Below are 57,671 nucleotides of genomic sequence, written 5' to 3' on the forward strand. Positions count from 1 at the left end.
TTACTCAATCGTTGTCAATCAAAAAACACTCGAAAACTTAGGAGTTTGTAAAACCATTGCCATAGCGCTTATCGCACCAGCCATTGATTTATTGATATTACAAGAGTCTCCTCGGCAATTGGGTAATAGCTGGACTTGCACGTATATTACATTTTTTATAACTCTTGAATGTATTCCAACTATAATTCCAATCATTGTTAAAGAGTTTTTACGAAGAAGAAACAAAAAGCACAAAGCCTAAAATACACCCACCTAATCAGACCTTGACATCAACACAACGCTTTCGACGTAATTAGTTGAAAGACAGAAGTCAAGCATGCAAAAGCTGTTGGGCTTCTTGTATAACAAATATAAAACTTGCTATGAGAGAAAACTCTGACAATTCACGTCTCATTAGACAGAGAAATCTTGTAAAATAGCTGTATTTTACGGCTTAACTAAGCCATTTTCGTAAGCAAAAACTACAGCCTGAACGCGGTCTCTAGCATCGATTTTTCCTAAAATATGCGCAACATGAGTTTTAACTGTTGGTAAGCTAATAAATAGTTTGTCAGCAATTTCCTGATTTGAAAGTCCGTGAGCAATTTCAACAAGAACTTCGCGTTCTCTATCAGTAAGTTCTGGAATAGCAGAATTCTCGCACGCGCAGCTTTGTGTTTCTTGTGCAGTTGAATTTACTTGTGTAGCAGAATTTGCTTGTGCAGCCGAACTTTCTTGCGCATTGTAATTTGCAGCTCTATTTGCTGTAATATTTGTTGCTACTTTGCCTTGCTGAATCATATTTTCAATCAAACGCTTCGTAGCAGTCGGAGCAATAATTGCGTTTCCTTGATACACAGTTCGTATGGAATTGAGCAAAGTTTCCGGCTCTGTATCTTTAAGCAAAAATCCGGAAGCGCCAGCATGAATTGCAGCCATAACATATTCGTCTAAATCAAAAGTTGTTAAAATAATAATGCGAGTATTTTCGTTAGTTTTTTGCTGCAGAATCTTGCGAGTTGCCTCCAAACCGTCCATTACAGGCATTCGAACATCCATAAGAATAATGTCTGGATTTTGGCTTTTAGAAAGCTCCACAATTTGTGATCCGTTAGAAGCCTGAGATACAACGTGCATATCTTGCTGCGAATTTATTACCATCGCAAATCCTGCTCGCACAAGCTCCTGATCGTCTGCTATTGCAACGCGAATTACTTCATTGTTTTCCATATTTTCCATAGTATCAACTTACTCTTGCTTATTTAATGCGTTGTGTTGAATTTGCTCATCAAGTGGGGCAGCAGGGCGAATAGCAATTTCAGTTGTATTCGCACCATTATTTGCCAAATTAACGCTTGAGCCCGTTTCTCGCAAAATCCCAAGCAATTTTCGCAAATATTTTAGTGCTGAACGACCTTCATCTCCAATATTTTTAAAAGCTTTACTAATTTCTTCACTTTGTTCCTGTGATTGCTTTGGTTCTGATGACTTTCGATTTTCTGCATTGCTATTTGATTTTTCGTATTTATTTAGCATATCAATTCCGCTATTTGCGGCATCGATTACTTTATGCAATGTAATAGCAACTTTTTGCTGAATATTTGAGCTAAGTCGTTGCCTTTCTGCGTTAGCTGCAAGCACTTCTAGCTGTTTTTGCTCTTGCTCTAATTCTGTTCTGCGCGCTTTTAGAAGCAGCAAATTATTGTCATCATTTCTGCGGTAATAAGCAAACGCAATAACTGTAAAACAAATTATTGCAACTATGAAACCAAAAACTAATCCAACGGACGCAAATTGCATAAAGTCATAAAAATTGGTTGTGGCAATATTTGATGTAAAGAATCGTATTGGAGTTTCAGTTTGTGGAATATTTTTTGATGAAATACCAATTTTTACGGCGAAAATAGCAGATTCGGCAAGCACTACTGCGCTAACCCATTGCCATGCGCGTTTTTTACCGTAGAGCACAGCAGCGTAAATAATGTTCGGTATGAAAAAATTAGCGAATAAAATATTCGGCAAGAGTATAAGCTGTATTGCAGAAAATACTGCTGCAACAATTGCGCATGCGGTTGGAGCTTTTCTGCGAAACATGAATGGAATCATGGTTGTAAGAGTAAATACTTTATAAAGTATTTGTAATGAAAGCGAGTTGGAATATTGTGAAGACATTCCAACTCCAACAATAAAATCGTAGGTTGGCAGAAAGAGCATCATAACAACCCAAGGTGATGCATAAATAATGTCTCCAATAAGCCAATGTTGTTCAAACCATTGAGATACTTTCTCAATCCTATTTTGTGAAGCATTTGCTTCTGGTAAAACGTATGGCAAAACTTTTGATGAGGTTGGAACGTTTACATCTGCTGGTTTCACATTTGCCGGTTTTGTTTGTGCTTCTGCTTGATTATTAACTTTTGCATTCTTATTAGTAACGTTATGAATACTATTTAATACAGAAGCAGTACTGTTTGACTGGTCTGCGCTGTAGGAATATGGAATAAAAGCAACAATACTAAACGTTCCATCATTGAGTTTTCCATAATCAAGCGTTCCATGAAGATTTTCAAGTCGCTCTTTCATGCCGATTAAGCCATAACCGTTTTTATGTTGCGCATTGCTATTTTGTGTTTGGTTAGCTTCGGTTTTGTGTATTTCATTCGTGATTTTTAGTGTTAAGCCTTGGTTATTCCACTGTTCATGAATGTTTATTTTAACGCCATCTCCTGCGTGCTTTCGAATATTAGTAAGAGATTCCTGAACAACGCGGTATGCAACGGTTTGTGCGTCCGTGTTAAGTCTATTTTGAGAATTTATGCCATCAACAGTATGCCAAAAAATATTTTTAGGAGATGCAATCTTTGCTTGTTCAATAAGCGAAGGTATGTGATTGAAATCCAATTGACACGATGGAGCGTCTGTTAAAGCTTCTAGAAGTCGGCGCATGTCGTGAACGGCGCGCTCGGCTTCGTTTTTAATAATATGCATTGTTTTTTTAGCAAGTGCAATATCTTTGGTTGCTGCATAACGACCACCATCTGCTTGAACAATAATAATAGAAAGCGTGTGGGCAACAATATCGTGCATATCTCTTGCAATTCTTGCGCGCTCTGCAGTAACAGCAATGTGTTGAGCTTTTCGGCGGTACGCGCGAATAGCATTATTGTGATCTTGCAAAAGTTGAATAGTATGCACGTGAGTGCGCTGCCAGTAGCCAATAATAACCGTAATAGTAGTAATAATAATCGCAAAAATTATTGAAGGAATTGCAAAATTAAGTATATTTGAAACGCAATTTTTTATGCTACTACTATTTATATTTTGTACACTACAAGTATAACTAGCTTTTGAATGATTGATGCCATATATTGGTCCCATTACAGTATTCCACGATATTACTGCGCAAGATAATACTGTTGTTGCGTAAGCTGCAATAACAAAAGCTTTTGAATGCTCCGGATTTCCGCGCGCAATAGCATTAACAAGTAGCACGAAACCAAAGAAATCAGCGAAAAGTTGAGTAGGGCCAAATATTACTTGCACAATGCAAATAACAATAAAAATAGTAGCCGATTGTTCAGGCCATAGTTTTCGTACTGAAAGTAGTAATGCAACAACAATATTTATAAGCGTTACTGTAATAAGCGAACCTTGAGTCAAAAAGCCATCAACGTTGCTTATAACGTAGCGATCGCTTGAAAGTATAAAAAGAATAAGTGGAATAATACCCCATAATATGTCGTTTAATGTGAGCTCTTTTCGTAATCGCTGTATAACACTTTGAAACATATTAGGTACTTTCATAATTACTAGGCTAGTGCATAGTACTTTATAGAACAATCAAACTTGAGTATGATTTATAAATAGAGTGTGTAATTGATAGTTGCAATGTAGCACGAATAAAGAAAGGGATGGCAAGATGGCATTACTCACAAGCTATTATGTTCCGGGATTACATGTTGAGGAGCGTGCGATTGATGTTCCACTTGATTGGGAAGGCAACACTCCTGGTGGAGCTATTAAAGGCGAAACGATTCGACTGTTCTGTAGAGTTGTTTGTGCTCCTGAGCATGTGCATGACGATTTGCCGTTGCTTGTGTTTTTACAAGGCGGCCCTGGTGGGCAGTGTCCGCGACCACTTTCGCCTTCTAGTGATGGTTGGATTCAAGAGGCTATTAAGCATTTTCGCGTAGTCTTGCCAGATCAGCGTGGTGTTGGGCGTTCTTCAAGAGTGGATGCTTCAACTATGAAACGTATGGCAGACGACGGAGTAAGTGTTGAGCGTCAAGCGTGGTATTTGAAGCGTTTCTTAGCTGACTCTATTATTCGCGATTTTGAACATTTGCGTCTTACTGAATTTGACGCAAAACCGTGGGTGTCTTTAGGGCAAAGTTACGGCGGATTCTTAACGCTTACGTATTTGTCGCTTTTCCCGCAAGGATTGATTGCAAGCTTCACAACTGGCGGCATTCCTCATGTTCCTGCAAATGCGCGTGAAGTCTATGAGCATACTTTTCCTCGTATGGCGCGTAAAACTGAGCAATTTTATGAGCGTTATCCGCAGGATGTTGCTCGTGCTGCTGCTATTGCGGATCGTATTGCGCAGGGTGATGTTGTGCTTCCAAATGGCGAGAAGCTTACGGTTGAGCGATTCCAAATGTTGGGTTCTTCCTTCGGCATGAAGCCAAGTTTTGAGCGAGTGCACTGGCTACTTGATTCTGCGTTTGCAGATGGTGATGGTTCTTTGAAAGCGTTTAAGCACGGTGGTGGAGCTTCTGCTGGAAGTTTAAGCGACGAGTTTGTGTACGGTGTAATGGATTCAACGGCTTCAAGCCCGCTTTATTGGCCGCTGCAAGAATTTATTTATGCTGACGGTGAATTAGAGCACCCAATTTTGTGGGCAGCTCAGCAGGTTAGGGAAACAATGCCAGAGTTTTCTGGTTCTGCACGTCCGCTTCTTTTTACGGGCGAAGCTATGTTTCCTTGGATGTTTGATCAAGAAAAAGCTTTGCAGCCATTCTTGCCAGCAGTTGACTGCTTAATGAGCGACAAGCAGTTTGGCAAAATTTACGATCAAGATCAACTTGCTAATAACGAAGTTCCATTACAGTCTGCAGTCTACTTTGACGACATGTACGTTGACTCTGGTCTTCAGCTTGACACGCTTTCTCGTATTGCAAACTCCCATTATTGGACAACAAACGAATTTGAGCATGATGGTTTGCATGGAGATGTAGTATTCAGTCATCTTTTTGATGAGGCTTTAAATCGTGGTGATTTAGAGGGAATTTACAAGCGCTAATAAGCTCTGTAAGTTTTAAATTTTGCGTGTTTGTATCGTTTAATAGAGCACTATTTGATATGCTATACATCTGTTTTAGTAATAATTGCGTCATAAATAGTGCTTTATTTATGAATTGCACCAAAGGGGATTATGAATGAGTAGTGGAACATTCGGTACTGTTGGATTTATTGGTTACGGCAATATGGCACAAGCAATTGCTAAAGGTGCTGTAAATGCAGGCGTATTGCAAGGTGAAAATATTGTTGCATGTGCTCGTAATTTTGAAAAACTTGAGCGTAACACTTCGCTTATTGGCGCTCGCGCTATGCGCACTGCTAAAGAAGTATGTGAAGCAAGTGACGTAATTATTGTTGCTGTAAAACCTTATCAGATTTCTGAAGTTCTTAAACCTATTGCTGGTCTTATTGATGAACGCGGTACAGCCATTATTTCTGTTGCAGCCGGCTGGAATCTTGAGCGATACAAGGATTTGCTTGGCAATAATGTTCATGTTCAATGCATTATTCCTAATACTCCTATTTCGGTAGGTCAGGGAGTTACTTTAGCTGAGTCTAGTAATACTCTAACTGACGCACAGCTTTCTATGTTTAATGCTTTATTTGATCCAATTTCTTTAGTAGAGCGTGTGTCTGGCGAAAATATGAATATTGCAATGTGTATTTCTAGCTGTGCTCCAGCTTTTACAGCAATGTACATGGAAGCTTTGGGAGATGCTGGCGTAAAGTACGGGTTGCAGCGAGATTGTGCTTACCGTTTGGCTGCAAAAATGATCGAAGGAGTAGGTGCGTTATATATGAACGAGCGTACTCATCCAGGTATTATGAAAGATGCAGTGTGCTCTCCTGGGGGAACCACTATTCGAGGCGTTGCACAGTTAGAATCTCGCGGATTTAGGGGAGATGTTATTTCTGCCGTGGATGCTATCGAAAATATAAAGTAAATAAAATCAAGTTGTGTCGGCTTTCCCGACGCTGGTCTAAACTAGGTGAATATGTCTTTAACTATTGGAATTGTTGGATTGCCAAACGTGGGCAAATCCACTATGTTTAATGCTTTAACTCGCAATAACGTTTTGGCGGAGAATTATCCGTTTGCAACTATTGAACCAAATACTGGTATTGTTCCGCTTCCGGATCATCGTCTTCCAGTTTTAGCTAAATTAGTTAATACCGAAAAGATTGTTCCAGCAACAGTTACTTTCGTTGATATTGCAGGCATTGTTAAGGGTGCTTCCGAGGGCGAAGGTTTGGGCAATAAATTCCTTGCTAATATTCGCGAAGCAGATGCTATTTGCGAAGTTGTGCGCGCGTTTAATGACGACGATATTGTGCATGTGAACGGCAAAGTGGATCCTGCCGACGATATTGACACTATTAATACTGAGCTTATTCTTGCCGATATGCAAACTATTGAAAATGCTCTTCCAAAGTTGGAAAAGGATTTGCGTGGCAAGAAAGTTACGCAGGAATATGTTGATGCAGTAAATAAAGCTAAAGAAATTCTTGCTTCTGGTAAAACGATTGACCAAGCGCATAACGAAAAGCTTATTGATAAAAACGACGTGTACGATTTGCACTTGCTTACTGCTAAGCCGTTTATTTACGTGTTTAACGTAGATGATTCTGAGCTTGCTGACGAAGATTTAAAGTCTAAACTTTCTGCTTCTGTGGCACCTGCAAAAGCAATCTTCTTGAATGCTCAGTTTGAGTCCGAGCTTACAGAGCTTGACGAAGCTGACGCTCGTGAAATGCTTGAGGATGCTGGTTTGAAGGAATCTGGTTTGGATCAGCTTGCGCGTGTGGGATTCGATATTTTAGGTCTTCAAACCTATTTAACCGCTGGTGTTAAGGAAGTTCACGCTTGGCAGATTCATAAAGGTTGGACTGCTCCTCAAGCTGCTGGCGTAATTCACACTGATTTTGAGCGCGGATTTATTAAAGCAGAAATCGTATCTTACGATGATTTTGTTGAGGCTCAAGGCTCTATGGCAAAAATTAAGGAAGAAGGCAAGCTTCGTCTTGAAGGCCGAGACTACGTTATGCAAGATGGAGATATTGTTGAATTTAAATTCAACGTGTGATATTTCTGCGAATTAAGTGAAATTTTGTTTTTCAAGCGTTGCTACTAGTAGTTTGCTGTTAAACTATTAGTAGCAACTTTTTTATTTTTATAACCGGAGATAGTGATGCAATTTATTCGTGGCTTTGTTAGTGATATACGCAAATGTGCGCGAGTTTTTGCAAAAGTGCGTAGATGGTGGATTCGTAGTTCGAAAACTATGCGCTACATATCTGCGAGCATACTTGCAATGTTGATAGTAATTTTCCTGTTATTTGTTGGTTTTGAAACATCGAACGTACTTTCTACTACGTATCAATACGGTGTGCAAGCACGGAAAAATGCGCTTATTGAAAAGATTAAGAATAATTGCGGCGGTATTAAAAATAACAGTAATAGAAGAAATCTAAATAATATTTATAAGTATTGCAATAAAAGTTCTTCTAAAAAAGCTAATGCTAAATCTGATTTTTGGAAGTATCCTACAGGGGGAGCGTACCCTAATCTTACTGGAATGAAGGTTTCTGACTTACATATTGATGTAAATCTTAAAAAGCAGCGCGTTTACATTATTGCTAAAGGAAAAACTGTTTATTCAATGATTATGAGTTCTGGAATAAATGACTCTACTCCTCATGGCGATTATCATATTAACGGCATGCGCAACAAGCATTTTTACAATCAGAATGAAAAAGTTGGCGCTGACTATTGGGTAGGTTTTATTGATGCAGAATACTTATTCCACTCTGTGCCAACTAACCATGAGTTTGGGAATTATATTAGGTCTGAAGGTATGAAGTTAGGAAAGCCTGCATCTCATGGTTGTGTGCGTTTAAGCGTTGCGGATGCAAAATGGTTCTATGAGAATATTCCTGACGGAACGTCTGTTCATATTGGATAATCTTGCAAAAACTGTATAAACGCAATATTTAACTAGTCTGATTTAAATGTAATTTTAAATGTTGCAAATAAAAAAGAGGGCCTTCATTTGAAGACCCTCATATATTTTTAGCAAACTATTCTTGCAATATTTTGTTTAGAAGAATAGTACTGCAGCCAAACAAGCTAATACTACCAAAACAATAGAAGCTAAGAAGCTTGCAAGGAAAGCAGTGCGACCCTGTTTGAAAATAACTTTGAAGTTTACGTTAATTCCAAGAGCTGCCATTGCCATGCCAAGGAAAACGTATCCTGCTTCTACAAGAGTGGATGCGTGAGCTGTTATGAAAGGAACGTAAGTTCCAATAACAGATGCTGCAATAAAGCCAAGCATAAACCATGGGAAGCTAATCTTATGCTTTCCGCCATTTTCAACTTTGCTATGACGAGCATTCCACCAGATTGCAATAAAGATGGAGGCTGGAACAAGCATAAGAACTCGTGAAAGCTTCATTATTGTTGCAACATTAATACTATTGAATGCTCCACCAGCTGCAACAGCATGTGCAATTTCGTGAAGAGATGCGCCTGAAGCTATTCCAAGCTGCTGCTTAGTCATGCCGAAGTGAGGAAGAATAAAGATTTCAGCAAGAGCGTAAATAGTGCCCATAATTGCAACTGTTGCAACGGCCATAACTTCGTTCTGCTCTTTTTCATCTTCCTCTTCTGGAAGAACTGGCATTGAGCCAGAAAGACCCATAACTGCTGCAGCGCCACAAATACTTGTGCCTCCTGCAGTAAGCATTGCAAGCTGAGGATTTACCTTCAAAAGTTTAGCAATGTTATAAGTTACGAAAACCATTACTGCAACTAACACAGCTGCAATAGGTAGGCACTTAATGCCCTTGGTAAACAAATCATGCAAATTCAGCTTAAAGCCGAGGAGAATAATACCAAGACGAAGAAGTTTGTTTGCAATCAAACCAGCAGCGCTTTTAACGCCTGCTCGTCGTAAATCATTATTCTTTTTGTATGCGTGCAATGGCAGCTGCAGAGCCATGCCAACGAGCAACGCAATAATAAGAGCACCCAGAAGTTTTAAGCCTGGGTATTGCTTAAGCCAGCTACCAATGAAGGAAGCTAGAAGTGTCAATACGGCAATAAGAGCCATATCGATGGTGCAGATTTTCTTTTTCCATGTATCAAAGAAATTAACCATTTAGCTCATTATTCTCTCACAATCGGACAAAAACGAACATTAATTAAAAATTTAGTCAGATGTTATAAATATCTTGCAAATTTTAATCAATTTTATAAACATAAGTGAGCGATTATAAACATTCGTTAGTGTTTGTTTTATTCTTTTCGACACACCGATTTTCCTTGATATTTCAACAAAAATAAAAAGTAGCCTTACGATTTTCTACTTATGTTCGACACATATCTTTTTGCGCGTTAAAATTTCTCTTTGGCATATGGGTCGGTGGTGTAATGGAGCCCCCAGAAGCTGCCATCCCAGCGCTCGATGAGTGCTTGTTTTTTTTTTTAACGACACTCGGTTACATACCTCTTGCAGAACTTGTTTTTACGAGGAGAAGAAATGAATTCTTTGTTTACATGGCAGCGTCACGGCGACGGCAAGACTTTGCGTCCTGGCGAAGTAGTTGAGCCAGATGAACGTTTAACGTGGACTCGTACTGCTGGCATTGGCGCTCAGCATGTTATTGCTATGTTTGGCGCAACATTCTTAGTGCCAATTCTTACAGGCTTTGATCCGTCTACTACTTTAATGTTCACGGCTCTTTCCACAGCACTGTTCTTACTTATTAACGCAAATAAGCTTCCTAGTTATTTAGGAAGCTCTTTTGGTCTTATAGCACCTGTTATGGCTGTAACCGCTGCGCATAAGGGCATTGCTGTTGCAAGCTTTGGCATTATGTGCACAGGTATTCTGCTTGCGCTTATTGGTGTGCTTGTTCATTTTGCGGGTGCTAAGTGGATTGACATTATTATGCCGCCTGTTGTAAACGGTGCAATCGTTGCAATTATTGGTTTTAACTTAGGCCCAGCCGTTTGGGGCAACTTCCAAAAAGCTCCAGATACAGCGTTAGTAACATTGGTTGCAGTTATGCTTATTGCAGTAATCTTCCGTGGCCTTCTTGGGCGATTGAACATTTTGCTCGGTGTTCTTGTTGGCTACGCTTACGCATGCTTCCAGGGTCAAGTTGACTTTAGTAAGATTGAGAATGCTGCTTGGATTGGTTTCCCTAAGTTCCACACTCCACAAGTAGATTTCTCTGTTCTGCTCATGTTCTTGCCTGTTGTTCTCGTTTTGATTGCAGAAAATGTTGGTCATGTTAAGTCTGTAGCTCAAATGACTGGTCGAAATTACGATGACAAGATTGGTACTGCTTTGTTTGCCGACGGTTTAGGTACTGCAATTGCAGGTTGCTTCGGCGGCTGCGGTACAACTACATATGGTGAAAACATTGGTGTTATGGCTGCAACAAAGGTTTACTCAACAGCAGCTTACTGGTGTGCAGCAGCATTTGCTTTCATCTTGAGCCTCTGCCCAAAGTTCGGTGCAGTTGTAAACTCCATTCCAGCAGGCGTTTTGGGCGGTGTAACCACTTTGCTTTACGGCATGATTGGTATGATTGGTGTGCGCATTTGGGTAGAAAACAAGGTGAACTTCGACAAGCCAGTTAACATTATGATTGCTGCAATCGTTATGATTATTGGCATTGCTAACTTCCAATTTGCTGTTTCTGGAATTCAGTTCAACGGCATTGCAATCGGCACTGTTGTTGTGTTGGTTGTTTACCACGTAATGAAGGCTATTGGTAAGCTTACTGGAACAATCGCTAAAGACGATCCAGATGTTGCTTAGCTTAAATGCTTTAATCTGATTTAATCTAATCAAATTAGGCGCGTTCGCTACTTTTGCGAGCGCGCTTTTTGTAATTATTTTTGATTACACAACAAACACAACAAGTAGATTGGGAATAATTAGTATAGTATCATTAAGCTTATGTTGAAAGTCATCATAGAAATAATTATTGGCATTGCATGGGTTGCTTTTGGCGCGTATATGGCTAATAAACCTAAAAACACTAAAGTGCATAAGCGTTCCGATTATTCAAGCGATGGAAAGAAAAAGAGCAATCAAAATAATGATGCTGCTGATGCTTCTATGGGTGATTCTATTGATCAAGATGTAGTTATAGAAAGCATTGATGAAGATAATAGCAATGCAAATGTTGTTGATAAAGATGCTTCTAAAGATGAGTCTAAAGATGAGTCTAATAGTGAAAACAAAGATAAGACTTTTTCAAAGTTTGCAAAAAAAATGAAAGATTGGGCAGACTATTATAGTGAAGATGATGACCTCGGTGACCTCTTTACTGATTTATTAGAAGCTAAGAAAAAACTAGAAAACGAAGGTGATTCGCCAAAAAATACCGATACTACCGATACTAGCGATACTAGCGAAGATAGTGAAAGCAATAAAAGCGATAGCAAAAGCTCAAATAGCAAGGAGAGTCATTCTGTGAAAATTGATTTTGATGTAAATAAGTTTGTTGGAAAATCAAGAAAATGGCGTTGGATTTTTGCTGCAATCGTAGTAGCAATAGTTTTTATATGCGCAATTGTTTTTGGTCTTGCAAAGTTTATAACCGATTGCATGTGGTATGCTCAACTCGGCTTTGAAAGCGTAATCTGGATTCAGTTGGCTGCAAAAGTAGGAGTTTGGGTACTATACGCTGTATTGATGTCCGCTTTTGGTTACTTGTCTGCAGCTTTAGCAATTAAAGCTCGTCCGACTAATGCAGATGGCTCTTATATTCGCGTGCGCGGAAATGTTATTGACCTAAAGCATGGAATAAGCTCTAAAGTTGCGTTACATGCTGCTGGTATTGTTTCACTAATTGTTGGCGCAATATTTGGTTTCCAATTCTACAATCACTGGGTGCAAATATTACTTATGTTCAACGCTCAGTCTTTCGGAATTAAAGATCCACAATTTGGAATCGACAATGGTTTTTACGTATTTGTGCTTCCAGGACTAAGATTGTTTGCCGGTGCTTTTGTTCTTCTTTTGGTAATATCTCTTATTTTCTCTATTGTTTCGCACCTGCTTATGGGCGGTATTCGCTTTACTATGCCTATTGATGGCAATGGAATATTGAATATTACTAACCGCGCTCGCAGGCAAATCGCAATATGGTTTATGTTTGTGATTTTATCTTGGGCAGTTTTGCAAATTTTAGACATGTTCTCTGTAGTAACTCTTGACGGTTCAAGAATTACTGGTGGATCATACACGGATATGAACGCTGGAGTGCCTGGAAGCATAGTAATGGCAGTAATAACTGTTGTGGTTGGTGCAGTTCTTGCGTTTTGGTTTATGAAATCTCATGCACTCTCTGGTGAAGCTCCAATAGCGCAACGTTTTAAGAGTGCTGTTAAAGCTTGGAAAACCCCAACAATTGCTTTGGCTTCTTTAATTGCTTGCTCAATTGTTATATCTTTTGCTTGGCCTGCACTTTTGCAGCGTTTTAAGGTTGCTCCTAACGCACAGGAAATGGAAGCTCCTTATATTCAGCGAAATATTGATGCTACAAAGTTTGCTTACGGTTTAAACAATGTAAGGAAAGAATCGTATAACGCAACTTCTCACGGAAAATCTGGAGCGTTATCTGCAGAAGCAGAATCTACTGCGCAAATTCGTTTGCTCGATCCGCAAGTCACATCTCCAACATTCCGTCAGCTTCAGCAATCAAAGCAATACTACACTTTTGCGGACACTCTTTCTGTTGACAAATACGATATTGACGGAGTGAGTCAAGATACTGTTATTGCGGCTAGAGAGCTAGATTTAGCTGGCAATGATAATCGTAACTGGGTTAATGATCACACTGTTTACACTCATGGATACGGCATGGTTGCGGCTTATGGAAATAAAGTTACTGCAGACGGTCAGCCTCAGTTTATGGAATACGGTATTCCTACTCAAGGTAAGCTTACGAAGTCGCAAAAATATGAGCCTCGTATCTACTTCTCTCCAAACGCTCCAGAATATTCCATTGTTGGCTCGCCAAAAGGCACAGCTCCGTGGGAGTTTGATTATCCAACAGGTTCTCAAGGTGCCTTAACTACTTTTAAGGGTAATGGTGGCCCGAGCGTAGGTAACTTCTTCTCTAAGCTGATGCATGCTATTCGTTTTGAGTCGGATCAGATTCTCTTCTCGGATAGAGTTACCGCAAATTCTCAGATTTTGTATGATCGTGACCCTAAGACGCGTGTTTCTAAAGTAGCTCCATACTTGACTTTGGACGGCCGAGTGTATCCTGCTGTTGTCGATGGTCGAGTTAAGTGGATTGTTGACGGATACACTACTTCTGATGCTTATCCATACTCTCAAATGACTGATTTTGGCAGTATTACGCAGGATTCAACTACAACAACATCTCGCTCAATTAAAGGTTTAACTAATCAGCGCGCAAATTATATTCGCAATTCAGTAAAAGCCACTGTTGATGCATACGATGGTTCGGTTGATTTGTACGTTTGGGATACCAAAGACCCTGTGATTAAAGCTTGGAAATCAATATTCCCAGGTCATTATCACGATATTTCTAAGATTTCTGGCGATTTGATGAAACATTTGCGTTATCCGGAAAGCTTGTTTAAGGTTCAGCGTTATTTGCTAGCAAAGTACCATGTAGATACTGCAAGTCAGTTCTTCTCTGGCGAAGATTTCTGGCAGACTCCTGTTGATCCAACGGAATCTCAAAGTCTTCAACGTGATGATATTTTGCAACCGCCTTACTATTTGACTTTGCAAACTGGGGATGCAAAGAAGCCGGTATTTTCGTTAGTTTCTACATATATTCCTGCAGGTAAGATTACTCGCGAAATTTTAACTGGTTTCTTGTCTGTTGATTCAGATGCCGGGGATACTCCGGGAAAGATTGGACCGAACTATGGTAAGCTTCGCTTGCAAGAATTACCTAAGGTTTCTAACGTTCCAGGACCTGGTCAAGCTCAAAACAATTTCAACGCTAACGCTAGCGTTTCTAAAGAGCTGAATTTGCTTGAATCCGGTTCTACAAAAGTTAAGCGAGGAAACTTATTAACTTTGCCTCTTGGTGGAGGACTTGTTTACGTAGAGCCTGTTTATGTGCAATCAAGTGGATCTACAAGTTATCCATTGCTTAAGAAGGTATTAGTTGCTTTCGGCGATCAGGTTGGTTTTGCAGATACATTGGACGAAGCTCTTGATCAAGTATTCGGTGGAGATTCCGGAGCTTTGGCAGGAGACGCTTCTAATAAACCTGGCGATAAAGCAGATAAGCCTCAAATAAGCGAAGGTAGTAAAGATAGCAAAGAGAATAAGCAAAATTCTTCTAATCAAGCTTCCTCTACTAATTCATCTTCGCTAAATCCTCAAGTAAAAGCTGCTCTTAAGCGTGCTGCTCAAGCGTTAAAGGATTCCGATGCTGCAATGCGTGAAGGTAATTGGGAAGCGTATGGCAAAGCTCAAAAGGAGCTAAGCGATGCTATTGGTGAGGCTATGAAAGAAGAATCTGCAAAGTAGTAGAATTGCCGTTACTAATCCGTTATTATCTCAGTTTTGTAGCTGAGATAATAACGGATATTGCTATTTATGCGTTATTATCTCAGTTTGTTGACTGAGTTAGTAACGGTGTTTTGCTTATTACCGTTACTTTCTCAGTTTGTTGACTGAGTTTTTAACGGTGTTTTAAAGCTGGTTGTCTGGATCTTCGTCATCGCTTACAGGGCCAAGAAGCAGACGCTCACTAATATTGACTACTCCCATAAGCAATGCTGTAAAAGCAATAATTACCAAAGTCGCTGAAAAAATGAGGGGAGTGCGGAAAGAATTATATGCAGCTTGCAGCCAAATACCTAATCCTTGACGAGCGCCAAGATATTCTGCAGTAGTAGCTGCGCCAAAAACGTAGGCTGCGCTAATGCGAATACCGCCAAAAATTTGGCGCGCTGCAACTCGTAATTTTACATGCCAAAGCGTCCAAACTCGTCCAGCTCCGCACGTTAAAGCTACATCGCTATAAAAACTTGGCACTGCATCAAGACCTCTAATTGTTTGAACAGCAATAGGGAACATGCTAAAAATAGCTACGATAACAATTTTTCCAGACATTTCGAAACCGAACCATATAAGAAATAGAGGGGCAATCGAAATAAGTGGTAACGTTTGTGCAGCACAAAGAAGGGGGAACAAAGCTGCGTGAACCAGCTTGCATACGTGAAAAAGTACTCCCAGTAAAGTGCCGCACACAATGGCAAAACTAAAACCAATAACCGTTTCTTCAATAGTTGCAAGAGTTGCAGGCCATAATTGCGGCCACACTTCACAAGTGGCTTTTGCAATAGTTGTCGGAGTTGGAATAGAATTTTCTGGAATTTTATAAAATTCGCAAGAAAGCTGCCAAAAAATTAGTAACGTAATAATAGAAATTACTGTTGGCAGATAATTATGCAGTAGTGATTTCCAACGCGCGCGCGTCATGGAATATCGTTCCTTTCAATATACAAGCAATAATGCTTGTTGTAGTTGTTTGACTGCTGCCCCAATCAAACAACATAAAATTTTACAAACTTTCTTGTATGAAAATATCACATAGCTAGTATGTAGTTAGCAAACGTGTATTTTATGCGTATTTGTCTTTCGATTAGTGCATAATTTAGTCGTTTCGTGAGTCAATGTGTGGCAAACCGAAAGTTTTAATTTTCGGGGGCATTGAACGGCGCGGGCTAGGCCCTTGATACCGTTTTCTGCCAAGTTCGTGTCACATTCCCAGAAAGCGGATTTTTAAGAAAGTTAGGGAACTCATGATATGTCAATTATGGCGCAATGCGCGAGCTTTTTGTTTTAAATTTAATAAAAATATTATGCGCGCAACAGCAGTTTTTATAAGCTCATGCTGCATTCTGTCTTTGTGCGCGTGCGGATCAAACAACAGTAAGCAGAATAGTAAATCTGGTCTTCAAAACGTTTCGTTTATGCTTTCTTGGATACCAGATACTAATCATATTGGCGTATACGTGGCAAAGCATATGGGCTGGTTTAAGCAAGCTGGTTTACACGTGAATATTTTGGCTGTGTCTCAAACTGGTGCTGAGCATGCTGTTGACTCTGGAGCTGCGGATTTTGCTTTAAGTAATACTACTAATCTTGCAGATTTCAGCACAAAGGGCGCTAAATTGAGGGAAGTTTTGCAAGTTCAGCAAAAGCCTAGCGCAATTTGGTGCTCTCTTTATAAAAACACTAAAATTCATTCTCCTAAAGACTTTGATGGTAGAACTTTTGCAACCTTTGGATCTGCAGAAGGCGATGCTGTTATTCGCAGAATGATTCAGCATGATGGTGGCGAAGGTAAGTTCGATAAGGTTACTGTTGGCACTTCCACGTTCCGAACTCTTGAATCCGGAAAAGCTGATTTTGGTGGTTTTTATGGAACTTGGGAAGGTGTGCAAGCGCAAATGTATGGTCCAAAGTTGCGTTGCTTTAAAGAAGCAGACTATGGCGTGCCAGGCCAGCAGGACACTATTGGCATTATTACTCACGCCAACACGGTTAAGCGCAATCCGAAGCTTGTTCGTGCTTTTGTTAAAGCCGTTAAGCGCGGTTATGAATATGCTTACAATCATCCAGATGAAGCTGCGAATATTTTAGTAAAAGAGGCTCCTGAAGCTAATCTTGATGTGAAATTCGTTAAGAGAAGCATGAAGATGATTGTTGACGGGCAATATTGGGGCAATCGTGCAGACATAAAAAGCGGCAAGTTTGTGTTCGGCACGAATGATGTTAAGGGTGCTCAAGAATACTTCAACTTCCTAAGTAAGGAAGGCGCATATACGGATTCTAAAGGCAAAGTAACATATAAAACTCCTCAAGCAAAAGAATTAACTACAGACGAATTTTTGAAGTAGTTTACGCAATGACTTGAGTCTTGCTAAAATAGATTACAGTATATGAGGGCGTATCGGGTAGTTGGAAATCCAGCTTCAATCGATGCGCCCGTTTTGTTGTTGGCTACCTATGCGAATTGGGGTGGGGATGTATGGCATCTGATTTTTGGCTTATTGCAGGTTTAGGAAATCCTGGAACAAAGTATGAAGGCACGCGTCACAACATGGGTTTTATGGTAGCGGATGTGCTTGCAGAGCGCTGGTCGGTGTCTCTTGCAGACCACAAAGGTTTAGCAAAACTTGGCAAAGGTGTGATGAATCTGGATGGGAAAATTGCTAAGTTTTTCCTTGCTAAGCCGCTAACTTTTATGAACAATTCAGGAGCTGCTATTTCATCTATAAGTTCCTACTATCAGATTGAGCCGGATCATATTGTTATAATCCACGACGATATGGATTTAGATTTTGGCAGAATTAAAGTAAAAGCTGGCGGTTCCGCAGGTGGCCATAATGGTATTAAGTCTATTGACAGATCCCTTGGAACTCAACAATATGCTCGCGTTCGCATGGGCGTAGGTCATGCTCAGCGTGGTGCTCATGCACATGATAATACTGTAAATTGGGTGCTTGGCGGCTTTGGTGGAACTCAAAAATCTGAGCTTCCTAACTTCTTAGCTGACGGTGCTGATGCTGCAGAAAGCGTTATTTTCCGAGGGCTTGCAGCAACTCAGGAGCATTTTAATGGCCGCTAATAACAGGTCAATACAAATGGTTGCAAAATTAAAAAATATTGAAACAGAAGAATCATCAATCAATTTGCATGATATTTTGCTAGATTTATGCAGTAAAGATGAAATATTTCGTGCATTATCGAAAAATAATATTGATTCAATTAACAAGTTTCAAAAACCTGCAGAAAGTGGCGAGCTTAATATTGCAGCGCCTCTTGGAGTGCGACCGGCTCTTGCAGCTTCTCTTGCAGAGAATATGCCTGTTGTTGTTATTGTTCCTTCAGCCAAAGATGCGGCAGATTTCACTGAATCTCTTCGTGACTGGTATAGGGGGAATCCGCAAGACATTGCACAACTAGAGGCATGGGAAACTTTGCCTCACGAGCGTCTTTCACCTCGCGCAGATACTGTTGCGAGCAGAATCTCAGTATTTCGTAGGCTTAAGCATCCAGAAGAAGGTAGTTCTTTATTTGGACCAATTCGAGTTCTTGTTCTTCCTGTTCGATCTCTTATTCAGCCAGTAGTTTCAGGACTTGGAGATGTAGATCCGCTAGTTTTTGAGTGTGGAAAAGAACTTTCTATTACAGACGCAACTAAGCGGTTGGTGGAAAATGCTTACACGCGCGTTGATTTGGTTATGGAGCGTGGAGAATTTGCTGTTCGAGGTGGAATTATTGACGTATTTGCGCCAACAATGACGCATCCAGTGCGTATTGAATTTTTTGGTGACGAAATTGACACAATGAAGCAATTCCATGCTTCAGATCAGCGCACATACGGAAATAATATTGAAAAACTTTGGGCAACTCCTTGTAGAGAACTGCAACTTACAGAGGAAATTTGTAAGCGTGCGCGTTCGCTTATTGGCAAAATTCCGAATGCTGATGACATGCTTGAATCCATTGCAAATTCTATACCGGTAGAAGGTATGGAATCCTTGCTGCCTGCATTAGTTGACAACATGGAATCAGTGCAAAACATGTTTTCTAAAAATGCTGTAATAATGCTTTCTGACCCGGAAAAATGCAGAAGAGCAGCAGAAGATGTTACGTCCACTGCAAACGAATTTTTGGCAGCCAGCTGGCATGTTGCAGCTTCTGGTCTTGGGGCTGGCGCTCCTATTACTTTTGATCAAGCTAATTTCTTAGATTTTGACGAAACTGTTTCTGCATTAGAATTTTCTAATCATGATGTTTGGAAATTAACATCATTCGGCGTAGACGATACGCTTGCAGGAAATATCTCTTTACCTGTTAAAGCTCCTGAAGAATTTAGGGGAGATTCTTCGAAAGTTTCAGGCGGAATATCATCTCTTATAGATGACGGTTTTGATGTAACTATTACTGCAGCAGCTTCTGGTACTCTTTCTAGATTAAGAAGAGCTGTTAGAACAACAGGAGTTGCAAACTTTACTACAGTACGTTCTTCTTTAAGCGACGGTTTTATTGATTCAAAAGCGCGTATAGCTGTGCTTACAGAGCGCGATTTAACTGGTAAATCTTCTGCTTCAACACAATTAAAAACGCCAAAACGCAGGCGCAAAGCAATCGACTTAATGGAACTAAAGCCTGGAGATTTTGTAGTACACGAGCAGCATGGTATTGGTCGTTTTATTGGCATGAAGCAGCGAAATATTGCAGTAACTGGTGGAACTGCAACTCGTGAATATTTAGTAATCGAATACGCGCCAAGTAAACGTAACGCTCCTGCAGATAAATTATTTATTCCAACAGATCAGCTTGATTTAGTTAGCAAATATATTGGTGCCGAAATACCAAAACTTAATAAGCTTGGAGGCTCGGATTGGGCTCAAACTAAGGCAAAAGCTAAAAAGCATGTTCACGAAATTGCGGAAAATCTTATTAAACTTTACTCCGCGCGTCAGCAGTCTCGCGGTTTTGCGTTTAGTAAAGATACTCCTTGGCAAAAAGAGTTGGAAGACGCATTTCCTTACCAAGAAACTGCCGATCAGCTGACAACTATTGATGAAGTAAAAGCAGATATGGAAAAACCAATGCCGATGGATCGCTTAATTTGCGGCGATGTTGGTTTTGGAAAAACTGAAATTGCGTTGCGTGCAGCTTTTAAAGCTGTTCAGGATTCTAAGCAGGTTGTTGTTCTGGTTCCAACAACATTGCTTGTTCAACAGCATTACGAAACTTTTACTAATCGTTTTGAAGGATTCCCTGTAAAAGTTGCTGCAATGAGTAGATTCCAAACAACTAAAGAAATTGACGAAATTTTAAGCGGGCTTCAAGACGGAAGCGTTGACGTTGTTATTGGAACTCATAAACTTTTGAACCCTAGCATAAAGTTCAAAGATTTAGGTTTAGTCATAATAGATGAAGAGCAGCGTTTTGGCGTTGAGCATAAGGAAACGTTAAAAGCTTTGCGCACAAACGTCGACGTATTAAGTCTTTCAGCAACGCCAATTCCTAGAACGCTTGAAATGGCTGTAACTGGTATTCGTGAAATGTCTACACTTGCTACGCCTCCAGAAGACCGTCTTCCAGTTTTGACTTATGTTGGCGCTTATGAAGATTCGCAAGTATCAGCTTGTATTAAGCGAGAATTGTTGCGTGGTGGACAGGTTTTTTATGTTCATAACCGCGTAGAAGATATTAGTTCTGTTGCAAACAAAATTAACGAGCTTGTGCCGGATGCGCGCGTTGCTATTGCGCACGGAAAAATGGGTGAAAAGCAGCTTGATGCTGTAATTCGCGATTTTTGGCATAGAGATATTGACGTGCTCGTTTGCACTACGATTATTGAAACCGGACTTGATATTTCTAATGCGAATACGCTTATTGTTGATCATGCCGACAGATTTGGTTTAAGTCAATTGCATCAGCTTCGTGGGCGAGTTGGGCGAGGACGTGAGCGCGCATACGCTTACTTCTTGTATGATCCAACTAAGCCAATGACTCAGCAGTCTCACGATCGTCTTGCAACTATTGCTCAGCACACGGCTTTAGGTTCTGGTTTTGATGTTGCTATGAAAGATTTGGAGCTGCGTGGCACAGGTAATTTGCTTGGCGATGAGCAAAGTGGGCATATTGAGGGAGTCGGTTTTGATCTCTACGTTCGCATGGTTTCAGAAGCTGTTGAGAAGTATAAGGAACCAGAACGTGTTCAGCCTGTTTCGGTAACTATTGATTTACCTATTGAAGCTTCGATTCCGGTTGATTATATTGCTTCCGACAAGCTTCGTTTGGAGGTATACCGTAAGCTTGCTTGCGCAAGTAATGATGACGATTTGAAGGATCTTCACGACGAGTTGTTGGATCGTTTTGGTGAGCCGCCTGAAGCGTTTGGCGCGCTGTGTGATGTTGCTCGCTTGCGCTTTAAGGCTCGAGAGCTTGGTATTACGCAAATCAGCTCTCAAGGAAAATCAGTGCGAGTTGTTGGCATCGATCCAAAAGAGTCGTTGTGGATGCGTTTGCAAAGAATTTACCGCGGAGCAAAGTATCGTCCTCTTACTCATATGCTTATTATTCCAGCGCCTTTTGAATCTTCGCTTGGAACTAGCGCAATGAGCGAGCATGAAATACTTTCATGGGTGCGTCAACTTCTTGAAGATTTAGCTTGGTAAATTTGCTTGTGTTTATTTTATAAATAAAGGCGGCCGCTTATTTTGCAGTCGCCTTTATCAATTTTTTCGAGTTTACTTATTGTAACGCTTCTCTAAGCTCATCTTCTATTTCACTATGATTTAATGGACGATTTTGAGCGTCAAGATGTTCGCGATTAATATGCCATTGCTTATAAATCTCACCATTTTTAATCATAAGAATTCGGTCAGAAAGTCTCACAGCTTCCGCAATATCGTGCGTAACCATAATCGTGCTCCAGCCGTATTCAGCTTGAAGCTTATTAAGCAAATCTTGCATATCGAATCTAGTAAGAGCATCCAAAGCACCAAAAGGCTCGTCAAGCAACAATAATTCAGGATTTCTAACTAAAGCTCTTGCTAAAGATACGCGCTGCTGCTGGCCGCCAGAAAGCTGAGATGGCCACTTGTTATCGTAGTCTTCAAGCTGCATTTGGCAAAGCGCTAAATGCGCAATATCCTTAAGCTCTTGCTTACTTGCTTCCATACCAAAAACAACATTTTTGCTCACAGAAAGCCAAGGTATTAATCTCGCATCTTGGAAACCAATAGCCTGACGACTTGTGGCGTAAATGCTGCCTTCGGTAGGAGTAAGAAGTCCTGAAATTATTTTCAAAAGCGTCGTTTTTCCGCAACCGGATCTACCAATAAGCGACACAAATTCGCCCTTTTTAATTCTCATCGTAATGTTTTTCAATACGAAAGAAGAATTAGTTGCAGAATTATCTTCTGTATTTTTACTTTCTGAAGATGCGAAAGAAATACCAAGATTCTCCATACTAACGCAGTAATCACTATCGTTAATATTCGATTCGTAAGTAGATTCTTCCGAAACTTCCGCATTGTGACGCTTATGAAAAATGCTCTTAAACATAGTCGTATTTTAGTTAGGTAATAGCGTTTACTTGCTGCAGTCCATTACAGAATCATCCAAATTCTTTGGAGCCTGCTTAATCAAACCGTACTTAACGTATTCCTTGGCTTGAACTTTCATCATTTCCAAGCCTTTAGCGTCGATTGGTCTAATTGTTGGATTATCAAACTTTTCAATCTGCTTAATAATCGTGTCAGACGCACCAAGCTGCTTATAAGCGTTGCCAATAACATTCTTTTCCTTGTGAGACTTCTTTGCTTCGCGCACAAGAGCCTTATACATTTTCTTCACAAGTTCAGGATGTTTCTTAGCAAAGCTTCTAGAAACAATATGAATAGTAACGTTCATATTGCCGTACTTCTTAGCATTTACAAGTAACTTAGAGCCAGGAGTTGTCATAGCTGCTGCAAGATTCTGGTCGAACGAAGAAATTGCGTCAATCTGTCCAGAAGAGAAAGCAGCCTGGAAGTTTTTAGGGCTCATTTCAACTTTTTTAACTTTAGAAACGTCTAAACCGCTTTTATCGAAAGCGCGATGAAGCATGTAGTCGCCAGTGTCACCATTGTGAATAATAGCAACTTTCTTTCCATACAAGTCTTTTAAGCTTTTTACGCCGCTTTTTGCAGATGCTACAATTCCCTGAGAATCACCATTGTAGTATTCGAGTGCAAAAGCAACCCAAGGCTGACCTTCGGCAATAAGATCAATAAAACGGCCAGTTCCTGTAGTTGTTGCGTCTGCGCTACCGCTCATTACTGCAGTAAGTCCATCAACTGGAGTGTAAGGACCAGTGTAAGTGACTTTAGACTTTCCAAACTCTTCCTGCAAGAACTTTTCGTTCTTCAATGTAGTTAAATAGTTTGCTGTAGAAAGATAAGCAACACGCATAGTGCCAGTATCTTCTTTTGTAGAAGACGCGTTGCTTGAAGATTTCTGAGCGCTTCCGCATGAAGCTAGTGCAACTGCTGTGCAAAGAGCACACAATGCGCAAATAGCACGCTTGCTTGCGCTTTTTAATTTGAAATTAACCATAGTTGGCTCCTTTTTGTGTTTATTATCTTGTGTTTATTGTTTATTGTGTTTATTTTTAGGAAATTCTTCGTTCTGGCATGAGTAAGTATTCGAAAATATTTGCCGTAATTTCGGATCCAAGACCTGCAATTGCGTACATAATTATGCAAGCCATCATCTGATCCGGCCTAAAGAATTGTTGCGCTCTCGAAAGAATATAGCCGATTCCAATAGAAGAATTAACTGTTTCGCAAGTAACTAGTGCAACCCATGCGACGGAAATAGAAAAACGCAATCCAGTCATAAAATTAGCAAGAGTTCCGCGCATAAAAATAGTGGTGAAAATAGTAGATTTTTTAATATGATAAGCCTTAGCTAGTTCAATAAGGCGAGGGTCAATATTACGAACACCATCGCGAATATTTACATACATAGGGCCAAAAACGCCAACTGCAATAAGCATAATCTTCATAAGCTCATCAACGCCAAGAAAAATAATAAGAAGAGGAGCTAGAGCAGGGAACGGTATTGAACGTATCATGTGGCTAGGCTTGTTTATTATTGTTTCACCTATTGCGCTTCCTCCAGAAAGAATTCCGGCAGGAAGTGCAAACGCAATACCCAAAAGAAGACCTGCAACAACCCTAAAAATGCTTATTGCAAGAGACGGCCACAGTATTCCCTCATTGTGTAAATCTACGAAAGCTTTAATAACTTCGAACGGTGAAGGCAGAGCGCGGTTTTCAACAGGACCGAGCGTAATAATAAACCAGCAAAAAACTATAACTATTGTAGAAAGCCAAGCGCTAAAAGATTTTAACGACTTATTTGCTTTCTTATTCGCTTGCTTGCTGTTTGCAATACATTCAGTTTTGCGCTCGCGAAAGTGGATATTCATCCGACATCCCTTCGATAGTACTAGCTATATCAGGTTCGACGGGTATGTTCTCAGCAATATCCGCAAAATCATATGAATGCGTAAGGTTGCACCCCGTGTCAGTTCGCTATTATGGCGCACAGGCATGGACAAAACGTACAAATTCGCGACACGTGAACGTTCTCGGCATAAACACTTGCAAATACAATATAACGTCCATAAAACGCACTAATCTTAAAAGAGTCATCACAACCCATAGGTATAAAGGAGTAGTTGTGGCAGCTATTGAAAGCGTATATGCACGCGAAATTTTGGATTCTCGTGGAAATCCTACTGTTCAGGTTTATTTGGAGACCGAAGATGGCGCTCAGGGTATTGGTTTAGTGCCTTCTGGTGCTTCTACTGGTGAGGCAGAAGCTTGGGAGCGTCGCGATGGCGACAAGTCCCGTTATCAGGGCAAGGGCACGTTGGAAGCTGTTAAGGCTGTCAACGAAGTAATCGCTCCTAAGGTTATTGGCATGGATGCCACCGATCAGCGCGCTCTTGACGAAACAATGATTGAGCTTGATGGCACGCCAAACAAGGGCAAGCTTGGTGCTAACGCAATTCTCGGCGTTTCCCTCGCTGCTCTCTACGCTGCTGCTGAGTCTGCTCAGCTTCCGTTGTACCGCTACATTGGCGGCACCAATGGTCACATTCTTCCAGTTCCAAACATGAACATCATGAACGGTGGTGCTCACGCTGATTTCGCAACCGATATTCAGGAATACATGATTTCTCCATACGGTTTCGCAACCTACAGCGATGCTTTGCGCGCTGGCGTTGAGGTTTATCACACCTTGAAGAATGTTTTGAAGAAGGAAGGCTTGGCTACTGGTCTTGGCGACGAAGGCGGCTTCGCTCCAAAGATGAAGTCCAATGAGGATTCCTTGAAGTACATCATGGATGCAATCGCAGCCGCAGGCTACGAGCCAGGCAAGCAGATTGGTATTTCTCTTGACGTTGCTTCTTCTGAGTTCTACAACAAGGAAACTGGTAAGTATCGTTTCGATGGCGAAGAGCGCGAATCTGCTTACATGCTTGATTACTACGAGAAGCTCGTCAACGAGTATCCAATCGTTTCCATTGAAGATCCATTCCAGGAAGAAGGCTGGGATGATTGGGCAGAAATCACCAAGCGTCTTGGTGATCGTTTGCAGTTCGTTGGCGATGATTTGCTCGTCACCAATCCAAAGCGTTTGGCTAAGGGTATTGAGCTTGGTGCAGCTAACTCCTTGCTCGTGAAGTTGAACCAGATTGGTTCCGTCACCGAAACCCTCGACGCTATTGAACTTGCAACCAAGAATGGCTTCACCTCTATGGTTTCTCACCGTTCTGGCGAAACCCCAGACACCACAATTTCTGATCTTGCTGTTGCTAAGAACACCGGCCAGATTAAGACTGGTGCTCCTGCTCGTGGCGAGCGTATTGCTAAGTACAACCGCTTGCTTGAGATTGAGGAAGAGCTTGGTTCTACCGCTCAGTACGCTGGTTACAGTGCATTCAAGGCTTGCAAGAAGTATATGAAGTAACTTTCTACTTTTAAGTAACTTAAATCTTCTTAAGTCTTTAAGTCTAAACGGTCAGTCGTGTTTTCGGCTGGCCGTTTTTTGTAAACATTTTTGAAAAAATCAAGACACGCAAAAAATTTTTTTGAATTTACTTTCATTCTCAGCATAATGGTGATATTTTTGTGAGAAACTCGAAACAGAAGGAGATGTTTCATTATGCGAAAAGTAGCAGTTATCGGTATGGGAAATGTTGGCGCAGCTGTTGCTCACCAGCTTGTTGTTGGTGGTTACGCCGACGAGTTATACCTGTATGACAAGAATGAAGCTAAGGTTAAGGCTGATGCATTGGATTTTGAGGATTCAATGGATAATTTGCCTTTTAACGTAAACATTACTGTCAATGATTACGATGCTTTGAAAGATGTTGAAGTTATCGTAAGTGCTATGGGCAATATTAGACTTTTAGACGTTCCAAATCCTGATCGTTTCGCAGAACTTAAACATAATCGTGTTCAAGTTGAAGAAGTTGGCGCAAAGATTAAAGCTTCTGGCTTCCATGGTGTTTTAGTTGATATTACGAATCCTTGCGACGCTATTTGCCAGCTTTATAAAGAAACAACTGGTCTTCCTTATGAAAAAGTTATTGGCACTGGAACTTTGCTTGATTCTGCAAGACTTCATCGCGCTGTTGGTAAATTCTTCGGAGTGCATCCAAAAGCAGTGAAGGGCTATAGCTTGGGTGAGCATGGCGATTCACAGTTTGTTGCGTGGTCAACAGTTAAGGTTCTTGAACAGCCAATTGCTGAGCTTGCAAAAGAAAAGAATATTGATTTGAACGCTGTTGATGAGGAAACTCGCCAAGGTGGCTTCACTGTGTTCTATGGCAAGAAGTACACGAATTACGGTATTGCTGCCGCTGCAGTTCGTCTAGTTCATGCTGTTCTTTCGGATTCTAAAGAGCAGATGCCTGTTTCGAACTATCGCGAGGAATACCATTCTTATCTTTCTTACCCAGCAATCGTGGGTCGCGAAGGTATTGTAAAGCAGTGCAAGCTTGATCTAACTGAAGAAGAATTGCAAAAGTTGCAGCATTCTGCAGATACGATTTTAAGTAAAGCTCAAGCAAAATAATCTAAAATAATCTAAAAGTAATATAGCGATGTAATATATCGAAATATTATATCGGAATATTATAAAAGTAATCTAACGAAATAATTAGGTAGTAATGGTCAGTTGCTGTTTAGTAACTGACCATTATTATTGTGTTTTTCACGTCGAATACATCAAGTAATTTAGAATGTATGGTTATGAGGAAGCGCCGTACGAAAGCAGCAGGTGAAGAAACACAGTCACCGATGCATCAGCGTCGACTATTTTCAGGACCGCTTGTTTTTCTACTCATGGTTTTTATAGTTACAGTTGGTTCAATTGAGTGCATTTCTACAGTTAGAAATTATGCTCTAAGTTTGGCTGAACTTCACGCATTGCAGCGCGAAGAAAGTACGTTAAAAGAGCAAAAACGTACACTCGACAATAATATTGAACGCTGGAAAGATAAAGCGTATATTGCAGCTCAGGCTCGAGATCGTCTTGGTTTTGTTTTTCCAGGGGAACAGGCAGTTAGAGTGGAGCATCCTGAAGCTGTAACAGGCACATTGCCTAATGCGTTTGCGCAGGAGAATAGCGAAACTAAGAATCGTACTGTTCTACCTTGGTATAGTGATTTGATGTATGCAATACACAAAGCAGACAAGCCAGATAATTTGCCATTGCAATAAAATTACAGTAAAGCTGTGCTGGGAAAAATAAATATGCCAGAAAGTTCAAATATTATGCAAAAAAATGACAATAATCATTACTCTCCAGAAGATGGTGTAAAGCGTTTACTTAAAACGCCAGCAAGTGATGCTGAACGTGCGATTGTTCAGAAGCAGCTTGGAAGGTTTCCGAGGGGAATGGTTGCTGTTGGTGCGCGCTGCGTTTGTGGCCGGCCTCTTGCGGTTATAACAAGGCCGTGTTTGCAAGATGGCACACCATTCCCAACTACTTGCTATTTAACAAGTCCCGAAGCTGTAAAAGCAGTGTCTCATGTAGAGGCAAACGGTCTTATGCGAGAATTTAACGAACTGTTGCAGACGGATGAAGTTGTTAAGAAGCAGTATGAGCAGGCGCATAAGTATTATTTGGCATTCCGTCATGCGTTGGCTGTTTCGTTGGGAGATAGTGAAGAGCATATTAGCGATATGAGTGCAGGTGGTATGCCTGTGCGCGTGAAATGCTTGCACGCTTTGCTTGCGCAAACCTTGGTAATGGGCAAAGGTGTGAATCCTATTGGTGACATGGTGTTGGAGAGAATTAAGGATGAGTTTGATCCAAACGTGTGCCGTTGCACAACTCCATGGAGCGATGATTGTGATGCTGAAGAAACGGAAGTTGTTGTGGACGAAAAAAATAGTATAAAAAATACTAGAAAAAATGTTGGTAGTAATAGTGAAGAAAAATCTGTGACTGTTGCTGCAATTGATTGTGGAACTAATTCTATTCGTCTTAAAATTGCGCAAGTTTCCGAGCATGGAATGAAAGATATTGTTCCTAGAATGCTTCGCGTTGTTAGACTTGGGCAGGGAATTGACGAAACGCACCGCTTTGCGGACGATGCTTTAGCACGAGTTCGTGATGCTGCGCACGAATTTGCGCAGGTGTTAAAAGAGCATCCGGTTGATGCGATTCGTTTTGTTGCAACTTCGGCTACAAGAGATGCTGAAAATCGTGAAATTTTTGAGCAGATGATGGTTGATGAGCTAGGTGTTCGACCTGAAGTTATTAGTGGTACGGAAGAGGCGTCGCTTAGTTTTCTTGGAGCAACTAGCGTTGTTTCGCGCGATGATTTGCAGCCGCCGTATCTTGTAGTTGACTTAGGCGGAGGTTCTACTGAGCTTGTGCTTGGAGGGGATGGAGAGAGTTTGCCTGCTCACAAGGTTGCTGCAGCATATTCGATGAATGTTGGTTCTGTGCGCATGACTGAGCGTCATTTGCATACTGATCCGCCTACTGAAGACGAAATCCAAGCTGCAATTGATGACGTTGACAAGCATATTGACGAAGCTTTCAAAGTTGTTCCTGCTGGGCGCGTGCGCACTATTATTGGAGTTTCTGGAACTGTTACTACAATGGCTGCATTAACAATGGGCTTGAAGCATTATGATCACTCGGCTGTTGACGGAGTTAAAATTGGGCTTGATCAGGCGTACGCGGTTAATAACCGATTTTTGCGCATGACGCGTGAGCGTAGGCGCTCGTATGCGACAATTCACCCTGGGCGCGTTGATGTTGTTGGCGGCGGAGCTGTGGTGTGGAGTCGCGTGCTTGAGCGTTTGGCAAAAGCTGCGTACGAGGATCATGGTGGGGTGATGGATACTTTTGTGGCGAGTGAACATGGTTTGCTTGATGGCATTACGCTTGATTTGGGTCGCAGGCTGCTTGGTTTAGAACGCTGAGTTGAGTGTTTTTGACAAGTGTTTGATGAAGCTGCATGTTTGACGAGTGTTTAGTAAGTGTGTGTTTGTGTTTTCGCCACGCGCCGGCTTGTTCTTTGCAGTGATGTATGGCATAATAATTGATTGCTGCCTCTGTGGCGGAATTGGCATACGCATCAGACTTAAAATCTGACGCCCTTACGGGCTTGTGGGTCCGAGTCCCACCGGAGGCACGAACAAAGCGCTGTACAGTTTTAGCTGTGCGGCGCTTTTTGGTTTTCTGAGTTTTTGGGTAAGCGGCAAAAGTGTATCTGTTATTTGGGGTTATAGGCCAAAAAGTTTGTAAAGCTAAGCTGATGAATATTCTGCGGCACAAGCCACAAGCCTCAACACTGTTAAAAACTCAGTCAACAAACTGAGAAAGTAACACTGATAGCCCAAATACCGTTACTAACTCAGTCAGCAGACTGAGAAAACAACGGTTATGTGTTACTGGTGCAGTACGTAGACTGCGTTAATAACGAATAATTGTGATTTATCGTTACTCGCGCAGTACGTAATCTGCGTTAGTAACGAATAAACGGGGTTATATGTTACTGGTGCAATACGTAGACTGCACCAGTAATAGCGTTTGACGATTTATTATTAAACATTCAGCTAATACCTAATTCGAACGCAACTTAGCATAAGAAATAACCCACATTCGATATACCACGAGCCTTACTACCGTAAGGGTTATGAGCTTATTTTTTACACAGTTTTGTCCTATAATCCAGTTACAACCTATGCTTGGTTTGTGCTAAAATTTTAGCGTGATTTGTTAATGCAAATTTATTTGATACAGTGATATTACATTAGGAATTACAATGATTAGTGATAATAATAAGGCACTAAGGAAGTGCAATAACGTTTTTTGTTCTGAAGTTGGGAAATTACGTCGGTTAAGTTCGATTGCATTTATAATGCTAATTTCTTTTTCTTTAATTTGCTTCAGTGGATGTGCGGATTCAAATGCAGAATTTAAATCATTACAGAAAACTTGTGAGAATTTGAAAGTTAAAGTGAATGCTGCGAGTAAGTCTCTAAAAGATGCTGTAAATGATGCAAAAAATAAAACTAGTCAGATTTCTGCCGGGGATGTAGAAGATTCTTCAGTGCTTGATAACTTGAATTCTCTATTTGATGAAGTTAAGAATGAAGATTTTTCCACAATTTCATGCTTAGCAGATAATGCTGATGATATTAAAAAATCAAATAAAGAACTTAATAATCGTTTAGAAAACTATAAAGATAAAACAAAGCATTTGCAACAAGCTTCCGATGATGTTCAGGTTTCATATAGAAAGCATGTTCTCAGTGAAGCGAAAAAAATTGCGGATGATGCAGTAGGTAAAGTTAAAGATCCTAAAGTTATTGATAATCTTAATGAAGCAATAAACAACAACGATATTGATGCAATTCCTGATGCTGTAAAAGCTGTTAATGAAAGTATTGAGGCAAAAAACAAGGAAGATGAAGAGGCTCGTAAAGAATCTCAGAAAAAGCGTCTTCCAACTACCGTAAGGAAGCAGCCTACAAATAACGTTAATCCACAGCCTCAGGAGCAGCAGCCTCAGGAGCAGCAGCCTCAAACTAATCAAGCTCAGATATCTCAAAATTATGTGCATCCTGGATCTTTCTGCTCACAAGAAGGTGCTACTGGTGTAACAACTAAAGGAACTCCAATGGTATGTATAAGCCGTGATGGTGATAGGCCTCGTTGGAGAAGAGGATAGTTTTTACAAGTTATTTTTTTTTAAATTATCTATTGATGGACAGTAGTGGTTGCTACTGTCCATCAAGGTTATTTATATATTATTTTTTCTTAGACTCTACTTTTATAGAGAAAAAGAAAGTATTTAGAGTTAGAATTGTTCTTATTGATTTATTTTAAAATCACTTGTGAGGTAAATAGAAGATGGAAGCCAGGCAATTAGTTGAGTTATCTAAGCGTATAGATAAGTGGGCAGAACAATTATTGGATACTGGCAAGCGAAATAATCTTGTAAGTTTTAAAGATCGTAAATTGTCTATAGAAATATTGAAGCCAAGTGCAGAAGAGATTTTCCAAGAATTTTCTTCAGGTAATCCAAATCCTTTTACAATATTTGATCCAGCGCAGATTCTTGACAATGAGAATAATGATTATGACGATTCTTCTGTGTCAGATACAAATTCAGATAGTAGAGAAAATAAACGTATTTATAACAAAAACGATTTTCTTAATAGATTCTCTAATGAAATAAGTTCCTCACAAGTTCTTGCTTACAGCACTTATGGTAAGCCTATATCTGCTGTAAGAAATATTATGAAAACTTCTAATGAAATTATGAAAGAAACCGGTATAAATGTTGCGTATATAGCATTTGGATTTATTCATTGGAAAGATACTAATTACGCTGATACTGTTCGTTATGCTCCTATACTTTTAATTCCTATACAGATAACAAATAAATCTCTTGCTGATCCGTACAGAATATCTGTATTTGATGATGAAATTCTTATAAATAAAACATTTTCGTGCAAACTCAATAATGAGTATGGCATAACTCTTCCGGAATATAAAAATGGAACAACTCTAGAAGAATATTTTGAAAGTGTTCAAGATTTAGTTTCTAAATTAGGTTGGGAAATAACCAAAGAATGTAAAATCGGACTTTTTTCTTTCGCAAAAATAAATATGTATATGGATCTTAAGAATAACAAAAATAAGATTCTTAATAATTTAATTGTCAATAAGCTTTTAGGCGGTTCTACAGATTCTTATGACGAATCTGATGAAGATATAGATGAGTCTGAGGTTGGAAAGGATTCAATAATTGATTTATGCAATGTTGTTGACGCTGATTCTAGCCAAATTGATGCTATAGAAATGGCTAAATCTGGTAAAAGCTTTGTTTTGCAAGGCCCTCCAGGAACTGGTAAAAGTCAAACAATAACAAATATCATCGCTGAGTGCCTTAATGATGGTAAAAAAGTATTATTTGTTTCAGAAAAACTTGCTGCGCTAAAAGTTGTATATAACAAAATGCAGCAGACAGGTATTGCTGACTTCTGCCTTCAACTTCATTCAAATAAAGCCAATAAGAAAGATGTTATTAAAGATATATGTAATAACTTCGATATTCAAAAGAATGAAATTAATCAACTAAAAGTTGATGAGGAAATAAATGTTAAAGTAAAAGCAAAAGAGAAATTGGATTCTTATGATTACAATCTTCACAAAATAAATCCTGTAATTAATAAGAGTTTATATGATTTATATGAGCGTCTTGCAAAATTTGATAAATATCCTGATGTTATATGTGAGGTTCAAGATATATCTAAATTAGGATCAGATTATCTCGATAATGCCACTAATCTTTTAACAAAATATGTAGATTATCTTCCTACTATCGGATATGACTATCATGACAATCCTTGGTATGGGTATTTGAATCGAAATCTTTCCATTATGGAAGAAATGCGGATAAAGAATAGTGTTTCTTCTTCTGTTGATACGTTAGAAAAGTTATCGCAAATATCGAATGATATTTCTAAGCGTTATAATATTTGCTGCAAAAATTTGGCAGATATTTTCTTCTGGAGAAGTTTCTTTGAACTTGTTGGTGGTTCGTATTTAATTACTCCTGGTCTTCTAAATAAGCGTAATTTTGATATAGCTTATGATTCTTTGCAAAAATTGCAGTCAATTAGCAATTGGATACATGCTTCGATGCAAAATCTGTCTGACTGCAATGATGATATTTATAAGTTAAATGGTGTAGAGAATTACAGTGACCTGAAACACTTTAGTGGTGCATTATCTAGGATTTTTAACTCGAATTATAAAAAGATTGTTTCTGATATACGATTGTGCAAAAAAGTAAATAAAAAGCCTAAATATTATGAATCTGTTCTTTTAATGAAGAGCTTATCTGATTATCAGAATGCAATGAGTGAATATATTTATATTGAATCTTCTATCAAATCATTGCTTGGTCCAGCGTATAAAGGAATTTATACTAACTGGAATTATGTTAATAACCAAATGGAAGCTCTTAAAAATCTTATTGATAGAGGATACTCATTTGAGTCATTAGAAAAATATTCAAGTTTCTTATCTGAGAATAAATCTTTCATTGAATATTCTAATCAGATTGCTGGTATTCTAAGTGAAAATAATCTTCAAAATCTAAATTATATTTTCAATAGTTTTGACAAGAAGATTGTTGATTTTAATGTTTTAACTTTGGAAGATGCTAAAACTAGACTGAACTGCTGTCTTTCATCTATTAATGGACTGAAGTATTGGTGCGGTTTTAGAGATTTACTTGTTGATATTAAAGAGATTGGTATCCTTACATTTATTAACGATGTTATAAAGAATAATGTTAATGAAGATAGCATTGTAGGGACTTTTAAAAAGCAATTCTATTTGCAATGGATTGATTTACTTATTAGGCAGAATAGTACTCTGTCACAATTTAGTAGACTCTCACAAGATAGAGCAGTAAAAGAATTTGCAGAGAAGGACATTGAGCAGTTTAAAATAAATCAAATAAAGTTGCGTGAGAAGCTTTCATCTGCATGCCCTGAGTCTAATTACGCTGCATCTGGAAGTTCTTTAAGCATACTGTTGCGCGAAAATCAGAAATCAAGAAGTAAAAAGAATATACGCGAACTTCTTGAAGAAGCTGGAGCGCTTGTTCAGAAAGTTAAGCCGTGCTTTATGATGTCACCTTTAAGTGTGAGTACGTATCTTGACTATGATTCTATAAAATTCGATATTGTAATATTTGACGAAGCTTCACAGATGTTCCCTTGGGATGCGATCTGTGCAATAAGTCGTGCCAAGCAAGCTGTTATTGTTGGCGATTCTAAGCAAATGCCACCTACTAATTTCTTTAGCACTGTTATAAATAATGGTGAAGATGATGACGAAGATGATGACGATGTAAGAAGCTTTGATTCTATATTGGATTTAGCTTCTGTTGTTTTGCCGCAGGTCAGATTAAGCTGGCATTATCGCAGTCGCTGTGAGCAGCTTATTGCATTTTCTAACAAGAATTTTTATGATAATAAGCTTATAAGTTTTCCATCTTCTCAGTTTGATTCTGAGGGTCTAGGAATTGATTATTACTATGTTAATGGAGAATTTGATCGTTCTTCTCATAACAATAGGAAAGAAGCTGAGTACGTTGTTGATTTGATTTATAAGAACATTGATAAATATCCTAATAGAAGTTTGGGCGTTGTTGCATTTAGTCAAAGTCAGCAAAATCTTATTGACAAATTGTTGTTCAGGAGGCGTCAATCTACTCCAGAAAAAGAGTTTTTCTTTGATGAGAACAAAGAGGATGCGTTCTTCATAAAGAATCTTGAAACTGTACAAGGAGATGAGCGCGACACTATCATATTCAGCATTGGGTATGGTCCTGATTCTAAGGGTATACTTTCGCTTAATTTTGGACCTTTAAATAAAGAAGGTGGCGAAAGACGCTTGAATGTTGCTGTTACAAGAGCAAAATATAATATTCAAGTTGTTTCTTCCATGCATGCGATGGATATAGATCTAAGCCGCACTGAATCAGAAGGTGTGAGGCTGCTAAGAGAGTATCTAGATTTTGCGGAAAATGGTGAGATTGCTTTACAACGCAGTGAAAGTGTTGGAAGTACGGATCAGTTTGATTCAGACTTTGAATATGAAGTCTGTGAATTCTTGCGAAATCATGGGTTCTCGGTAGACACGCAGGTAGGATGTTCTGGATTCAGGATTGATCTTGGTCTGAAAATGCGCAATAGTTCTAACTATCTTTTGGCTATTGAATGTGATGGCGCTACATATCATTCTTCCAAGAATGCTCGTGATCGCGATAGGCTGCGACAAACAATTTTGGAGAACATGGGTTGGAAATTCTATAGAATTTGGTCAACTGAGTGGTTTAGAAATAAACTAGTTGAGCAGGAGAAGCTTCTGCATGCTGCTAATGATGCTGTAAAAATTCAGCATATTCATGAATTGAATTCGTCAGATAATAACTTACTACTATCTGACGAAGATACAGTTTTGTCCAATAGCTGCTCAGATGACTTGCATATGAATGATTCCATTCATGGAAAACATGTTATGCATGCAGATCTTTCTGATAAATGTGAAGAAAACATGAACAGTTTAAAAGAAAAATCTGTGGAAAATCTTGATGATATTGCACAACCTGTTGATAATAATCATTTTTCTTTTGAAAAATATAAGATGGCTGGCAGTACTAAAGATTGTAAAGATATTTTTGACAAGCATAAGAGCATAGGTTTCAAAGAAATTGTTAAGGATATTCTAGAAGTTGAAGCTCCTCTTTCAGAAAACCTTCTTTTGCAGAGAATTGTTTGGTATTTCCAGCGTGAAAAAGTTTCTTCAGCTGTGCAAAAAAGTTTTGACATAAAAATGCGAGGCTGTGAAGATTTTGGCATCATTCGTCGTAATGGTTTTATGTATTTAAAGGATGCCCATATTGCTTTCAGATTGCCTGGTGATATTCTCCGTGATTTTAAGCAAATTGCACCTGAAGAGATTGGTGAAGGGATGCTTGAGATTATTAGCAAAAATATTAGTGTGGCAAAGGATGGTTTATATCGCTTTATGATTGGGCAATATGGAAAGAAGCGGTTAGGAAGATCTGATACTGAAGCTTTAGATAATGCTTTGGATATGTTGCTGAAATCTGGTCAAATCGTAGATGATGATGGTCAAATAAGATTGAGTTAATATGTGAGAGACCATATCGCATCATGCAATCTACGCGAGTGCTTAAAAATCAACAAAATGAGACATTAATGCAGAAACGGTACTGCGTTAGTGTCTGAAGATTGGGGTTATGGGACTCTGCTGCAGAAACCGTACTGCACTAGTGTCTGAAAGCATACAAATTAGACGCGCGTTGGCAACTTGTTATACTCCGTAGGTTTAAGGAAATGACCAGTTTCCGCTTGTCAGCTTCCGCTTACACACTTATGTTGACAGCGTGTGATTACATAGTTGTAGATATGATAGTTTAGCAATTTGAACCCCGGCTTCGGCTGGGGTTTATTGCTTATAAGAGAAAATGCGAATGATATTGAGAAATAATATCGTTCCAGCATTTAGAGGAGGCTTAGCAAGTGCATAGTCATAACGGAGTAACTTCAACTAACAGCATTGATTCGCACTCAATAAGCGCCAACACTAACGCAAGTACCGCTGCCAACGCTGGCGTCAACACCAACGCAAGTACCGCTTCCGCTACCAACGCGAGCACCAACACCACAACCACTTTCAACGCAAACGCAGCTTCCCAAGCAGCTGCAATCCATGCAAGTCACACTCACCAGCATCGCTTACTTCTTACTCTTTCTCTTACTTCAATCGTATTTTTTGCCGAAGTAATAGGCTCTTTCCTCACGAATTCTCTTTCGCTTCTTATTGACGCAGGTCACATGCTTACGGATATTTCCGTTCTTGCAGCTTCAACTGTTACTGCAATTCTTATGCGCCGCCGTCCAAGCAGTAAGCGCACGTGGGGTTGGGCTCGTCTTGAGGTTATTACTGCTGCAGCCGGTGCTCTTATTTTGCTAATTGTTGGCGTATACGCTCTTGTTGAAGCTGGAATGCGTCTTTTTGGCAACGGTCACCAGGGAATTCACGATGTAAATCAACTGCTTTTCTTCGGCATACTCGGCCTTGCTGCAAACCTTGCTTCGCTTGTAATTCTTATGTCTCAATCGCAAGACAACATGAATATGCGAGCCGCATTCCTTGAGGTTATGAATGACGCTTTGGGTTCTGTGGCGGTTGTAATTTCTGCAATTGTTATGATGAGCACTGGTTGGGCTGGTTTTGATGCTCTTGCCGGCGCGATTATTGCTATTCTTATGATTCCGCGCGCTCTGAAGTTGCTTAAGAATGCTGTTAAGGTTCTTCTTGAACAAACTCCAGAAGGTCTTGATCTAGATAAAGTTCGTGAGCATTTAGAGCATGTGCCGCATGTTCTTGCTGTTCATGATTTGCACGCAAGCACTGTCTCTACTGGCATGCCAATTTTTATGGCTCACGTAGTTGTGGAGCCGAACATGACTATGGCTCAATGCGCTCAGGTGCTTTCCCAACTTCAGGATTGCTTGCGTGAGCATTTTCCTGTTTCTGTTTCGCACACTACTTTTCAGTTGGAGCCTGAAGGCTATACCACTTCTAGTTCTTCTGAGCATCACGAGTAATATTTGAAGCTTGGTTATTATTTAACTGTGTTGCATTCGTTTTTTGAAGTAAAGTGTAAATATGCCCTTAAAAGAATTAATTGATAATCCACACAGTGAGCGTGTGCGTAGGCTTGTAGCGTTGAGTCGAGGCAACTCGCATGCTTCTAAGCGTTTTTTGGTTGAAGGTCCTCAAAGTGTTCGTGAGGCTGTTCGTTACGCTTCAGATTCAATAAGTGATATTTACGTTACTAAAGAGGTTTGCGTTAACAATGAAGAAGATGCTAATCAATCTTCTTCTTTGCAAGAAATTATTAAAGAAGCGTTATCTAAAGATTTATATGTTCATCCTGTTGAATCAAGTATTATGCAAAAAATAAGTTCTGATTCGCAAGGAATTGTTGCTGTTAGCGATGCGCAATTTTTAGATGAGATTTACGTAGGTGAGTTTAAGAATTTGCAAAAGTCTGTTAGTGCAGAAAACTTTGTGAATGCAGAAGGCTCTGAGCGAGCAGGCAATACAAATAATCCTCTTTTGATTGCAGCTTGCTGGCAGGTAAGAGATCCTGGTAATGCGGGTGCGATTATTCGTGTTGCAGATGTTGCAGGCTGCGATGCTGTTGTTTTTGTTGATGATTGCGTAAGTCGTTGGAATTCTAAGCTTGTGCGTTCGACTGCTGGCTCGCTATTTCATCTTCCTGTAGTGCAATTAAGCGTTCAAGACTGGTTTGATTACGCTAAAAAATCAAATATTCGCGTTATTGCAGCGGATATTTACGGAACTGATCAGCTGAAACCTGTGCCTTTCCCAAAGATTCTTGCAAATACTGAGCTTACCAACTCTTCTTTAGCAATCTTATTTGGCAACGAAGCGCGTGGTCTTCCTCAAGAAATATTGCAGCAAGTTGACAATATTTCAATTATCCCAATCTATGGTAAAGCGGAATCAATGAACCTTGCAACAAGCGCAGCAGTAATGCTTATGGGCTTGGCTATGTCTAGTCATGAGCGAAAAATATAGCTTTGGGCAGTATTTTTAACAGTGTATAGAACATAATGAAACATGTGGATACGCGTAATACAGATAGGAAGGGTGCTGTGACCGATAATAAGCCATTCGACGTTAAAGCTGTAACTCAAGCAGTCAAAGAAGGTATTGCTCGTGCTGCTGCAGCTCAGAACATGGACGAGTTAAAGGCGGTGAAAACTCAATATGCTGGTGCTCAGTCAGTGATGACTCTTGCGAGCAAGGCTATTGGTTCACTTCTTGCAGATCAAAAGAAGGAAGTTGGCAAAGTAATGTCAACTTTGCGAGCTGATTTTGGACGTGCATTTGCTCAGGCTTCGGAGCGTGTTAAATCTGCTGAAGAAGCACGTATGCTTTCTGCTGAAACAGTTGATATGACTCTTCCGGTGAATCGCAAACCTCTTGGTGCTCGTCATCCGATAGCTCGTATTATTGAAGATTTTGAAGACTTCTTTATTTCTATGGGTTGGCAAATTTCTGCAGGTCCAGAAGTTGAAACTGAATGGTTTGATTTCGACGCTTTGAATTTTGGTCCGGATCATCCTGCTCGCCAAATGCAAGATACTTTCTACGTTCAAGGAAATCAAGCTAAGGATGCTGCAGGCTTTGTTGGTTCAAACATGGTTTTGCGCACGCAGACTTCTTCTGATCAGGTTCGCGCATTAATTGAGCGTGGAGTTCCTCTTTATATTGCTTCACCTGGTCGCGTATTCCGCACAGATGAGCTTGATGCAACTCACACTCCAGTATTCCACCAGTGTGAAGCTTTAGCTGTAGATAAGAACTTGACGATGGCTGACTTAAAGGGCGTTCTTGACCGTTTGGCTGTTGCAATGTTTGGTCCAGATGCTAAAAGCCGTTTGCGTCCTAGCTACTTCCCATTTACTGAGCCTAGCGCTGAGCTTGATTTGTGGTTCCCAGATAAAAAGGGTGGCCCAGGTTGGATTGAATGGGGTGGCTGCGGTATGGTCAACCCAAATGTTTTGAAGTCTGCAGGTTTAGATCCGCAAGTTTACACTGGCTTCGCTTTTGGTGTTGGTTTGGAACGCACTTTGCTGCTTCGTCACGATATTAACGATATGCATGATTTGGTTGAAGGCGATAAGCGCTTCGCACAACAGTTTGTAATGGGGGAGTAAAACTCATGCCAATGGTAGATATTGACTGGCTTAAAGATCATGTTGAAGTGCCAGAAGGTTTAACTTACGAGCAGCTTGCTAAGGATTTAGTGCGCGTAGGTTTGGAAGAGGAAGAAATTCATACTTCGCAGGTCACCGGCCCAATTGTTGTCGGTTATGTAGTAGATGCTACTGCCGAACCGCAGAAAAATGGTAAAACTATTAATTGGTGCCATGTTGATGTTGGTGAAGAGTACAACGATGTTGATGAGAACGGTAAGAAAGTTCCTCGTGGCATTATTTGTGGCGCTCCAAATATGGCTGCAGGTGAAAAGGTTGTTGTAACTCTTCCTGGCGCTGTTCTTCCTGGCGATTTTAAGATTGAGCCTCGTAAGACTTATGGTCATATTTCTAACGGAATGTGCGCATCCGAGCGTGAGCTTGGTTTAGGAGATAGCCACGACGGCATTATTTTGTTGCGTGAATATGGTTTCACTAAGGCTGAATATGATGCTCTGAAACCTGGCGATGATGCTATGGAATTGCTTCATCTTAATAAGCCAATTTTGGAGATTAATATTACTCCAGATCGCGGTTACGCGTTCTCGTACAGGGGTGTTGCTCGCGAGTACCATCACTCAACCGGCGCATCTTACACAGATCCTGTAATAGCTCTTAATGAGCAAGCTGCAAAATTTATGGACTCTCAGAATCATAAATCTGCAGATATTCAGGTAAGCATTGAAGATACGAACCCAATTCACGGTGTTGCTGGTTGCGATCGTTACTATGCTCGTGCTGTTAATAATTTCAGTTCAGATGCTAAAAGCCCTCACTGGATGCAGCGTCGTTTAACTCGTGCAGGCATGCGTAGCATTTCTCTTGCTGTTGACGTCACTAATTACGTGATGCTTGACTTAGGCCAGCCTTTGCATGCTTACGATTTGGATAAAATTGAGGGTCCTATTGTTGTTCGTCGTGCTCGTTCTGGTGAACATCTTACGACTTTAGATGGTAAGGATCACGAATTGCACATTGAGGATTTGGTTATTTGCGATTCTCCTCGTGGAAATCATGGCTCTCGTATTCTTGGTTTGGCTGGCGTTATGGGTGGCATGTATGGCGAAGTAACCAGTGAAACTAAGAATGTTTTGATTGAGGCAGCTCACTTTGATCCTGTATCTATTGCTCGAACCGCTCGCCGTCATAAGATTCCTTCTGAGGCTTCGCGTCGCTTTGAGCGTGGTGTTGACACTGAGTTGCAACCTGCTGCAGCTCAAATGGCTGCAAACCTTTTGGAGCAGTTTGGTGGTGCTCAGCCATCTTCTTATCCAAATGATGTTAATAATACTCAGTCTCGCAATGTGATTGTTTTCAAAGCTGATGAAGTTAAGCGTGTTGCTGGTCTTGATCTTGATTTGAACCGTATTAGTGACATTCTCACCGATATTGGTTGCTCTGTTGCAGGTGGTGGAAATGGTTCATTCTCAGTTCTTCCCCCAACTTGGCGTCCAGATTTGAATGAGCCTTGCGATTTGGTTGAAGAGATTGCTCGACTTGTTGGTTACGACGAGATTCCTGTTAAAGTACCTGCTGTTCCTATTGTGGGAAGAACTGGTTTAACAGAAAAGCAGGCAACTCGTCGCGCTATTGCTTATGAGCTTGCAGAAATGGGCTTAGTTGAATCTTTAAGCTACCCATTTGTTGGTGAAGAAGATATTAAGGCCTTCCGCGAAGATGTTGATGAAGTTGACAAGGTAAGTGTTCGTATTGCCAATCCTTTGGCAGGAGATCGTCCTTGGCTTCGCAGATCAGTTCTTATGACTTTAGCTGGAACTGTTCGTCGTAATCTTCGTCGCGGCTTAGATAATATTTCAATGTATGAGCTTGGTCATGTTTACTTTAGTGATCCAAACGCTCCTGCAATTCCTGCTCTTCCTGGTTCTGTGCGACCGTCTAATGCAGAACTTGCTGCATTAGATGCAGGTTTGCCGGATCAGCCTTTGCATGTTGCTGCTCTGCTTACCGGTCATGCTGAAGAAACTGGCTGGCTTGGCACTCATCGCGATGTTGACTGGAGTGATGCTGTTGAAGCAGTTCAGCGTTTAGCTAAGCGCATTGGTGTTCAATTCGTGTTAGATCAATTTAACGCTGAGGATGCTCCTGTTTCTTGGCATCCAGGTCGCAGTGCTAGCGTTTGTGTAATTGCTGAAGACGGCTCTAAAGTTTCTATTGGTGTTGTTGGCGAATTGCATCCTCACGTGTGCGATGCTTTGGATCTTCCAAAACATTCTGCAGCGTTTGAGCTTGATTTGACTTCTTTGTTTAACAATATGCAAATGAAGCCAGTTCAGGCTAAGCCGATTTCTACATTCCCACCAGTTAAGCAAGATTTTGCGTTCACTGCTCCTGTTTCGCTGAAGGCTCAGGTTTTGCAAGATGCAATTGAAAAAGCTTCAGGCGATTTGTTCGAATCTGTTGAGCTTTTTGACGTGTATGAAGGCGAGCAGTTAGGTGAAGGTTTGCGATCTCTTGCATATTCTGTAACCTTTAGAGCTGCAGATAGAACTCTTTCTGGTGAAGAAATGGAAGCAGTTCGTAAGGAGATTACAAAGTCTGCTGCAGCATTGCACGCAACTTTGCGCGTATAAAACTGTATTAAATAAGCATAATGCGATTGTGATTCCATGTTTTATTGGTTTCACAGTCGCATTATTCTGTTGTTATAACAAATTTTTTGAAATAAATTTCATATTTCGTAGATATTTACACATGTAATCGTATATATTTATGTATAAATGTTTTTTATGAAAGGTTCTGTAAAAAATTATGGTTAATTCTAAGCAGGATGCTGAAATAGATGATGACGGAGATGTTGTTTTTAAGCAACAACGTCCCTCTACAAAAGCTGCTAGATTAGATGCTATTGAGCAGGCTTTGTTGTCTGAGGTTATTACGTCTCAGTCTCAGCTTTCTAAGGTTCTTGCTCTCCACGGCTTTAATGTTACTCAAGCTACTTTAAGCCGCGATTTAGATGAGATAAATGCTGTTAAGATTCGTTTAACCGACGGTAGGATTGCCTACGTTTTGGGGGATGGCACTGGAAATCGTCATGCAATGGATACTGTTCGTATAGATCAGCAGGTTGCTCGAACGTTATCTGGTCTTGTTACGGAAGTTGCTCACGCAAATAATATTGTTGTGATTCATACTCCATCTGGAGCCGCACAGTATGTTGCTAGCGTTATAGATCGCCAGCCTTTGAAGGGTATTTTGGGCTCTGTTGCAGGAGATGACACTGTTATTATGGTTTGCGTTTCCAATGAAGAAGCGGAAGAAAGAGCAAACTGGATGCTTACTGTTGCATCTCGCTAATTATAGAAAAATCTTAGTCGAAAATTTATTTGCGAAAATTTATTCGTGAATATTTATATTTATAACGTGTACAGTGCAAATTATGCTGTACACGTTTTTATATGTATAAGTATGATTTCTAAATTTTATATATTTTTTCACGTAATGTGACAAAAAAATAAAAATACAACAATTTGTGACATGTCTATTGCGTTTATCTCATGTGTATAATATGCTCTATATTGTTTAGTTATACAAAGCGCTGCATATGGAGGTCACATGAATACTAATAAGCGCATTGTTCTGGCGTACTCAGGCGGCTTGGATACTTCTGTAGCAATTCCTTACTTGAAAGAACAAACCGGCCAAGATGTTGTTGCCGTATCTCTTAATGTTGGTCAAGGCGGCGAAGCTCTTGATGCAATAAAGAAGCGCGCATTAGCTTGCGGTGCAGTAGAATCTTATGTTGTTGATGCGCGAGATGAGTTTGCCAACGATTATTGCATGCTCGCTTTGAAAGCAAATGCAATGTACGAAGATGTGTATCCTCTTGTTTCTGCACTATCTCGTCCACTAATTACAAAGCATTTAGTGCATGCGGCGCACGAATTTGATGCGGATACTATTGCTCATGGTTGCACCGGAAAGGGAAACGATCAAGTTCGTTTTGAAGTTGCTATCAAATCCTTAGATCCACAGTTAAAAGCAATCAGCCCTATTAGAGATTTGTCGCTTACTCGCGATGTTGAAATCGCTTTTGCAAACAGTCACCAGCTTCCAATTGAGCAAAGTAAGAAAAGCCCTTACTCAATTGATCAAAACGTTTGGGGTCGCGCAATTGAAACAGGTTTCTTGGAAGATCCTTGGAATGCTCCAACAGAAGAGTGCTATTCTTACACTCAAAATCCTATGGAGTCTCAAGAGCCTGATGAAGTGACTATCACTTTTGAAAAAGGTGTTCCAGTTGCTATTGACGGTCATAGTGTAACGCCTTTGCAAGCTATTGAAGAAATGAACGCAAGAGCAGGTGCTCAAGGAATCGGTCGAATTGACATTATTGAAGATCGTTTAGTTGGCATCAAGTCTCGCGAATTGTATGAAGTTCCAGGAGCTCAGGCTCTTATTACTGCGCATCAAGAGCTGGAAAACTGCTGTTTGGAACGTGAGCAGCACAGGCTAAAGCGTGATCTTGATAAAAAGTGGGCAGAATTTGTTTACGACGGTCAATGGTTCTCTCCAGTTGTGCGTTCTTTGAATGCGTTTATTAACGAAACTCAAGAGCATGTTTCTGGCGATATTCGAATGACTATGTACGCCGGAAAGGCTGTTGTTACTGGTAGACGCTCCGAAGAGTCTCTGTATGACTTTAACTTAGCTACGTACGATTCTTCCGATACCTTCGATCAGCGTGCTTCCAACGGTTTTATTGAAATTTACGGATTGTCAAATACTGTTGCTGCAGCTCGTGACATGCGCGTTTCAAAAAACAATTAATTTGGATTTGAGGTAATAATGATTTCTCACGATACAACAAAAAACGCTAGCAATCCGATTGCATTGTGGGGCGGGCGTTTTAGTTCCGGCCCATCTAAAGAGCTTGCTGCATTAAGCAAATCAACACAGTTTGATTGGCGATTAGCTGATGATGATATTGCTGGATCTAGAGCTCACGCGTTTGCGTTGTATCGTGCAGGTCTTCTTAGCAAAGAAGAGTATTCAGAGCTGATTTGCTCATTAAATGAATTACAAAATCAAGTTGATTCAGGAACTTTTGTTCCTATTGAAGAAGACGAAGATGAGGCAACTGCGTTAGAGCGAGGATTGCTTGAAATTGCTGGAAGCAAGTTAGGCGGAAAGCTTAGAGCAGGTCGTTCTAGAAATGATCAGATTGCAGCGCTTATACGCATGTTCTTACGCCGACATGCTCGATTTATTGCAAACCTACTGCTAACAGTTTGCAAAGCTTTAATTACGCAGTCAAAAAATGCAGAAGATGCTGTAATGCCAGGGCGAACTCATATGCAGCATGCTCAACCTATTTTACTTGCGCACCAATTAATGGCTCACGTTTGGCCACTACTGCGCAACATTCAGAGACTTGTTGATTGGGATTCACGCGCAAACGAAAGCCCTTATGGTGCTGGAGCTTTAGCTGGAAACACTCTTGGTCTCAACGCTGATGGCGTTGCTAAAGAGCTTGGTTTTGACGCTGTTTGCGCAAACTCTATTGACGCAACTGCAAGCAGAGATATTGTTGCTGAATTTGCATTTATTTCAGCAATGATTGGCGTAGATATTTCCCGGTTAAGCGAAGAAATTATTATTTGGAATACGCAAGAATTTGCTTTTGTGCGCTTGGATGACGCTTATTCAACCGGTTCTTCTATTATGCCTCAGAAAAAGAATCCAGATATTGCAGAGCTCGCAAGAGGAAAGTCTGGCAGATTAATCGGCGACTTAACAGGATTAATGGCAACTCTTAAAGGTCTTCCTACTGCTTATGCTCGCGATCTTCAAGAAGATAAAGAAGCTGTTTTTGACCAAATTGACACGCTAGAAGTGCTACTTCCAGCATTTGCAGGAATGCTAAAAACTATGCAGTTTGATTTTAAGCGTCTTCGTGAGCAATCAGCCACAGGTTTTGCGCTCGCAACAGATATTGCAGAATGGCTGGTAAAACAAGGTGTTCCATTCCGTAATGCTCATACTTTGTCTGGTTTGTGTGTAAAGCGAGCAGAAGAAATCGGCGGAGATCTTGCTGATTTAAGCGACGACGATTTTGCGAATATTTTAGACGGATTTATTGATTGCAACCAAATTCCTAATCTTAGAAAACTGCTTTCAAGTGACGGATCTGTTGCGTCTCGTTGTACTAGAGGCGGAACTGCACTAGTGCGAGTTCTTGAACAAATAAATGAAGCTGAATCTAAAGTAAATGAATATAGTAAGTTTGCTTCTTCTACAAGTGACGGTTCCGCTTATAGTTCATCTTCAAAATAATATTGTGCAAAATTGAAATATTGTGATTATGCTTTTGACAGCTTTGTAATAGTGTCTGCCTGTACTGCAAAAATTAAAAGGCTTGCGGACGCGCATAGCGCCCGATATTTCGGAATTTTTGCAATAAGGAGATACGAATGGCTCAGGTCAGGAATTACAAGGAAGCAGGTTTTGCTTCTTTGTTTGAAGAGCTAAAGTGGCGTGGATTGATTTCTCAATCTACAGACGAGAAACAGCTTGCTCAAGCACTTGACGGAGAACCATTAACGTATTATTGCGGCTATGATCCTACAGCTGCATCTTTGCATATTGGAAATCTTGTTCAGCTTATTAACATGCGCCACTTGCAGGCAGCAGGTCATCATCCTATTGCGCTTGTTGGTGGAGCAACTGGTTTGATTGGTGACCCTCGTCAAAGTGGTGAGCGAACTTTAAATTCTAAAGATATTGTTGCTGCATGGGCTGAACGTTTGCATAATCAGATTGGACGTATTCTGCCTCTTGATGGAGAAAATCCTGTTCGTTTTGTTAGCAATTACGACTGGGTTTCTAAGATGTCTGCTATTGATTTCTTGCGAGATGTTGGCAAAAACTTCCGTGTTGGCACAATGATCGCTAAGGATATTGTTGCTCGTCGCTTGAACTCAGATGAAGGTATTTCTTTTGCAGAGTTTAGTTACCAGGTTTTGCAAGGAAACGATTTCTTGTATCTCTTTGATAACTACAATGTCACTTTGCAGCTTGGTGGATCTGATCAGTGGGGTAATTTGACTTCTGGCATGGATCTGATTCGTAAGGTTCGCGGAGCTTCAGTAAACGTATTTACTAGCCCGATTATTACGGATAATCAGGGTCGCAAGTTTGGTAAGTCTGAAGGCAACGCAATGTGGCTTGACCCAACAATGTTAAGCCCATACCGCTTCTACCAGTTCTGGTTTAATCAGCCTGATGATGAAGTTGTTAAGTTACTTAAAGTTTTCACATTCTTACCAAAGAGTGAGATTGAGCGTTTAGCGCAGCAAATTCAAGAAGATCCAGGAAGCCGTGAAGCTCAGCGCGTGCTTGCTTGGGAAGTTACAAGTTTTGTTCATGGTGAAGATTTAACTAACCAAGCTATTGAAGCTTCTTCCGCACTGTTTGGCCGTGGAGATATTAAAAATATTGATGAGCAGACTCTTGAGGCTGCTTTAGATGGCGTTAAAGTGAAGTCAGAAGATGGTAGCTTAGATTTTGCAAAGTCTCACAATGGGGATCGTATTGTAGAAGCTGCGGTTTCTGCAGGTTTGTTCCGCACGATTTCCGAAGCTCGTCGCGCTATCGAAGCTGGCGGTTTGTATCTAAATAATGAACGCGTTGAAAGCGTTGACGATGTGCTTGACGATGCTTCCTTCTTGCATGGTCGTTTTGCTTTGCTTCGCCGCGGTAAGAAAGCTATTGGTGCTGTAGAGCGCGCATGATTTGTTTTTAATATTAGATTAATATTAATTTATTGTTTATTAGAATTTGAAAGGTATGCCGATAATGGGCGAAGAGCGCGGATCACGTAGTGGCAAGTCGTTTGGTAATCGTGGTAATTTTGGCCATCGAAACGGTGGTAAAAGTGGTGAAAGACGCGGTGGTTTCCATAAAGATGGATTCCACAAGAGTGGTTCTAAGAGAAGTGGTTTCCGTTCTGAAAATCGCGACGGAGAACATCGTTTTAACCGTAATCGCCGCTTTGATGATCGCCGTGATGATCGTCGTTCGCGCGATTTTGAGCATGGCGGTGAAGAAGGCGGAAATCCTCGCTACAAGAAGTTTGATGGTGAAAAACGTTTCGACCGTCGAAATAATCACAACGAGAATCGCAGAGAAAATAATCGCGGTGGAAACTTCCACAAGGATTTCCATAAAGATTCCAGAAGTGATTTTGGCGATAATCGTCGTGATAATCGCAGCGAAAATCGTCGCTTTGACAATCACCATAATAATCGTTACGACCGCAATGATCGCAATGATCGTTACGACCGCAATAATCGCAATGAAAATCGTCGCTTCGACGAACATCGCAGCTCTGAGCGCCGAAACAGCAATGCGCATGGCAATGTCAGATTTGAAAATGGACCTCGTCGCAATTCTGACGGAACGGTTTCATATCCATCACAAAACCCTTATACCGCGCGTCGCCCTGGCGAGCCTAAAATGCCAAAGGGTCTAGAGTGGGCAATGCTTTCTAAGGAAGACCGTGAGCGTTTGCGTGGCCTTTCCAAGGAGCATGCTGAAAATATTGGTCTTCATATTCTTGCAGCCTACGTTTTGCAGGAAGAGAATCCTGATCTTGCTTTGGAACACGCAAAATGGGTTGCTAAGCAGGCTTCAAGAATTGATTTTGCTCGCGAAACATTAGCTTTTGTATCTTATCGTCAAGGCGATTACAAGCTTGCTGCTAAAGAATTCCGCACTGCAATGCGCATGAACGGTTATCTCGACTACCTGCCATTTATTGCAGATTGTGAGCGCGGCATGGGCAATCTAGATAAAGCCTTAGAGATTTGCATGTCAGATGAAGCAAAAAGCCTTAAGGGTGAAGTTAAAGCCGAAATGTTCCTAGTGTACGCCGGTGTTTTGTTTGATACTGATCATGCAGATAAAGCTATTGAGCTCGTTCATGCAATGGGCCGTTCAAAGGGCTTACCTGGAGAGTATCGTATGCGTGCCGTTCAAGCTGAGCAGTACTTCTTAGAAGAAGCAGGCAGAAGCGATGAAGCCGTAGAATTAGAATCTTTGCTCGACAGTCTTGAAAATCAGTATGCTGATGCTGACGATGACGATATTAACACAGATGATATTGTTATTGACTACGATTTGGAACATTTGAACGACGCCATGATGGATGAGATTGGTGTAAGTGAAGATGATTGCGAATTTGCTCCAGAAGAAGATGAATCTGAGGATTAAAATCATTTAAGGCTATTTTTATGCAACTTGAAACGAGAAAGAATTTTTCTGCAAGTACTCGTCCTTTAAGTGAAGCTTTTAGCTTAGCTTTGCTTGATTTGGATGGTGTTGTTTATAGAGGCGGAAATTCTGTTGAGTATGCTGCTGAATCGATTGAGTCAGCTCAAAAACGCGGAATGTTTATTGAATACACAACAAATAATTCTTCTCGTTTTCAAGCTGTTGTTGCCAAACAATTGGAAAGTTTTGGTCTGAGTGTAAAACCATGGCAGATTATTACTTCATCTGTTGTTGCAGCTCGCATGGTTGCGCGTCATGTTGAGCCAGGTGCTCGTGTTCTAGTTCTTGGTGCTGAGCATTTGCTTGAGGAAGTTAAGCGTGTAGGTTTACAGCCTGTAAATTCTTGTAAAGATAATCCGCAAGCTGTTATTCAAGGCTGGTATCCTCAGATGACTTGGCAAGAAATGGCGGAAGTTTCTTTTGCTGTAGAGCACGGAGCTAAATATTTTGTTACAAATCGTGATTTAACAATTCCTCGTGAACTTGGAATAGCTCCTGGATGCGGCTCAATGATTCAGGCTGTTATTAATGCTACAGGGGTTGAGCCTGTTTCGTCTGCTGGAAAACCTGAATCTGCAATGTATGACGAGGCTCGACTGCTTGTTGCAGCAAATGCTGAACATGTAAAAACTAAATTTGAGTCAGCAGATGAAAATTATACTGAAAAGGACGAGTTTGGAAATCCTGTAATAAGTATTTCTAAATCTCTTGCTGTAGGAGACCGTCTAGATACTGATATTGAAGCAGGAACAAGGGGAGGCTACGAGTCTTTGCTTGTTCTTACTGGAGTTACGAATCCTAGAATGCTTATGCTTGCGCCGAAGTATTTGCGACCAAGCTTTGTTTCTAAAGATTTGCGAGGACTTAACGAGTCCCATAACTGCCCAGAGAGAGTGGACGAGCATACTTTTATTTGCGAAAATGCAAAAGCTGAGCTTACTGATAATCGTATTATTGAAGTAAATAATCTTAATGATTGCAATGCTTTAAGGGCTGCATGCGCGTTGACATGGAGTTTGCAAGATAATGGTGAATCTCTTGAAAACTATACTCTTCCGGAGTTTTCATTATGAGTTTTAATGAAGATTTGCGAATTTTTGTAAACTCTTCTTCACATAAACGTTTAGATTGTGCTCTTGTTGCCAGAGGATTAGCAGAAAGTAGAACAATAGCTAAGCGTTTAATTCAAAATGGTGCTGTAAACGTAAATAATAAAACTATTAAAAAATCTTCTTTTCTTGTAGAGGATTCAGAAGAAATAGTTATTTCTAAATCAGAAGGCGTAAGCTCTTTTGCTAAATATGTTTCTCGCGGAGCTCTTAAGCTAGAAGGAGCTTTTGAAGCGTTTTCTAAATACGGTTTATCTACTTCCAAGTCAACTAGAGCATTAGATATTGGTGCGTCAACAGGCGGATTTTGCGACGTTCTTTTACAAAGAGGAGTTGAGCATATTATTGCTCTCGATGTTGGTCATGGGCAGCTTAATCCTAAAATTGCGAATAATCCTAGAGTAATCGAAATGAGCGGAGTAAATATTCGTAACGTTTACGAAGAAGATTTGCCGTATAAACCTAATCTGATAGTTTCGGATGTTTCTTTTATTTCTTTAACATTTGTTATTCCAGTAATTTCGCGCATTGCTGAGCATAATGCAGATGTTGTTTTACTTGTTAAACCTCAGTTTGAGGTTGGAAAAGGAAATCTTGGAAAAGGTGGAATAGTAACAGACGAATCTTTGCGTCTTAAAGCGTTAGAAAATGTTGAAAATTGTGCTAAAGATAATAATTTGACGATTGTTTCAACAGTAAAATCTCCTATTGAAGGCACTCACGGAAACGTAGAATATTTGCTTTATGCGCATTTTGAAGGCTGATAATACAAATACTTACGCCTAATATACGTAGAAGAATTACAATAGTACTGTTATTTGAAAACAGTACGAAGGGTATTTGTGATGCAGCAACATTTCGATGAAAATACTGCTTCTGCGCCTCGACGCGCTCTTGTAGTAACTCATGCGAGACTTGATAGCCACAGTGCTGTAGTAAATCAAGTTACTTCACAGCTTACTCAAGCGGGTTTTCTAGTTGATGTTTTTCACAGTGCTGCCGTTTCTGACTTTTCTAAAACGCCTACTAATTTAGTTGATGAGCATACTGAAATTGTTGTGGTGCTTGGGGGAGATGGCACCATGCTTCAGGCTGCAGAGTTAGTGCATTGCACTACCGTGCCAATTATTGGAATAAATCTTGGTCACGTTGGTTTTTTGGCAGAATTCGAAAGCTTCCAAATTGATGAAGCAATTAGAAGAATTGCCAATAAGGATTATTCAATCGATCGACGTATGGAAGCTCATGTTGACGTGTGGCTTCCTGGAGAAACTGAGCCTTTAAGAGACTGGGCTTTGAATGATATTACGCTTGATCGTGCAGATCGTGGGCGAATGGTAGAGCTTTCAATACGAGTAGATGATGTTGAAATGTCATCTTTTGGCTGTGATGGTGTAATAGTTTCAACTCCTACTGGTTCAACAGCTTATGCGTTTTCTGCAGGTGGCTCAATTATGTGGCCAAATGTTGAAGCTCTGCAATTAGTTCCTTTAGCTGCTCACGCGCTTTTTGCTCGTCCGCTTATTATTGGCTCAGGATCTACTTTTACGATTGATATTCTTGAAGAATCTTCTTCGGGAGGCTGGATTTGCTGCGATGGCAGGCGTCAGCGTGCTCTTCCTCAAGGATCAAGGATTCAAGTTCGACAGTCTAAAGATGAGCTTTTGCTAGCTAGACTTTCGGGAGCGCCTTTTACTAAGCGTTTGGTTACAAAATTTGATTTACCAGTAGTTGGTTGGCGAGAACATAACAGTAATCAGTCAAACCGTAAATAATCCTACTTAACTAATAGCAGTAAAAACGAGGTATAGTGTGCTTGAAGAATTAGAAATACGCAATCTTGGGCCAATTTCACACGCGCTTATTACTCCTTCTTTACGAATGACTGCGATTACAGGTGAAACTGGCGCTGGAAAATCAATGCTTTTAAGTGCCATAAAACTTATCTCTGGTTCGAAATCAGATTCTGCTAGAATTTCGCCCAATGCTAAAGAAACGTGGGTGCAAGGCGTATTTAGCATCCCAAAATCAGGCGAAGTGGAAGAAATTGTTAATCAAGCTGGCATTGAGCTTGAAACTTCAGAAATTGATGAAACAAAGTCAGATATGTATGTTGCAAGAACTGTTCCTAAACATGGTCGCTCAAGGGCAACAATATCTGGATTCGCTGTTCCAAAAACTTTGCTTGAAGACGTATGTTCACAAATGGTCACGATTCATGGTCAAAGTGATCAGTTACGCATAGCAACTAGCGCAAAACAGCGCGAAATGTTAGATCTAGTGGCAAAGAATAGTGAATTAGCTAATAAGTATTTTCAAGCTTATCAAGCTTTAAAAGATGCTCAAGAAGCGTGTAATCGTCTTGAAAACCAAGAATCTTCCGCTCGTCAGAGAGCTGACTATTTGAGAGAGTCTTTAGCCCAAATAAAACAAGTAGATCCAAAACATAATGAAGATGAAGAATTGCGTGCAAAGCGCGAGCGCATTGAAAATTCTGCGCAAATTATTAACGCTGTGAGCACAGCCTTATCATCGCTTGACGTTAGTCAAATCGACTATAGTGCTTCATCGTCATCTTTAGATGCAAGAACGCTTATTGATCAGGCTGCTCAAGCATTGCGAAATATTAGAGTTGATAATTCATTTAGTAAACTCGCTCAACAGCTTGATGATATTCATGCGCAACTGGACGATATTGTAATGCAGCTTGCTCAGCAGATTGATTTTGATGCGAGTGAGGAAGATTTAGATTCTTTAAATGCAAGAATACATGATCTTAGTGAGCTTACGCGCAGATGGGGGCCAACTTTAGATGATGTTCTTAATTGGGCGCAAAAAGCTCAGTTTGAACTTGAAGATTTAGATGATTCTCCAGAAGCTATTGAGCGCGCTAGGGCCGCTTGTAATAAGCGTTACGATGAAGCTTTTGATTTAGCCAAGAAATTATCTGCCACTCGTGTGAAAGCAGCTAAAAAGCTTAGTGATGATGTTAGTAATGAGCTATCTTCTTTAGCAATGGATGGCGCTCAATTAAATGTTCGAGTAAATTCTAGAAGTGAGAATCAAGATGGTTTCGTTGATCTCGATTCAAACGGCATTGACGATATTGAGTTTCTTTTTAGACCATTTCCAGCTTCGCCAGATTTACCAATGGGCAAAAGTGCTTCTGGCGGTGAGCTAAGTAGGCTGATGCTTGCAATGGAACTTGTTGTTGCAAGAATGCGCGAGCATGATGATAAAAACATGACTTTTATTTTTGACGAAGTTGATGCAGGAGTTGGTGGCGCTGCAGCAGTTGAACTAGGAAAGCGTTTGGCTAAACTTGCTAAACATTCGCAAGTGATTGTTGTTACGCATTTGCCTCAAGTGGCCTCTTTTGCTGATGCTCAATATGCTGTGCAAAAAAATATTTCACCTGTTAATAATGGTGATTTTGAAAGTCAAGAAGCGGATACTACTGTTAATCTACTCGAAGGTAAATCTCGTGAGCTGGAAATCGCTCGTATGCTTGCTGGAAGTAACTCTAAAACTTCGCTTGAACATGCGCATGAATTGTTGGAAACGAGTAGAAAGATAATTGATGACGCTGCAGAATAATAATTCGTTTTTTAAGGCTGCTATTTTTGATTTTGACGGAACTCTTATTGATTCTCTTGGAGTTTGGGATGATATTGATAAAAAGAGTTTCGCAAAACGCGGCTTAAATGTTCCGGATATTTTTGCAAATACTACAGCAGCTATGAATCCTCGCCAAATTGCAGATTATGTTATTGAACATTACGGTTTTAGTGAATCTCCTGAAGAACTAATGAAGGAGTGGTCAGATATGGCGTTTGATGCTTATGCTAATCATCTTCCTCTTAGAAAGGGAGCTTACGACTACGTTAAATACTTGCGTTCTAAAAAAGTAAAGATGTTTCTTATTACAACTCTTTCCAAAACTTTATGCCAGCCTGCGTTAAGAAGGCTTAATATTTTAGATTGTTTTGATTTTTTGCAATTTGGGGAAGATCTATCTAAAGAAGGAAAAAACAGTTATAAAACTTATGTTGATATAGCAGAAACTCTTAAGGTCGCTACAAAAGATTGTGCAGTTTTTGAAGATTCTGCAACTGCGCTAAATTCTGCTCAACAAGCTGGAATGAAAACATACGGTATTGTAGATGAATCGTGCTCAAAAAATGATTTAGACTTGCCATTTAGGAAATGCTTAGAAGTATTTTCCAACTTCGATGATGCTCCAAAAAGTTGATGAGGTTTCACATACCCCGGGTTTTGTCGCGTACACAAGTGCACACGGATGGCCATCCATCTCGATTTGACGTTACCGCCAAACTCTAGCAGTCTACCCGAAGACTCAGGCGAGCAGCCTTTAAGCGTCTTCTGCTTGACCTTGCTCCCAATGAGGCTTGCCATGCGACTAACTGTTACCAGAAGTCCGGTGGTCTCTTACACCGCCGTTTCACCCTTACCCAAACGAAACGTTCGGGCGGTCTATTCTCTGTTGCGCTATCTCTCAGGTCGCCCTGGGCGGACGTTATCCGCCATTGTGCTCTGTGGAGCCCGGAAGTTCCTCAGTCACTCCGAATGAACATTGTGACCGCGGCCATCGTGAAACCTCAACCTTCCCAAGTATAGCAGATATTGTTCATATCGTAAAAAATTAGTTGTTTTGCGTAAATTTTCGAAATAATTATGAAATTTTTTGCTTAAATTTAATAACTTGCTAGTTTCTTATTGATTTAGCAGATATAATAGAAGCACCGACGGCATCGTGGCAGTCGGCTGATACAAATCGAACTTAGGTTCGAATCTATATGGGGAGGTTTCGCATGGAAATCGTCATTACTGGTCGTCATACGCAGATTAATCAAAGGTTCCGTGACGTTGTAGAAAGTAAGATGAATCGCGTAACCGCTATTGCTCCTGATGCGCAGCGCGTTCAAATTGTGTTGACTCATGAAGGTAATCCAAGGCAGGCAGATACTGCAAAGCGAGTTGAAATTACTGTTGTTGCAGGTAGCACCGTGATTCGCGCAGAAGCTTCTAGCACTGATCAGTACAGTGCTCTCGACATGGCTCTAGATAAGTTGACGCTACGTTTGCGCCGCACGCGTGATCGCCGCAAGGATCATCGCCGCGGATACACGGAAATGGTTCCTGTTGATATGGGCGCTGTTGAGCCAGAAATTGACATGAAAATTGAGGAGCCTAGTGAGGATGTTGCCAATAGTGCAGATGCAGCTGTTGCTTCTGATTTAGGCCCTGGTGAGTCTGTGGAAGTTAGCGTTGGTGACACGCCTATTGTTATTCGACGCAAGCTTCATATTGCAGAGCCTATGAGCATTGATGAAGCTTTGTACGAGATGGAATTAATTGGTCACGATTTCTTCCTGTTTGTTAATAAAGAAACAATGCGACCATCTGTTGTGTATCGTAGGCATGGATGGAGCTATGGTGTGTTTGAGATTGATACACCTGAAAATGTTGCTAAGAAAAAGTAATAATAAAATAATTACGAAAATTAATAAAAGTATTTAGGAGTTTGTAAAAATTAAGTTAGATTAACAAAATGCCCGTCGGCTAGATGGCTAGGCGGGCATTTTATTTGTTACACCGACTCGCGTGCTTATAAAAATCGCTGCCGTCGCGTAATATAGGCACAGTTTACGTCTATGTTGGCTAGGCCGTCTTCATAGACATGACCTAAGGGAGCAAAACGTGGTAGATATCGTCGATAAAGCCTTGCGTATGGGTGAAGGCCGTCAGTTAAAGCGCCTTGAGAACGTTGCCAAGGCTGTGAATGCGTTGGAAGATGAAATTTCTGCGCTTTCCGATGAAGAATTGAAGGGTCAAACCGCTAAATTTAAGCAGCGCTTAGATAATGGTGCAAAACTGGATGATTTGATGCCTGAAGCCTTCGCTACTGTTAGAGAGGTTTCAAAGCGTACGCTTGGCCAGCGTCACTTCGATGTTCAGCTTATGGGCGGTGCGGCATTGCATTGGGGCAATATCGCAGAAATGAAAACTGGTGAAGGTAAAACACTTGTTGCAACTTTGCCAAGCTATTTGAATGCTTTGGAAGGCAAGGGCGTTCACGTTGTTACAGTTAACGACTACCTTGCAAGCTACCAGAGTGAGCTTATGGGTCGTATTTACCGATTCCTCGGCATGAGTGTTGGCTGCATTATTACCGATCAGCAGCCACCTGAGCGTCGTAAGCAATACAACGCTGATATTACTTACGGCACTAACAACGAGTTTGGTTTCGATTACTTGCGCGATAACATGGCGTGGGAAAAGAGCGAGCTTGTGCAGCGCGGTCACCACTATGCTATTGTCGATGAGGTTGATTCTATTCTTATTGATGAAGCTCGTACACCTTTGATTATTTCTGGTCCTGCTGAAGGTGATGTAACTCATTGGTATCGCGAGTTTGCAAAGCTTGTTTTGAAGCTTAACCGTGATGTTGATTACGAGATTGATGAAAAGAAGAAAACTGCAGGTATTCTCGATTCTGGTATTGCTAAGATTGAGGATTACTTGGGTATTGATAACCTTTACGAGCCAGCTAATACTGCTCTTATTGGTTATTTGAACAATGCTCTTAAAGCTAAGGAACTCTTCCTTCTTGACCGCGATTATGTGGTTACTAATGGTGAGGTTTTGATTGTCGACGAGCATACTGGTCGTGTTCTTCCAGGACGTCGTTACAGTGAAGGCTTGCATCAAGCTATTGAAGCTAAGGAAAACGTGGAAGTTAAGGCAGAAAATCAGACTTTTGCTACTATTACTTTGCAAAATTACTTCCGCATGTATGACAAGCTTGCTGGTATGACTGGTACTGCAGAAACTGAAGCTGCAGAATTTATGGGAACATACAAGCTTGGCGTTCTTCCAATTCCTTCTAATCGTCCAGTTATTCGTATGGATAAGGATGATTTAATCTTCCGCACTAAGAAAGAAAAGCTTACTGCTATTGTGCGCGACGTTGCTGAACGCCATGCAAAGGGTCAGCCAGTATTGCTTGGTACTGCTTCTGTTGAATCTTCAGAAATTCTTTCTTCGCTTCTTGATGTTGCTCGCATTCCTCACCAGGTTTTGAATGCTAAGCAGAATGCTAAGGAAGCTGCTGTTGTTGCTGTTGCAGGCCGTAAGGGTGCTGTAACTGTTGCTACTAACATGGCAGGTCGTGGTACTGATATTATGCTCGGCGGCAATGTTGAGTTCCTTGCAGACGCTAAGTTGAAGTCTGAAGGATATTCTCCAGACGATACTCCTGAAGAGTATGAGAAGCGTTGGCCGGGCGTTTTGGCCGAAGTTAAAGAGCAGGTTAAGGACGAGCACGAAGAAGTTAAGAAGCTTGGTGGCTTGTATGTGCTTGGTACTGAACGTCACGAATCTCGCCGTATTGATAACCAGCTTCGAGGCCGTTCTGGTCGTCAGGGTGATCCTGGCGAATCCCGCTTCTACTTAAGCTTGGAAGATGATTTGATGCGCCTATTCAA

39 protein-coding genes, 1 tRNA gene, 1 other RNA gene and 1 riboswitch (2 of these 42 cut by a window edge) are annotated in these 57,671 nt (G+C 40.5%); of the genes, 33 read left to right on the forward strand and 8 right to left on the reverse strand.

Annotated features, from left to right (window positions below; all coding sequences use genetic code 11):
- On the forward strand, positions 1-241 hold the 3' portion of the coding sequence (locus ACLD6A_RS01060) for a hypothetical protein (protein WP_410313335.1). 170 nt of this gene lie to the left of the window's left edge; 241 of the gene's 411 nt are visible here — the last part of the coding sequence; the start codon falls outside the window, past its left edge; it ends in the stop codon at positions 239-241.
- A gap of 185 nt (positions 242-426) precedes the next feature.
- Here ACLD6A_RS01060 and ACLD6A_RS01065 read toward each other — a convergent pair whose 3' ends face one another.
- Both ACLD6A_RS01065 and ACLD6A_RS01070 read right to left on the reverse strand, forming a co-directional pair.
- Positions 427-1,218, reverse strand: a complete 792-nt coding sequence (locus tag ACLD6A_RS01065) for a response regulator (RefSeq protein WP_410313336.1) — start codon at positions 1,216-1,218, stop codon at positions 427-429.
- Between the two features lie 9 nt (positions 1,219-1,227).
- Positions 1,228-3,783 (reverse strand): sensor histidine kinase, encoded by a 2,556-nt coding sequence (locus ACLD6A_RS01070; protein ID WP_410313337.1) that lies wholly within the window; start codon positions 3,781-3,783, stop codon positions 1,228-1,230.
- Positions 3,784-3,898: 115 nt separating this feature from the next.
- Here ACLD6A_RS01070 and ACLD6A_RS01075 point away from each other — a divergent pair, with 115 nt between their 5' ends.
- From ACLD6A_RS01075 to ACLD6A_RS01090, 4 genes are all read left to right on the forward strand, one after another.
- Positions 3,899-5,281 carry an alpha/beta fold hydrolase gene (locus ACLD6A_RS01075; protein ID WP_410313338.1) on the forward strand — a complete coding sequence of 461 codons (1,383 nt, stop codon included), beginning with the start codon at positions 3,899-3,901 and terminating at the stop codon, positions 5,279-5,281.
- 136 nt (positions 5,282-5,417) lie between these two features.
- On the forward strand, positions 5,418-6,224 hold the full coding sequence (gene proC / locus ACLD6A_RS01080) for a pyrroline-5-carboxylate reductase (protein WP_119521373.1): 807 nt from the start codon (positions 5,418-5,420) through the stop codon (positions 6,222-6,224).
- Positions 6,225-6,275: 51 nt separating this feature from the next.
- Positions 6,276-7,364, forward strand: coding sequence for a redox-regulated ATPase YchF (ychF, locus tag ACLD6A_RS01085; RefSeq protein ID WP_004136029.1), 1,089 nt, complete (start codon positions 6,276-6,278; stop codon positions 7,362-7,364).
- A 228-nt stretch (positions 7,365-7,592) separates the two neighbouring features.
- Entirely contained in the window at positions 7,593-8,243 is a 651-nt protein-coding gene (locus ACLD6A_RS01090) for a L,D-transpeptidase (protein ID WP_410313339.1), read from the forward strand.
- Between the two features lie 135 nt (positions 8,244-8,378).
- Here the strand turns inward: ACLD6A_RS01090 and ACLD6A_RS01095 are convergent, their stop codons facing one another.
- Positions 8,379-9,440, reverse strand: a complete 1,062-nt coding sequence (locus ACLD6A_RS01095) for a YeiH family protein (protein ID WP_410313340.1) — start codon at positions 9,438-9,440, stop codon at positions 8,379-8,381.
- A 381-nt stretch (positions 9,441-9,821) separates the two neighbouring features.
- Here ACLD6A_RS01095 and ACLD6A_RS01100 point away from each other — a divergent pair, with 381 nt between their 5' ends.
- Together ACLD6A_RS01100 and ACLD6A_RS01105 are read left to right on the forward strand one after the other, a co-directional pair.
- Positions 9,822-11,111, forward strand: coding sequence for a uracil-xanthine permease family protein (locus ACLD6A_RS01100; RefSeq protein ID WP_410313341.1), 1,290 nt, complete (start codon positions 9,822-9,824; stop codon positions 11,109-11,111).
- A 141-nt stretch (positions 11,112-11,252) separates the two neighbouring features.
- Positions 11,253-14,822 carry a UPF0182 family protein gene (locus ACLD6A_RS01105; protein ID WP_410313342.1) on the forward strand — a complete coding sequence of 1,190 codons (3,570 nt, stop codon included), beginning with the start codon at positions 11,253-11,255 and terminating at the stop codon, positions 14,820-14,822.
- 165 nt (positions 14,823-14,987) lie between these two features.
- On the opposite strand, the gene ACLD6A_RS01110 is transcribed toward ACLD6A_RS01105, so the two are convergent.
- The gene (locus ACLD6A_RS01110; RefSeq protein ID WP_410313343.1) at positions 14,988-15,779 is read right to left on the reverse strand and encodes an ABC transporter permease; all 792 of its coding nucleotides are present in this window, start codon (positions 15,777-15,779) and stop codon (positions 14,988-14,990) included.
- Positions 15,780-16,162: 383 nt separating this feature from the next.
- On the opposite strand from ACLD6A_RS01110, the gene ACLD6A_RS01115 reads away from it, so the two are divergent.
- The 3 genes from ACLD6A_RS01115 to mfd all read left to right on the forward strand — a co-directional run bounded on the left by ACLD6A_RS01115 (position 16,163) and on the right by mfd (position 21,505).
- Complete coding sequence (locus ACLD6A_RS01115) at positions 16,163-17,203, forward strand: ABC transporter substrate-binding protein (protein WP_375169544.1); 1,041 nt, start codon at positions 16,163-16,165, stop codon at positions 17,201-17,203.
- A gap of 131 nt (positions 17,204-17,334) precedes the next feature.
- Positions 17,335-17,934, forward strand: coding sequence for an aminoacyl-tRNA hydrolase (gene pth, locus ACLD6A_RS01120; RefSeq protein ID WP_410313344.1), 600 nt, complete (start codon positions 17,335-17,337; stop codon positions 17,932-17,934).
- A gap of 16 nt (positions 17,935-17,950) precedes the next feature.
- Complete coding sequence (gene mfd, locus ACLD6A_RS01125) at positions 17,951-21,505, forward strand: transcription-repair coupling factor (protein WP_410313605.1); 3,555 nt, start codon at positions 17,951-17,953, stop codon at positions 21,503-21,505.
- Positions 21,506-21,581: 76 nt separating this feature from the next.
- On the opposite strand, the gene ACLD6A_RS01130 is transcribed toward mfd, so the two are convergent.
- The 3 genes from ACLD6A_RS01130 to ACLD6A_RS01140 all read right to left on the reverse strand — a co-directional run bounded on the left by ACLD6A_RS01130 (position 21,582) and on the right by ACLD6A_RS01140 (position 24,306).
- Positions 21,582-22,397 (reverse strand): ABC transporter ATP-binding protein, encoded by an 816-nt coding sequence (locus tag ACLD6A_RS01130; RefSeq protein WP_410313345.1) that lies wholly within the window; start codon positions 22,395-22,397, stop codon positions 21,582-21,584.
- Positions 22,398-22,424: 27 nt separating this feature from the next.
- Entirely contained in the window at positions 22,425-23,429 is a 1,005-nt protein-coding gene (locus tag ACLD6A_RS01135; RefSeq protein WP_410313346.1) for an ABC transporter substrate-binding protein, read from the reverse strand.
- A 55-nt stretch (positions 23,430-23,484) separates the two neighbouring features.
- A complete protein-coding gene (locus ACLD6A_RS01140) occupies positions 23,485-24,306 on the reverse strand; it encodes an ABC transporter permease (RefSeq protein WP_004136055.1) in 822 nt (273 codons plus the stop codon).
- A riboswitch (TPP riboswitch) is annotated at positions 24,296-24,412 on the reverse strand. Its footprint overlaps the gene before it by 11 nt.
- A 148-nt stretch (positions 24,413-24,560) precedes the next feature.
- On the opposite strand from ACLD6A_RS01140, the gene eno reads away from it, so the two are divergent.
- The 21 genes from eno (at position 24,561) to ACLD6A_RS01245 (ending at position 54,415) form a co-directional block, all read left to right on the forward strand.
- Positions 24,561-25,856, forward strand: a complete 1,296-nt coding sequence (gene eno / locus ACLD6A_RS01145) for a phosphopyruvate hydratase (protein ID WP_410313347.1) — start codon at positions 24,561-24,563, stop codon at positions 25,854-25,856.
- Positions 25,857-26,051: 195 nt separating this feature from the next.
- The gene (locus ACLD6A_RS01150; RefSeq protein ID WP_004128103.1) at positions 26,052-26,966 is read left to right on the forward strand and encodes an L-lactate dehydrogenase; all 915 of its coding nucleotides are present in this window, start codon (positions 26,052-26,054) and stop codon (positions 26,964-26,966) included.
- Between the two features lie 170 nt (positions 26,967-27,136).
- On the forward strand, positions 27,137-27,613 hold the full coding sequence (locus ACLD6A_RS01155; RefSeq protein WP_410313348.1) for an FtsB family cell division protein: 477 nt from the start codon (positions 27,137-27,139) through the stop codon (positions 27,611-27,613).
- A 54-nt stretch (positions 27,614-27,667) separates the two neighbouring features.
- Positions 27,668-29,332: a DUF501 domain-containing protein gene (locus ACLD6A_RS01160; protein WP_410313606.1), complete on the forward strand. Its 1,665-nt coding sequence runs from the start codon at positions 27,668-27,670 to the stop codon at positions 29,330-29,332.
- A gap of 128 nt (positions 29,333-29,460) precedes the next feature.
- Positions 29,461-29,544: transfer RNA gene (locus ACLD6A_RS01165), tRNA-Leu, on the forward strand.
- Positions 29,545-30,360: 816 nt separating this feature from the next.
- Positions 30,361-31,086 (forward strand): hypothetical protein, encoded by a 726-nt coding sequence (locus tag ACLD6A_RS01170; protein ID WP_230454154.1) that lies wholly within the window; start codon positions 30,361-30,363, stop codon positions 31,084-31,086.
- Positions 31,087-31,268: 182 nt separating this feature from the next.
- Positions 31,269-36,095: a DUF4011 domain-containing protein gene (locus ACLD6A_RS01175; protein ID WP_004134886.1), complete on the forward strand. Its 4,827-nt coding sequence runs from the start codon at positions 31,269-31,271 to the stop codon at positions 36,093-36,095.
- A 578-nt stretch (positions 36,096-36,673) separates the two neighbouring features.
- A complete protein-coding gene (locus ACLD6A_RS01180; protein ID WP_410313607.1) occupies positions 36,674-37,579 on the forward strand; it encodes a cation diffusion facilitator family transporter in 906 nt (301 codons plus the stop codon).
- Between the two features lie 61 nt (positions 37,580-37,640).
- Entirely contained in the window at positions 37,641-38,579 is a 939-nt protein-coding gene (locus ACLD6A_RS01185; RefSeq protein WP_375169538.1) for a TrmH family RNA methyltransferase, read from the forward strand.
- Positions 38,580-38,614: 35 nt separating this feature from the next.
- Entirely contained in the window at positions 38,615-39,724 is a 1,110-nt protein-coding gene (pheS, locus tag ACLD6A_RS01190; RefSeq protein WP_004136066.1) for a phenylalanine--tRNA ligase subunit alpha, read from the forward strand.
- A gap of 5 nt (positions 39,725-39,729) precedes the next feature.
- Positions 39,730-42,354: a phenylalanine--tRNA ligase subunit beta gene (gene pheT, locus ACLD6A_RS01195; protein ID WP_410313349.1), complete on the forward strand. Its 2,625-nt coding sequence runs from the start codon at positions 39,730-39,732 to the stop codon at positions 42,352-42,354.
- A 178-nt stretch (positions 42,355-42,532) separates the two neighbouring features.
- The gene (locus tag ACLD6A_RS01200) at positions 42,533-43,078 is read left to right on the forward strand and encodes an arginine repressor (RefSeq protein ID WP_410313350.1); all 546 of its coding nucleotides are present in this window, start codon (positions 42,533-42,535) and stop codon (positions 43,076-43,078) included.
- A gap of 258 nt (positions 43,079-43,336) precedes the next feature.
- Positions 43,337-44,551, forward strand: coding sequence for an argininosuccinate synthase (locus ACLD6A_RS01205; protein ID WP_004134896.1), 1,215 nt, complete (start codon positions 43,337-43,339; stop codon positions 44,549-44,551).
- Between the two features lie 18 nt (positions 44,552-44,569).
- A complete protein-coding gene (gene argH / locus ACLD6A_RS01210) occupies positions 44,570-46,057 on the forward strand; it encodes an argininosuccinate lyase (RefSeq protein WP_410313351.1) in 1,488 nt (495 codons plus the stop codon).
- A gap of 137 nt (positions 46,058-46,194) precedes the next feature.
- Positions 46,195-47,514 carry a tyrosine--tRNA ligase gene (gene tyrS / locus ACLD6A_RS01215; RefSeq protein WP_116793981.1) on the forward strand — a complete coding sequence of 440 codons (1,320 nt, stop codon included), beginning with the start codon at positions 46,195-46,197 and terminating at the stop codon, positions 47,512-47,514.
- Between the two features lie 64 nt (positions 47,515-47,578).
- Positions 47,579-48,994: a hypothetical protein gene (locus tag ACLD6A_RS01220; RefSeq protein WP_116793982.1), complete on the forward strand. Its 1,416-nt coding sequence runs from the start codon at positions 47,579-47,581 to the stop codon at positions 48,992-48,994.
- 20 nt (positions 48,995-49,014) lie between these two features.
- Complete coding sequence (locus tag ACLD6A_RS01225) at positions 49,015-50,127, forward strand: HAD-IIA family hydrolase (RefSeq protein WP_410313352.1); 1,113 nt, start codon at positions 49,015-49,017, stop codon at positions 50,125-50,127.
- A complete protein-coding gene (locus tag ACLD6A_RS01230) occupies positions 50,124-50,927 on the forward strand; it encodes a TlyA family RNA methyltransferase (RefSeq protein WP_410313353.1) in 804 nt (267 codons plus the stop codon). The genes ACLD6A_RS01225 and ACLD6A_RS01230 overlap by 4 nt, the downstream gene beginning before the upstream one ends.
- Positions 50,928-51,008: 81 nt before the next feature.
- Entirely contained in the window at positions 51,009-51,938 is a 930-nt protein-coding gene (locus ACLD6A_RS01235) for an NAD kinase (RefSeq protein ID WP_116793985.1), read from the forward strand.
- Positions 51,939-51,975: 37 nt separating this feature from the next.
- Positions 51,976-53,760, forward strand: a complete 1,785-nt coding sequence (gene recN / locus ACLD6A_RS01240) for a DNA repair protein RecN (protein WP_410313354.1) — start codon at positions 51,976-51,978, stop codon at positions 53,758-53,760.
- Complete coding sequence (locus ACLD6A_RS01245; RefSeq protein ID WP_410313355.1) at positions 53,744-54,415, forward strand: HAD family hydrolase; 672 nt, start codon at positions 53,744-53,746, stop codon at positions 54,413-54,415. Before recN ends, ACLD6A_RS01245 begins: the two co-directional genes overlap by 17 nt.
- On the opposite strand, the gene rnpB is transcribed toward ACLD6A_RS01245, so the two are convergent.
- An RNA gene (gene rnpB, locus ACLD6A_RS01250) (RNase P RNA component class A) lies at positions 54,412-54,785 on the reverse strand. The genes ACLD6A_RS01245 and rnpB overlap by 4 nt on opposite strands.
- Before the next feature lie 210 nt (positions 54,786-54,995).
- Between rnpB and hpf the strand changes: the two genes are divergently transcribed.
- Together hpf and secA are read left to right on the forward strand one after the other, a co-directional pair.
- Positions 54,996-55,667 (forward strand): ribosome hibernation-promoting factor, HPF/YfiA family, encoded by a 672-nt coding sequence (gene hpf / locus ACLD6A_RS01255; RefSeq protein ID WP_004128140.1) that lies wholly within the window; start codon positions 54,996-54,998, stop codon positions 55,665-55,667.
- 217 nt (positions 55,668-55,884) lie between these two features.
- Positions 55,885-57,671 carry the 5' portion of a preprotein translocase subunit SecA gene (secA, locus tag ACLD6A_RS01260; RefSeq protein WP_004136105.1) on the forward strand. 1,000 nt of this gene lie beyond the right edge of the window, so the window shows 1,787 of its 2,787 coding nt (coding positions 1-1,787); the start codon lies at positions 55,885-55,887; the stop codon falls past the right edge of the window.

Source organism: Gardnerella sp. Marseille-Q9691 (assembly GCF_046507715.1).
GTDB classification, from domain to species: domain Bacteria; phylum Actinomycetota; class Actinomycetes; order Actinomycetales; family Bifidobacteriaceae; genus Bifidobacterium; species Bifidobacterium greenwoodii.

What these genes read in the sequence shown, in the direction of transcription:
- pth (WP_410313344.1), top strand. Translation starts at nt 17,335, where the DNA reads ATGGCATCTGATTTTTGGCTTATTGCAGGTTTAGGAAATCCTGGAACA.
- argH (WP_410313351.1), top strand. Translation starts at nt 44,570, where the DNA reads ATGATTTCTCACGATACAACAAAAAACGCTAGCAATCCGATTGCATTG.
- ACLD6A_RS01155 (WP_410313348.1), top strand. Translation starts at nt 27,137, where the DNA reads ATGGTTATGAGGAAGCGCCGTACGAAAGCAGCAGGTGAAGAAACACAG.
- ACLD6A_RS01140 (WP_004136055.1), bottom strand. Translation starts at nt 24,306, where the DNA reads ATGAATATCCACTTTCGCGAGCGCAAAACTGAATGTATTGCAAACAGC.
- mfd (WP_410313605.1), top strand. Translation starts at nt 17,951, where the DNA reads ATGGTTGCAAAATTAAAAAATATTGAAACAGAAGAATCATCAATCAAT.
- ACLD6A_RS01175 (WP_004134886.1), top strand. Translation starts at nt 31,269, where the DNA reads ATGGAAGCCAGGCAATTAGTTGAGTTATCTAAGCGTATAGATAAGTGG.
- ACLD6A_RS01220 (WP_116793982.1), top strand. Translation starts at nt 47,579, where the DNA reads ATGGGCGAAGAGCGCGGATCACGTAGTGGCAAGTCGTTTGGTAATCGT.
- ACLD6A_RS01225 (WP_410313352.1), top strand. Translation starts at nt 49,015, where the DNA reads ATGCAACTTGAAACGAGAAAGAATTTTTCTGCAAGTACTCGTCCTTTA.
- ACLD6A_RS01160 (WP_410313606.1), top strand. Translation starts at nt 27,668, where the DNA reads ATGCAAAAAAATGACAATAATCATTACTCTCCAGAAGATGGTGTAAAG.
- ACLD6A_RS01100 (WP_410313341.1), top strand. Translation starts at nt 9,822, where the DNA reads ATGAATTCTTTGTTTACATGGCAGCGTCACGGCGACGGCAAGACTTTG.
- tyrS (WP_116793981.1), top strand. Translation starts at nt 46,195, where the DNA reads ATGGCTCAGGTCAGGAATTACAAGGAAGCAGGTTTTGCTTCTTTGTTT.
- ACLD6A_RS01130 (WP_410313345.1), bottom strand. Translation starts at nt 22,397, where the DNA reads ATGTTTAAGAGCATTTTTCATAAGCGTCACAATGCGGAAGTTTCGGAA.
- ACLD6A_RS01095 (WP_410313340.1), bottom strand. Translation starts at nt 9,440, where the DNA reads ATGGTTAATTTCTTTGATACATGGAAAAAGAAAATCTGCACCATCGAT.
- ACLD6A_RS01090 (WP_410313339.1), top strand. Translation starts at nt 7,593, where the DNA reads ATGTTGATAGTAATTTTCCTGTTATTTGTTGGTTTTGAAACATCGAAC.
- ACLD6A_RS01235 (WP_116793985.1), top strand. Translation starts at nt 51,009, where the DNA reads ATGCAGCAACATTTCGATGAAAATACTGCTTCTGCGCCTCGACGCGCT.
- ACLD6A_RS01205 (WP_004134896.1), top strand. Translation starts at nt 43,337, where the DNA reads ATGAATACTAATAAGCGCATTGTTCTGGCGTACTCAGGCGGCTTGGAT.
- ACLD6A_RS01245 (WP_410313355.1), top strand. Translation starts at nt 53,744, where the DNA reads ATGACGCTGCAGAATAATAATTCGTTTTTTAAGGCTGCTATTTTTGAT.
- ACLD6A_RS01065 (WP_410313336.1), bottom strand. Translation starts at nt 1,218, where the DNA reads ATGGAAAATATGGAAAACAATGAAGTAATTCGCGTTGCAATAGCAGAC.
- hpf (WP_004128140.1), top strand. Translation starts at nt 54,996, where the DNA reads ATGGAAATCGTCATTACTGGTCGTCATACGCAGATTAATCAAAGGTTC.
- ACLD6A_RS01110 (WP_410313343.1), bottom strand. Translation starts at nt 15,779, where the DNA reads ATGACGCGCGCGCGTTGGAAATCACTACTGCATAATTATCTGCCAACA.
- pheT (WP_410313349.1), top strand. Translation starts at nt 39,730, where the DNA reads ATGCCAATGGTAGATATTGACTGGCTTAAAGATCATGTTGAAGTGCCA.
- ACLD6A_RS01075 (WP_410313338.1), top strand. Translation starts at nt 3,899, where the DNA reads ATGGCATTACTCACAAGCTATTATGTTCCGGGATTACATGTTGAGGAG.
- ACLD6A_RS01115 (WP_375169544.1), top strand. Translation starts at nt 16,163, where the DNA reads ATGCGCGCAACAGCAGTTTTTATAAGCTCATGCTGCATTCTGTCTTTG.
- ACLD6A_RS01135 (WP_410313346.1), bottom strand. Translation starts at nt 23,429, where the DNA reads ATGGTTAATTTCAAATTAAAAAGCGCAAGCAAGCGTGCTATTTGCGCA.
- ACLD6A_RS01105 (WP_410313342.1), top strand. Translation starts at nt 11,253, where the DNA reads ATGTTGAAAGTCATCATAGAAATAATTATTGGCATTGCATGGGTTGCT.
- ACLD6A_RS01070 (WP_410313337.1), bottom strand. Translation starts at nt 3,783, where the DNA reads ATGAAAGTACCTAATATGTTTCAAAGTGTTATACAGCGATTACGAAAA.
- ACLD6A_RS01230 (WP_410313353.1), top strand. Translation starts at nt 50,124, where the DNA reads ATGAGTTTTAATGAAGATTTGCGAATTTTTGTAAACTCTTCTTCACAT.
- ychF (WP_004136029.1), top strand. Translation starts at nt 6,276, where the DNA reads ATGTCTTTAACTATTGGAATTGTTGGATTGCCAAACGTGGGCAAATCC.
- proC (WP_119521373.1), top strand. Translation starts at nt 5,418, where the DNA reads ATGAGTAGTGGAACATTCGGTACTGTTGGATTTATTGGTTACGGCAAT.
- ACLD6A_RS01185 (WP_375169538.1), top strand. Translation starts at nt 37,641, where the DNA reads ATGCCCTTAAAAGAATTAATTGATAATCCACACAGTGAGCGTGTGCGT.
- pheS (WP_004136066.1), top strand. Translation starts at nt 38,615, where the DNA reads ATGAAACATGTGGATACGCGTAATACAGATAGGAAGGGTGCTGTGACC.
- ACLD6A_RS01200 (WP_410313350.1), top strand. Translation starts at nt 42,533, where the DNA reads ATGGTTAATTCTAAGCAGGATGCTGAAATAGATGATGACGGAGATGTT.
- ACLD6A_RS01150 (WP_004128103.1), top strand. Translation starts at nt 26,052, where the DNA reads ATGCGAAAAGTAGCAGTTATCGGTATGGGAAATGTTGGCGCAGCTGTT.